Here is a 57671-nt window from a genome sequence, read left to right as displayed (position 1 = left end):
CTGGTCCATATGACTTAGACTTAAGAGTAAGATTAACTGACCTTTGTAAGAATAATAATATAGACTACAGAATAGACACATATCCATCTTACGGATCTGATGCCTCTGCTGCATTAAGAGCTGGATATGATATAAAAACTGCTTTAATTGGGGCTGGAATATTTGCATCTCATGGATATGAAAGAACTCATATGGATTCAGTATTAGCTACTATAGATCTAATACTTAAATATGTTCAAGAAGAAGTTAAATAGAATAACAATTCATATATTTTAATAAAAAGGTGTTTTAAAATTACATGTAATTTTAAAACACCTTTTTATTAAAATACTAAACAGTAAAATTATTTTATTTATATTTTCTTTATGTTATGTTAATATTGATAATGCATTTAAAATAATTACATATACGATATTTTGTAATATTTTCTAAAGTACCGAACTAAAAATTAGAATTTATATAAATACATATGAAATAGCTTCTTTTCTTAAATATTTTAACAAACTAAATTGTTTGTACTTTTGAATTCTAATTAGATTGGAGGATTTTATGACTTTAAACAATGAATTTTTACCTATAAGTAAAGATGACATGAAAAAACGTAATATAGATCAACTAGATTTTATAATAATTACTGGGGATGCATATATAGATCACCCTTCCTTTGGTACAGCTATAATCGGAAGACTTTTAGAATCAGAAGGTTATACTGTAGGAGTTATAGCTCAACCTAACTGGAATTCCGTAGATGATTTTAAAAAATTAGGTGAACCCCGACTTGGATTTTTGATAAATTCTGGGAATATTGACTCTATGGTTAATCACTATACCGCTGCAAAGAAAAAAAGAAATGATGATTTTTACTCTCCCGGTGGGAAGTCTGGTCATAGACCTAATAGAGCTGTAATTGTTTATTCCAACAGGGTTAGAGAAGCCTATAAACATGTTCCTGTAATAATTGGTGGTATAGAAGCAAGTCTTAGAAGATTTTCTCATTATGATTATTGGGATGACAAGGTTAGAAAAAGTATTTTACTAGATTCCAAAGCGGATTTATTAATATATGGAATGGGTGAAAATCCAATAATAGAAGTTGCCAAATTTTTAAGTTATGGAAGCTCAATTGAAAGATTAACTCATGTTCGAGGAACTTGTTATGTTGCTAAAAGCATTGATAATCTTAATGATTATATAATGTTACCTTCTTTTGAAGATGTTTCAACAAACAAAAAATCTTATGCCAAAAGCTATAGACTTTATTCTAAAGAACAAGATTATATATGGGGAAAGACCATAGTTGAACCTTGCCAAGATAAATATGTAGTTCAAAACCCACCACAAAAACCATTAAGTGAAGATGAAATGGATAAGGTTTATAATCTTCCTTACACAAGAACATATCATCCTATATACGAACCTATGGGAGGTATTCCAGCTTTAAATGAAGTTAAATTTTCTATAACAAGCCATAGAGGCTGTTTTGGAAGTTGTTCTTTTTGTGCGCTAACATATCATCAAGGAAGAGTAATACAAAACAGAAGTCAAGAATCTATAATTAAAGAAGCTAAAACACTAACTGACGATAGAGATTTTAAAGGGTATATACATGATGTTGGTGGTCCTACAGCTAACTTTAGACATAGAGCTTGTAAAAAACAAATTAAACATGGCGTTTGCAAAGATAGGCAATGTATGTTCCCTACACCTTGTAAAAATTTAATTGTAGATCATACTGAATATCTTAGCTTATTGAAAAAAGTAAGAAATCTACCTAAAGTTAAAAAAGTATTTATACGTTCTGGAATACGTTACGATTATTTAATTGAAGATAAAAATACAAAATTTTTCCATGAACTTTGTGAACATCATATAAGTGGTCAATTAAAAGTTGCTCCTGAGCATATAAGTGATAAAGTATTATCTCAAATGGGAAAACCTAAACAAGAAGTTTATGATAAATTTAGAAAAAAATATACTGATATAAATACTAAATTAGGCAAAAAACAATTTGTTGTTCCTTATTTAATGTCTAGCCATCCAGGTAGTACACTAAATGAAGCTATAGAACTTGCACAATACATCAAAACTATGGGACACATGCCAGAACAAGTACAGGACTTTTATCCTACTCCAGGTAGTCTTTCAACTACAATATATTACACTGGCATAAATCCTATAACAGAGGAAAATGTATATGTTCCAAAGGCTCAAAAAGAGAAAAATATGCAAAGAGCACTATTGCAATTTGAAAATCCTGATAATCATAGCATTGTTAAATCTGCACTTATTAAAGCTAACAGGGAAGATTTAATTGGATTTACTCAGGATTGTATCATAGGTCCTAGACCTATCAAACGTAAGGGATATCAAGGTAAAAATAAAAATGTAGTAAAAGTTGAAAAGAGTTCTAAAACTGATAAAAACTCTAAAACTGAAAAAAGTAATAGTAAGAGATCTCATTCAAAAAAAACAACTAAAAGAGTGTATAAAAAATAAAAACTGGTTCTTACCAGTTTTTGTTTTAATTTATTTTAAATTTTTTCTTAAACTTAGATAAAGAATATACTAAAGTTATTACCCAAAAGAGTTCCCCTATTAATTTCACACCAAAGAAAAAACTTCCTAATAAACTTATTAATATTGTTATTATCATGGTCAATGCTGATATAATACTAAAAGTTATTCCTATTTTATTAGAATACTTAAAACTATATGCTTTTATTGATACAATTAAATATATTGTATTTATAATAGATAAAACTATATATAATCCATAATCCTTCTTCAATGTTATTATATACCCATAAACATCAGATATATTTGTATTTATTGGTGATTTTATTGTTACCAAAAGATAAACCCCTGTAAAAACAACTAGTAACATATAAAAATAACTTAATTTAATTTTTTCATTTCTTGATAACATATATATTGTTATAAACCCTATTATTGGTATATATATAATTTCTAAAAACATTATAGGTTTTAACATATATAAATATAACGGTCTTTCATTTATAAAAAGTACTATTAATGATATATACCTTAATAAAACTAATATAAGTGCACATAACGTTATATATTTTATCTTTTTAGGTGCATAACATAAAGATGTTGTTATTCCTTCATAAACCAATAAAATCATAACAAATAATAATCCTAAATAAATATAATCCATTTTATCCCCCCTAACCATAAATCACATTCATCTTTATAGAAAATATATCTAACTTCTTATTATATTTTTCTTAATCAATAACCTGATTAACTTAAAACTTTTTTAACTTTCTTTCCAATTAAAATTCTTTAATAGATTATATTGAAATTGATGTTTACTTATGACAATTTATAGGGTTCTAATAGGTTTTTTTATTTTAAAATAAAAACATCTCAAAATTAATTAGTAATTTTGAGATGTTTTTCTATATTTCATAAATATAACCTAGTACTTTAATTGCTTTTTTTTCACAAGTTATTCTTAGTGGAAATTGTGGACCTGGCTCACCATCTATATCTGTAGCTATATCTTCTTCACAATGTACTGTTAATTCATCTGTTTTAAAACACATTACTCCATCCATTTCGTATATACCCCTTTTTTTAAGCATAATAAGCAAATTATTTAATGCATTTTTCATTATATCGCTTTTTATTATAATTACATCTAAAAGGCCATCATCAGCTTCTGAAGATTGTGCTAATCGTAAATTTCCTGCGGTCTTACCATTAAATATAAGCATTAAATACATTGTTCCATCAAAAGTAACATTTGATGACTCAACTTTTACACCTAATTTTCTTATATTAGGTATTTCCTCTAATCCCTTTATATAATAAGCCATCTTTCCCATAGTATTTTTCAAATGTAAATCAGTCTTTTGTGACACATCCGTAAAAATCCCTGTACTTGCTACATTAACAAAATACTTTTCATTTACTTTTCCTAAATCTAAATACTTTTCTTTACTATTTAATATTTGATGTAATGATTTTTCAACATCTTCTGGCATTCCTACAATATTTTTTGCAAAATCATTAGCTGTTCCAACTGGTAACACACCTATTGGTAAATCGATATCTCTTTTTTTTATTTGATTTACTACAGAATCTATAGTTCCATCCCCACCAGCTATTAATATATACTCAAAACTTTCATCTATATTAGCAAAAGCTTGAGAGATAGGTTCTTCCCTTTCTATTCTATATGGCTCAACGACAAATCCATATTGTTGATGTATCCTAATAACTGTATCCAATTCTTCCAATATAGAATTTTCACCAGAATAAGGATTATAAATAAACTTCACTTTTTTCATAATATCCTCCTCTAAGCCATTTTCAGTTTTCTATTTTTATGTACACTACATTTATTTTAATTTATAAGCATTAGTTTTTTCTAAATTCAAATAATTTATCACGGTATAATTTTAACCTTTACTAATACTTTTCTCAAGGGTATTACAAAATTTTAAATTTTTTATTTTTAATTTAAAATCTTATTATATATAAATTTAAATTTATTTATAGTATAATAGTCCTTGCTATAATATTTTTAATAGACTTTTTTCTACATTAAAAATCAATTCAATTTGAGAGGTGATTTTATGCAAAAATCGTTCATACCAAACAGTCTTACATTTGGCAACTTGATTTGTGGTGTCCTATCAATTCAATTTACTATGCAGGGTAATTTTAAAGTTGCAGCAGCACTTATATTGTTAGCTGGTGTATTTGATAGATATGATGGAACAGTGGCGAGATTTCTTGGAGTAGACAGCCCTTTAGGAAAAGAACTTGATTCTTTAGCTGACTTAGTTTCTTTTGGTGTTGCTCCTTCTTTATTAATATTTACACTATGTGGATTATCTTCATTGGGTATGATAGGTTATATTACACTAATAATATTTCCTGTTGCTGGAGCTTATAGGCTTGCTCGTTATAATACAACAGCTGCTTTTAATAATGTATTTACTGGCATACCCATTACAATAGCAGGAAGTTTTATTGCAGTATATGCTTTATTTATTGAAAACAATATACCACCAATGTCTTTTTCAGTAATATTAATGATTATTTTTTCTGGACTTATGGTTAGCAAATTACAAATAAAAAAGAGATAACATTTAAATTTAATATTAAACATATAAATTTGATGTAGATTAAAAAAGTTTACATATTTCAATCTAATAATCAAATATACCTTAAAAAGCATGATTTTAATAAAATCATGCCTTTTTTATAATTTTATGTATTTCTATTCAGTTCTTTTTAGTTGATTTTCAAGTTCTATTCCAACAAAAGTACTATTAGATATTTGTCCTATAGCATCTGATTTTGTATTCATATATCTGTTATAGCACTTAACTGTATAATCTAATGAATCTATAATATTATCTATAACTTTTCCTAATTCATTTGATCTTTTTAATGCATCTTTAACTTCAGCCTTTTTAGCAAGAGCCATATTGTTATAATCATTTGCTGAAGCTACTAATAACCTATACGCATTACTAGTAGAATTTAATAGTGTAGTTAAATTAGTTATATCTTTATAATACTCATCTATTACTCTTCTATGACTCATATCATCACCTTACTTTAGTAGTTATACTCTTAATATATTAGTAATTATAATTATTTATGATATATATTTATATATTTATATACTTAGGCATTTTTAAATCATATTAAACCACTAGCTAATGAATAGTCACAAGTATAAAGTGAATAGTTGTTAGTGAAAACTACCCACTTTATAAAAGTGTAAATTAAAATTTCATATTAAAACGCTATAATTATCCTATATAATAGTAAGCTATAGTTATAATCACATAAGTTGATGTCAGTATTACCCCTTCTATCCAATAAGTTTTACCATCTTGAAATACAAAATAAGATATAGCTAATGCTATTATAAGCATTATTATTTGGAAATTCGAAAAAACTAAAGTCATATTAAGACCCATAAAAAGCGATATAATTATTAAAAGTGGTATAACAAATAATGCTATTTGTATACTTGAACCTATTGCGGTTTCAAGACTACAGTCTATTTTATTATTTAAAGCACAAACTATACTTGTAGCATTCTCTCCAAAACTTCCAAGCAATGGTATTAAAACTATTCCTATAAATTCCTGTGATATTTTATAATTATTTACAATAATATTTACATTTAATATTAGTTTTTCACTTATAAAATAAAGTAAAACTGATATTATTAGTATTTTAATAAAAATCACAACACATTCCTTAGATATTTTTTTCTCTGATTCTTTGTTTTCTCCATCTGATGCTAAAAATAAATTTTTATGGGTATATAGAGAAAATATCAGTCCAAGTATATATATGATTATTAATACCACGGACACAATAGAACTTACAATTGCTATTTGATTATCTTCTAACAAAGTATTTCCTTGAAGTGAACTTATTATTATTATTGAAGCTATAGCCACAAATAATAAATTAAAGTTAGTTCTTGCCATTGTTTTATTGAATGTTTGTTCTTTATATTTCATTCCACCACAAATTATAGAAATTCCTAATCCTAACAATAAATTTGTTATTACAGCTCCCATAAGTCCTGCTTGCGCCATAGCTACCATTCCATATCTTATGGACCACAGCCCCATCATAAGTTCTGGAAGATTTCCTACTGTAGCAGCTAACAATCCACCTTTTTTTTCACCGATATAGTAAGTTATTTTTGATGTCTCATTTCCTAACAATATAGCTAGTGGTACCATAGCACATGAATATAAAAACAAGTTTAAAATAAAAGATGATGTATTTATAAATATTAATATTATCGCTATCACAATTGACAGAATAAATTTTAGTAAACTTAAATTCTTATACATATTTCTATCCTTAGCTTCCATTGTGCCCCCCTTATTAAACTTTTTAAAAGGAACCCTATATTTTCCGTAGCTTGTACTTATTTTTTTACAGATTTCATTTTTTATAATTACTAATTTAAGCTAAAAATTTTATTTCATATTTTAAAATAGGATTCTTATTTTACAGTTTAATTTAATATAGTTTTTTATTTGCATGAAAAATTCGTACCTTTTAAAGATATAGGGAAACAAGCTTGTATTTAAATTTATTCAATAACTTTAAAATATTTTTATACAAAATACAGTGTTGAACTTTAAGTGTTTCTTCGCATGTCTCACTATTTTGGGTATCCCAGTTCTTAAATAAACAATTTTTAAAGCCAACTTGGCACTCCGTACAGGGATATAAGTTCAAACTTAAATTTATTCATCAAACTTTTGTTATTAGTTAAGAAAAAATACGCTGTCACCTATTAGTATGATGTTAATCTTAAATTTTCTCATTTGATAAATGCATAAATTTAAAATTCATCTTAGAACCCTATATAAATTAAAAGTTTAACTTAAAATATTATATTATTTCCTTGATACTGTTAATTTTATAACATAGACTTCAATATTATAGATATTATTCTATTAATAAACTATTCAATATTTGACAAAATGACACAAAAAAAACTCTATTAGCAATTGCTAATAGAGTTTTTTACTTTAAATTATGTACTACTAATCTTCTTTTAAAGCTTTCTTTCTTAATTTTAATCCACATGGAGTTACTGCAAGTCCGCCTAATGCGGTTTCTCTTAATGCAGCTGGCATTTCTCTTCCAATTTTGTACATTGCAGCTATACAATCATCAAATGGAATTTTACTTTCTACCCCAGCCATTGCAAGTTCTGCAGTTGTTAAAGCACTTACTGCTCCCGCAATGTTTCTTTTTGCGCATGGAATTTCAACTAACCCTGCTATTGGGTCACAAACTAAACCTTCTACATTTTTAATAACTATTGCAGCAGCATCAAATGCCATTTTTGGAGTTCCACCCATCATTTCAACAACTGCTGCTGCAGCCATTGACGCTGCACTTCCACATTCAGCTTGACATCCACCTTCTGCTCCAGCTAATGTAGCATTTTTAGCTATTAATACACCTACGCCTGATGCAGAGTATAAAGCCATTATTATATCTTCATCTGATTTATTCAATTTTTCTGCAGCTGTTAACACAACTCCAGGAACTATACCACAACTGCCTGCTGTTGGTGCAGCAACTATTTTTCCCATAGCCGCATTTATTTCTGATGTAGATAATGCTCTAGCCATAGCCTTAATCATAACATCTCCACATAAAGTTTCATTGTTTTCTAAATATTTTTTAATTTTAACAGCATCTCCACCGATTAATCCACTAACAGATATAACTTCTCTATCCATAGCCTCTTGAGCTGCTTTTTTCATTACTTCTAGATTATTAGTCATTTTTTTCATTGCCTCTTCACGACTAATACCTGTAAATTCTATTTCTTGTCTTATAGTGTACTCAGCAATGCTAATATTTTCTTTTTCACAAATTTCTATTACTTCTAATGCAGTATTTACAAACATGGTTTATTCTCCTTCCTTAGGCGGTACTATTTGATCAACACTAGTTATACCTTCAATAGCTTTTATACTGTCTATTATTTTACTATCTATTATATGATCTACTTCAACAACCATAGCAGCTGCTAATCCTTTAATCTTTCTATAAACATTCATTGATGCAATGCTTATATCTTCTTTATAAAGTATAGTTGTCACTTTATAAATCATACCTGGTGTATCTGTATGATTTATTATAAGTGTTGGATATTCCCCAGTAAATCTTAAACTTTGTCCTTCAACTTCAAATATCTCTATATTTCCACCACCGATAGATGATCCTACAACAGTAACATCATTCCCTTTATCTGTAGTTAATATAAATTTAACAGTATTTGGATGAACATCTTCACCTAAATCTACTTCCTCGAAAGTATACTCTAAACCTTTTTCTTTAGCTATTTCCATAGATGTTCTTAATCTTTCATCTTTTGGATCCATACCTAATATTCCAGCTACTAAAGCCTTATCTGTTCCGTGACCCTTGTAAGTTTTAGCAAAAGAACCATGTAGTAAAAATCTAACCTTCTTTATATTTTCTCCACCTATTTTTGCTGCAATCTTTGCAAGTCTAGCCGCACCTGCAGTGTGCGAACTAGATGGTCCTATCATTATAGGTCCTAAAATGTCAAAAGCACTATAATTCTTCATATATTTCCTCCTACATTGCTTTGTGGTAATAAATTTATAATAAATTCCTTGTTTTTAGTTAAAACATAGAAATTTGTATCGTTTTTTATTTTTGAACTATTCAATAGTTTAAAACTTAACAAATCATCTTTCAAGAATATTTTAATACTTTTTAATTTAATTTACAAAGGAAATGCAAGGAAAAATACCGTGCATCTCCTTAAATCACATTTTAATATTGATAAAAACAACTGCTTCCTATAAACTCTCTTATAATGGAATTATTAGGAACTAGCTTCTCATCGATATCTTTAAAAAAATTTAAAAAGCTTATTAATCTTTTAGCCTCATAGTATACACTACTATTACTATCTATTTGTAAAAGTTGTTCTAATGCATATTTCTTTAATACAGCCAACTCATACATAAGTGAGGAATTAAACATAATATCTGCATCTTCTTGAAATACAAATATATTTTTTTCTTCTCCTCTTCTTATTGACGGCCACATTTTCAATGTTCGTTCTGCATCACAACCTCGTGATAAATAATCTCTAACTATTCGTCTTATTATTCTCATATCAGTCGTTGCTATTCTATTATGGTCATCTAAATTAAGTTGTGTCAATGGGCTAATGTAAATTTTAAATTTTCTTTCTTTTTCAATTGAAGTGGTTAAGAGTTCGTTTAAACCATGTATGCCTTCGACAATTAAAACTCCGTCTTCGGGAAGTTTCATTTTATTACCTATCCATTCTCTTTTTCCTGTTTTAAAATTAAAATTTGGTATCTCAATTTCACATCCATTTAATAACATTTTTATATGATCATTAAACAAACTTAAATCTAATGCATAAATTGATTCAAAGTCGTATTCTCCATATTCATCTAAAGGTGTCTGTTCTCTATTTACAAAATAATCATCTAGTGATATAGGAACAGGTTTCACACCATTCACTTCCAATTGAATTCCTAATCTTTTAGCAAAAGTTGTTTTACCAGAAGAAGACGGCCCTGCAATTAACACAATATTCGTTCTCTTATTCTTGCAAATTTCATCTGCAATTTTTCCAATTTTTTTTTCTTGATACGCTTCGCAAATTCTTATTAAATTTACTATATCTCCTTTTTGGATAACTTCATTTAATGTACCACAATTTCCAACTTCTACTAATTTTGCCCATTTTTCTGTTTCATAAAACATATTAGACAACTGTCTATAGTTTTTAAAATATGGAATTTCAAACGTTTTCTCATCTATTGGAAAGCGTAATATAAACCCAGGGTCATAATACATTAAATCAAATTTTTTTAATGCACCTGTGGAAAAGGCCATAGGTCCATAAAAATAATCATATCGTCCATCTAACTCATATAATTTCACAGTCTCTTGATTTATGCTCTTTAAGAGTTTTATTTTATCATCCATATTATAGGTTTTAAAAATATTTAGTGCTTTTTCCTTGCCTACAGAAATTTTTTTTATAGGAATATCCCTTTCTATTAGCTCCTTCATTCTGTTTTTTATCAAATATATATCATCAATATTAAGTTCTGTTTTTTTATGAATCTCTCCAAAAATACCTTTACTTAATGAATGTTCTATTGTTATTTTACTATCTTTAAAAATATCTAGAGTAGCTTTTATTAACACAAATTGAAGTGTTCTTATATAAGTCATCATCCCCATTTTATCTTCTATTCCTATAACATTAAAATCTCCACTTGCCATAATTTTACTTGAAAGTTCCAACCTTTCACTATTTATACTACATAATACTATAGGAGTTTCTAAATCTAAATTATATTTCCTTACTATTTCTTGACCTGTAATCCCCTCATTAAACTCTTCTATATAACTATCTAAAATTTTCAATTTAATTTTTTTCATGTACACCACCCCAAACTTCCTCTATAAAATCTAAAATGTAAACTTAAATTAACTCAAATTTTATAAATAGATATTACTATTATATTGAAGCTAATATTTTTTGCATCTACTTTTTTATTAATTAATATTATTTTAACCTATATTTTTTTCTTCATAACTCTTTTAAATTAATACAATGTTTTTTTAATTTTAAAGTAATATTTTTGTTTTTTAAACACACAATATTATTAGCTATGTCCTTAATATAAATATTATCACTAAATGTATTGTTTTTTAACTATGTAGTTATATAGGAATCTAATGTTATATTTAAGTTTATTCATCAAATCTTTGTTATCGGTTGATAAAAATAAATGCAACTGTAGTTATTTAAAATTTTTCAAACCCAATATTAAAAAATCCAAATAATAATAATTAATATAAGAAGGGAGGCAGTTATTAAAATTGATTATCTCGTTAATAAGAACAATAATACTTTACTTCTTTTTACTTTTCATGATGAGAATTATGGGAAAAAGACAGTTAGGTCAACTAGAGCCTTTTGATTTAGTTACAGCTCTTATGATTTCTGAATTAGGGGTTTTGCCTATGGAAGACAATCGAATTCCTTTAACAAATTCTGTAGTTCCTATAATAACAATTGTTATGTTGCAAGTTATAACTTCTTTTTTACAACTTAAAAGTGAAAAAATTAGAAGTATTTTCAATGGTGAACCAAGTATCCTTATCAAAGATGGGAAAGTTGATATTGATGAACTAAAAAATCAAAGATTTAATTTAGATGATTTATTAGAAGAATTAAGATTAAATGGCTACTTTAATATTGCTGATATCCACTATGCGATATTAGAAACTAATGGAACTATTTCTGTTATGCCAAAGGAATGTATTGCTCCAATTACGCCTAAGCATTTAAACGTAGATATAAAAGATAAGCCTCTACCCCTAATAGTTGTAAGTGACGGAGTGATTAATACATATAATTTATCTGAACTTCATCAAAATGAAACTTGGTTAAAAAAACAACTTAGAAAACATGACATTGATGATTATAAAAATGTTTTTATAGCTATTGTATATGATAATGATAAATTTTTCATTCAAGAAAAAACTCAAAAAGTAGATCACGATGCAACCTCTGTAGGAAAATGTAAAGACAAAAATGATACTGTTAATAATAATACTAGTATTAATGAAAGCAACCAAATTAAAAATGGACTATCACATTTTATGAAAAATAATAATAAAAAAGACAAAAAATAAATGAAAATTTTTAAAAGGGAGTAAAAAAATGAAAAAACTTATTTTACCTTTAACTATTTTTGTTATAATGCTTATAGGGATATATTATTCTACAAACTATACTATTAGTAGCTGCGAATATCTAATTGACTTAGCTACTGAAACTGAAGAATATATTGCTTTTAATCAATGGGATAATGCTTATATTAATTCTTTAAAGCTTCTAGATGATTTTGAAAAATCAATTCAATTTATATCCTTATTTTCTGATCATGAGCATTTAGATAATTTATATATTGAGACACTTAAAGCTACTCAATTTATAAATGAAAAGGATAAATCACATTCATTATCAACAATTCATGCCATTAAGGGTTTAATTGAAGCTATGAAAGATGAAGAAAAAATAACATTAAAAAATATATTTTAGATTCTATTGTTGTACTCTATTTCGTATTTATGATATATTTTTATAAATTTGTGTTATAATTTTATATTTTTTTTAATAATTAGTATAGCAAAATAACAAAATTATGTTATAATTATTTTAAGAAAATTTTGTTATTAAAATTACCATCTTAAAAGACAAAATACATATTCATAAATATAGAGTATAATAATATATTTCAAAACATATGTATATTTAGTCATATTAAAATTATATAGTGAAAGGTGGAGTTATTATGGCTTTAGTTACTACTAAAGAAATGTTTAATAAAGCATTCCAAGGAAAATATGCCATTGGTGCTTTTAATATTAATGATATGGAGATCGTACAAGGAATAGTTGACGGTTGTAAAACTAAAAATTCTGCAGTTATACTTCAAGTTTCTGGAAGTGCTTTAAAATATATGAGACCTGATTATTTAAAATCTCTAGTAGATGCAGCAGTTAAAGAAAGTAATTTAGATATTGCTTTACATTTAGACCACGGCGATTCTTTAGAGCTAGTAAAAAAATGTATAGAAGTTGGATTTACTTCAGTAATGTTTGATGGTTCTCATTATGAATATGAAGAAAACGTTAGACTTACTAGAGAAGTTGTAGACTATGCACATGCAAGAGGTGTTGTTGTTGAAGCAGAGCTTGGAAAATTAGCTGGTGTTGAAGATGAGGTTAAAGTTGCTTCTCATGAAGCTACCTATACAGACCCAGATCAAGCTGTTGATTTTGTAAAAAGAACAGGTGTAGATTCATTAGCTATTGCTATTGGAACAAGCCACGGTGCTTATAAGTTCAAAGGTGAAGCTAAGTTAGATTTTGATAGATTAGAAACTATAACAAAAAAATTAGAAAAAGATGGAATCAAAAATTTCCCTATAGTTTTACACGGTGCATCATCTGTTGATGAAAATTATGTTAAGATGTGTAATGACAATGGTGGAGAAATAAATGGAGCAAAAGGTGTTCCTGTAGAAATGCTTAGAAAGGCTTCATCTATGTCAGTATGCAAAATAAACATGGATACAGATATAAGACTTGCAATGACTGGAACTGTGAGAAAATACCTAGCAGAAAACCCTAGTCAATTCGACCCTAGAAAATATCTTGGGGAAGCAAGAAAAAATATTCAAAGTTTAGTTGAAAATAAAATAGATACTGTTTTAGGTTCTGCAAATTCTATGAATTAATTTTAATATAACTTTAATCAAAGTTATTAATAATGTTTCTTCTTAAAGTATTAGGTTCTAAATTTCCCTTACTATGAAAATACATTTAGAACCTGTACTAACTTTATTATAATTTATACTAACAAAAATATCATGGAATTCCATGATATTTTTGTTATTTTTAAATCATATTTTAACCCTATGAATCTGATGTGAAATCATCATTTTCTTTTCCACTACCTAATTTGCTAACATCATCTATTCCTATCATTGATTTAGTGTCTGATATAGCTTTTCTAGCTGTAGATTGTCCAAAATAGAAAGATATTATTACCGCAAATATAGTTACAAATTGCTCCCCACTTATACTTCCTTTTATGGATAAAATACAAAATGTAATTGTTAATAGTATAGATATAAATCTTTTTATTCCAAAAAAATAATTTATAATGTCTTTCATATACATCACCTAAATTTATCATTATATAATTATTGTTATGATTAATAATATGAATAAGTTACATTATCTTACTTAAATTAACTATATAATTTTCAATATAATTTGAACATTAAAACCTTTTTTATATTCCTTATTTATTTGTTTTCTTTCTATAAAAATTGTTATAATAAATCTTAGACATAAAATATGGTTTTAATATATTTTTTAGGAGTGATTTTTTTGCAATATATAAAAGAAATTAATATAATCGAAGCTGTTATTCATGTTTTAGATAATAATAGTGATGAACCTGTTCTAAATGAATTTGCTTTAGAATTAAATGATGAAATTTATGCTTTTTTAATGAAACATATACAACGTTGCTTAAAGGATGAAGAGTTAAAATATGCTTTTTTTTCTGAAGATAGAAATATAGTAAAAGAACTTTCTCAAGAATTTTTAAATGGTGAAAACAACATTATAAATGTATCTAAAGAATTTGCAAAACAGATGTTTATGCTTATGCGCTCAAAAGGAAACATTCCATCCTGTGACTTAGTTACAGTAAGCTTTACTACAGAATACGGATTATTCATATGTATTTTTAAAATGGATTATATAAAAAATTACATGCATACAATTGAATATGTAGACAACAAAATAGGCATTGATATAATTCCTCAATTTACAGGCTTACCTTCTTCTAGTTCTAGAATACAGAAATGTGCCTTTATCAAAACTATCAATGCTGATAATGAATTTGATCTTATGATTATTGATAAACAAAGTAAAAACAAAAATGCTGAAGACTATGGCTCTAATTACTTTATTGACAATTTTTTAGGTTGTAAAGTAATTGATAATGAGCGTGACATGACTAAAAATTTCGTTAAAATCGCGGAGAAATGGACTAAAAATAATTTTAATGAAAATGCTTCAGATCAAGAAAAAGTACGAAGTCATATAAAACAATCTTTAAAAGAAGAAAATATAGACTTAAATCAATTTTCTGAGGAAGCTTTTAAAGATAATGATGAATTAAAAGAAAGTTTTAAAACTTTTGCTAAAGAACAAGGTGTTAGCGAAAAAATAACTGTAGATAAAGAATGGGTAGAAAAGAAATTAAAAAGAATCAGATTAAAAATTGATAAAGATCTTGATTTATATATTTCAGAAGAAGCTTATAGGGATTTAAATAGATTTGAAATAAAACGTAATGGTGATGGTAGCATTAATATGATCTTGAAGCATATTATGAACTATGAAGAAAAATAATTTTAAAGGTCTCCTTATGTTTTGTTATATTTTATAAAAATTAGTTAAAAATATTATTATAATATTACTCTATAGATTGTATTATAATTTTCTATAAATGAATTCGTTACAATTAAAGGATTTAATACCAAACAAATCTAATTATAGATTAAACCTTTCAAATATTTTTGATCTTAATTACAAAAGGGGGCGCTATTATGTCTAATTATAATAATGACCAAATTAAAAATATTGTATCAGGAGTTTTAAAAAGTGATAGATTTGCTGTTACTCCTGTAAACAATCAAGATTGTGATGCGTATGAAATTAATATTAAAGGTGAAAAATATGCCACATTCAAAGTTTCTAATAGTCCAATTGCTACTAACAATACTATTATTGAACAAGGCACCCTTGAAAATGGTGAAAATTGGATTTTGGAACTTAAATAATTGCCTTATAAAACTATTATTTAAGTTAAAAAGGTGTATTCAAAATTACTATAGACATTTTGAATACACCTTTTTTATTATATATTTAAAATACGGTATTTTTTTCTTTTTTTAAATCAATTGCTATATTTTTTATATCTTCCAGTTTTCCTATTATTTCAAAAGATAAATTTTCAGCTTTCTTAGCGTTATCTACAGCATTACTTCTATTCCCTCTTTCTATATTTTCTTCAACTACATGACCCATACTATGAAGTTGTCTATGTGTTTCATCTATCTTAGTCCAAATACCTAAAATTTTTTCATTTACTGGCTGCACAGAATTATAAAAATGTCCAAAGCCACATTTACTGCCATCCATTTGCAATGGGATGACTTTCATATTTTTTGCCATATCCTTAACATTATTTACCCAATTTTTATGAGCAATTATAGCTAAATCTATATTATTTATAAAATCATCATTAGAAATTTTAAATATTTCCTCACTACCTATTTCTCCACTAACCTTTGCTAATACAGAGACCTCATCTTCTATTTTTCCTAATTCCAATCCTACAGTCATTATATTTGAAGCTTTATCATCTATAATACTTGAAATGTCATTAACCCTATTCCCATCTGTAGTTATTACATCTACAGTTGCATTAATCTCCTCAACTGCTGCACTTACCTCGCTCATATTATATGTAACACTTTCTATACTAGTAACTATACTCTTTATTGCATTTTTACTCTCATCAAAAGAATTAGCTATTTTAGTTGTATAACCTTCTAGTTTCTCTATAGAATCTACAGTATTAGTAACACTTTCACTACTTTTTATTGAAGAATTCTCTATCTTATTAACAAAATCTTGAATTACTTCTAATTGATTAGTTGTGTTTTCTGATAAACTTCTTATTTCTTCTGCTACAACCGCAAATCCTCTTCCATTTTCACCTGCTCTAGCTGCCTCTATACTAGCATTTAAAGCTAACAGCTTAGTGTTATCAGCTATATTGTATATTCCATCTAATATATTTCTCATCTCATTTATTACTACAGATAAATTATCCATATTGTTTTTCATAATAGAGGAATTTTCCGTAACTTCTCCATTTACTTCTAATATCTCTTTTAAAGTGCTACTACTTTTTTCTAATGTTTCATCTAAAAAGCCTGTTTTATTCATTATATTTTCTAAAGCTCCAGTATTACTAGAAACAGCAGCAGATACTTCCTCTATACTAGCTCCAGTTTCTTCTATAACAGCTGCTAAATTCTCCGAGGACTCCTTTAATCCATTTGATATATCTTTAAGCTCTTTTGCATAATGTACCAGTTCTACATTAAAATTGCTTATTTTTGTAGATAATCCAAGTACTCCTTTAGTTAAATTTTCAACTTTTGATGCCACTTTTAATATAACTCTAAAAATTTTGCAAAGAAATTTAATTTCACTATCTTTGCTTGAATCATTCAAATTTTCAATTCCTTTTATATTTTTTTCTTTATAAAATTCTTTTAATAAGTTTAATTGTGTTTTTAATTTTGATATACCTAACATAAAACTCTATCCCCCTAAATACACTCACATAAAATTCAAAATTTGGTTTATTAATCCATATTATTAATTAATAAATATTGTTAACTAATAATTATTATAACACATTTTTACATCATAGTTAACTATTATGAAATTTTATTTTATTACTATTAACATCTTAATTCTACTTTTAAAATTATTTATTTTAAATATTAGTATAAAATGTTATATTATTCAAAAATAAGTTTTAATTGTCACTTAAATACCTTAATTTAAATATATAATATAATTATATATTCGTATATAATTATATTTTCATAAACATTGCTTTATACCCATATTTTGTTAAGAATAATTTTATATATAAAACTCTAAGTGTGTTATAATAATTCATATAAAAAATCTTAAAATATTTTAATATCATACTTTACCATAACTTTAATTAATAGGAGTGAACTTTATGCAAGAAATGGAATTAAGAATTATACATATAAATACTGATGATATTAGACGTAAATTAAATAACATTAATGCTATAAAAGTAAAAGAAGAAAACCAAATAAATAATATATATGATTTTAATGACAGAAGAATGTTAAATGCTAAAGGATATGCTAGAATAAGAGAAGTTAATGATATTTTAAATAGCAGAACTCTAGCTTATATGACTACTAAAAAATTATTAAGTCAAGAAAAATATAAAATTATGGAGGAATGTGAAGTTCTTATAGATAATGGAGAAGAAGGAAAGAGAATTTTCGAATCTCTTGGTCTAGAACTTATTGAATCTATAAAAAAATATAGAGAAAGCTATAAATATAAGAATACTTTAATCGAAATAGATATAAATGATAAATCTTACTGTCCTTTTCCTTACATAGAAATAGAGTCTTCTTATGAAGATGAAATAATAGAAGTTGTTAGCTTACTTGGATATTCAATGAAGGACACTACATCTAAAACAATTTATGAAATTCTTGAAGATGATAAAGGATTAAAAGGTATATAATGTTTGGATATGTAACCCCCTGTAAAATGGAACTTAAAGTAAAAGACTACGAAAAATTTAAGGCATATTACTGTGGCTTATGTTTATCTATAAAAAATAATTTTGGTAATTTACCTCGATTTACTTTAAATTATGATATGACTTTTTTAGCAATTTTACTTGATAGTTTAAATGATGAAAAAATTCAATTCAATCCTACTGTTTGCATTGCTCATCCTGTGAAAAAAAGATTAAAAGTTATAAATAATGATGCTCTGGATTACGCTGCCTTTTGCAACGTAGCCTTATCTTATTTTAAACTTTTAGATAATTTCCAAGATGATAATTCTAACTCTAGTAAAATATTAGCTTTGGGGTTAAAAGGATATATAAAGACAAAGGATGATAAAAAAGTTTACCTTTTAAACTATATGGAAAATAATCTTAAAAATTTATCTAAAATAGAAAATAGCTCTGATATCTTAAATATAGATGAAGTTTCTCATATTTTTGCAGATTTGACTGCAACTATAATTTGCGAATATTCTACTGATACAAATCTAAAGGACAATTTATATAATCTAGGATACAATTTAGGACGTTTTATATATTTAATAGACGGATACGATGACCTAGAAAAAGATATGTCTGAAAATAAATTCAATCCAATAAATAGAGCCTTTAATAAAGATAATCTACCTTACGATGAGTTTTCTAATTTAATAAAAGATAGAATAGAGTTTAATCTTATAATGAGCGCAGAAAGTTGTGTACGTAATTTATCAGACTTACCTATATTAAAGAATAAAGACCTTTTAGATAATATTTTAAATTTAGGATTGATGGAAAAAATAGAAAATATCAAAGCACATAAAAAAAAATAATATAAAAAATTTCAAATTTATATTTTGTATAATCTATCTAATTGTAATGTATAGAGATAATTTATTTATTATTTAATTAAATGTGACTAAATTCAAGGAGTGTAATAAAATGAGAAATCCATATGAAGTTTTAGGCATTAAAGAAAATGCTACAGAAGATGAAATAAAATCTGCTTATAGAAAGTTAGCTAAACAGTATCATCCTGATCAATATGGTAATAATCCATTAAGAGAACTTGCAGAAGAAAAAATGCGTGAAATTAATGAAGCCTATGACTCTTTAACTAAAAACAATGGCCATAATAGCTACAGTCAAGGTTCTTATAATAGTTCTAATTCACAAAACTACTCTAATAATGGAAATGATTTTTCACTTTACCAATCTATTAGAACAGACTTAAATTCAGGGAATATTTCTGGTGCTGAAAAAAAATTAAATTCTATAAATAATAGAACTGCAGAATGGCATTTCCTTATGGGAATGGTTAACTTAAGAAAAAATTGGTTTGATAGTGCATATAATCTAATATCCCAAGCTTGTAGAATGGACCCTAATAATTTCGAATATCAACGTGCATTAAATGAATTATCAATGAGACAAAATTCATATAAGGGTAATTACAGAAAAACTACACATGATAGCGACGGTTGCTGCGATTTATTATGTAAATTATGGGTACTAGATACTTGTTGCGAGTGCTGTGGCGGTGACATAATAAGTTGTTGTTAATAGAGGATTAATTTTAATCTTCTTAGGCATAATCAAAGAAATAAGAAACCAAATATGCTTCAAATCTTTGGCTTCTTATTTCTTTTCATATGCCTTATCTTTATTTTTTAGGGGGTATGAATAATGACAAGTAGTAAAACTGATATCATAACTAAAGGTGGAATTTATGTTGCATTAAGTATTATTATTTTATACTTAACGGCTTTTATACCATTTAATACATTATTTATATTAGGCATAGCCTCTGCTATAATTCCTATATCTATTTTAACTATAGGCTTCAAACCTTCTATTATGGTATATATATCCGTATCTCTTCTTTCCTATTTTTTGATTCCCCAAAAATCTATATGGCTTATATATACTATATTTTTTGGAATTTATGGATTACTAAAATTTTTAATAGAAGGCATAAACAAGCTGTACTTAGAACTTGTACTTAAATTTATATGTTTTAATATTTCTTGTTTATTATTTTATTACATTTCAACAATATTGTTTATTTCTAAAAATCAAGTACTGGAAATTTTTAATATTAATCCATCAACAATTTTAATTTTTGTTGTTGTTTATGAAATAGGTTTTTATATATATGACTACGCCATGACCTTTTTTATAAGTTATATAAAAAATAAAATACTTAAACATCTTTAATTTTATATGAAATGAATCATTGATTAAAGACACAATAAAAAAAGGTGGATAATCCACCTTTTTTTAATTTGCAACTATATTCACAAGTCTACCTTTTATTACTATAACTTTTCTTACAGTCTTGCCTTCAATATTTTCTTTTATTATTTCATTATTTAATGATGCTTCTTTTATTCCTTCTTCATCAAGATTTGTTGGAATATTTATCTTAGCTTTTATTTTTCCGTTTATTTGAATAGCTATTTCAACTTCATCTTTAATTAATGCATTTGCATCAAATTCTGGCCACTTTTCATTAAACACAGAGAAACTCATACCTAAAGCTTCCCATTGTTCTTCGGCAAAGTGAGGTGCAAATGGTGCTAAAAGTTTTATATAATCTACTAATGCTTCTTTTAAGAAGTTTACATTCTTAACTTTTACATTTAAGTATTTAGATAATGCATTTGTAAATTCCATCATTCTAGCTATTGCAGTGTTAAACTGCATTTTATCCCCATCTTCAGTTACATTTTTTATAGCAAAATGTCTCCAATAGTTAAGTTCTTTTTCATCTGACTCTATAACATCTTTATTATTATCTTTATTTCTAAGCTCAGCTATTGAGTGTTCTATAATTCTTTCAACTCTTTCAATGAATTTACCAATAGATTTTATCCCATCATCACTCCATGCTCCGCCTTCAGTGTATCCAAAACCAAACATTAGATACATTCTAAATACATCAGCACCAAATTCTTTTATATAATCATCTGGAGATATTGTATTCCCTTTTGACTTACTCATTTTCAATCCATCTGGTCCTAATATAAGTCCTTGGTGAGTTAAAGATTTAAACGGTTCATCAAAGTTTACATATCCCATATCTCTTAAAGCTTTAGTTATAAATCTTGCATATAATAAGTGCATGCACGCATGTTCTGGTCCACCAACATACTTGTCAACTGGCAACATTTTATTTGCTCTTTCACTATCAAAACATATTTCACTATTTTTATTATCAGTATATCTTAAATAATAGAATGAAGAACATACAAATGTATCTAGCGTATCTACTTCTCTTTTTGCAGAAGCACCACAACAAGGACAAGTAGTGTTTACAAAACTTTCTGATTTAGCTAATGGTGATTTTCCGTCTGGTGCAAATTCAACATCATATGGAAGTTCAACTGGTAAATCTTTTTCTGGAACTGGAACTACTCCACATTTTTCGCAATGTATCATCGGAATAGGAGCTCCCCAATATCTTTGTCTAGAAACTAACCAATCTCTAAGTCTAAAGTTTACCTTCTTAGCTCCAAGATCTATTTTTTCAAGTTTTTTAACAATAGCTTCTTTAGCTTCATCACTACATAATCCATTAAATTCTTCACTATTAACTAATGTTCCTTTTTCTGTAAATGGAAGTTCTCCACCTTCAATAACTCTTTCTATTGATAAATTGTATTTTGTTGCAAATGCAAAATCTCTTTCATCATGAGCAGGGACTGCCATTACCGCACCAGTTCCATAAGTATTTAAAACATAATCGCCAATCCAAATTGGAACTTTACGTCCATTTATTGGATTTACAGCATAAGAACCAGTAAATACTCCTGTTTTTTCTCTAGTTATAGATTGTCTTTCAATATCAGATTGTTTTTTTGCAGTCTCTTTATATTCTTCAACGGAAGCTTTAAATTCTTCTGTAGTTAATTTATCTACTAACTCATTCTCTGGTGCTAACACAACATATGTAACTCCAAATAAAGTATCAACTCTTGTAGTAAATACATCAAATTCAATGTCTTTTCCATCAACTTTAAAGGTAGCTTCCGCTCCTGTTGATTTTCCAATCCAATGTTTTTGCATAGCTTTAGTTTTTTCTGGCCAATCTAGTGTATCTATTTTTTCTAATAGCTCATCAGCATAATCAGTTATTTTTAAAAACCATTGAGTTAAGTTCTTTTTAGTAACTTCACTCTCACATCTTTCACAGAATCCATCAACAACTTGCTCATTAGCTAAAACTGTATTACAGCTAGGGCACCAGTTAACTGGAGCATTTTTTCTATAAGCAAGGCCTTTTTCATAAAGTTTTAAGAACAACCATTGCGTCCATTTATAATAATCTGGTCTACAAGTAATAACCTCATTTTCCCAGTTAAACATAGCTCCCATAGCTCTTAACTGTTTTTCCATTGTGACGATGTTTTTTTCAGTAGAATCCATTGGATGAATTCCAGTTTTTATTGCAAAGTTTTCTGCTGGAAGACCAAATGCATCAAAGCCCATTGGTTGGAACACATTATATCCTTGCATTCTTTTTAATCTAGCCCAAGAATCAACCGGTCCATAGTTAAACCAATGTCCTGCATGTAGCTGACTTCCTGAAGGATAAGAAAACATTTCTAAAACATATAGTTTCTTATCAAGATTATTGTTATCAAACTTGTAAAGTCCTGTTTCTTCCCATTTTTCTTGCCATTTTTTATCAATGTTAGTATTATAATTTCCCATTTTGAAATCCTCCTTGTTAATTAATTTGTGTAGAATAATCTATAAAAAAATAAAAAGCCTTCATCTCTAAATAAAGAGACGAAAGCTATAGTTCCGCGGTACCACTCTAATTAGGCAAAAGCCCCACTTTAATATTATAACGGTATAACCGTACTTGTTTCTCACAAGTAAGCTCATAAGCAAGTTCATATTCTTTAGTTACTACATCTCACCATATTGTAGCTCTCTTAAAACTAAAATTAATATTACTACTCCTAATCAACGCAATAGTATATATTCAATTAATAATGTATTATATCCTTAATCCTAAAAAAAGTCAACATTTTTATGTTAAAATTTATCTTTTATTATATTTATCTAAAACTTTTTTTGTTTCTTCTAATAATGCATTAAGTTCATGTATTTCTCCTACTTCCAAAAGTCTATTTAAAGACTCTGAAAATCTAGAGGCCTCTGCAATTTTACCCAGAGAAGACAACGTAAGTATATTTTCAACTATACTAGTTACTAAACTTGATTTTACTTCAAATAACTTTTGTGCATCTTTTATCTCATCTTTTATTTCAAGCATTTGTTCATCTAATTTAAAAGCTGCATCTGCAGCGTTTTTTAATTTTCCTCTAATATCTGTTGGTATGTCATGCTTATATTTATAATTAAGTGAATGCTCTACTGTAGCCCAAAAGTTCATAGCTAATGTTCTTATTTGAAATTCTGCTAATATTTCAGTCTGTCCATCTGCCATATTAACTGGATACTTTATTATCATATGATAACTTCTATATCCACTAGTCTTAACATTAGCAACATAATCTTTTTCATATATTATTTGCATATCTCTTCTTTGTCTTATAAGTTCTACAACTTTATCTATATCATCAACAAACTGGCACATTATTCTTATACCTGCTATATCTTCCATTTCATATGCTATTCTATCTAGTGGTATATCAAATTTATTTGCCTTTTCCAATATACTTGAAACTTCTTTAACCCTTGCCGTTACAAACTCTATAGGAGAATATTCATTTTTTTTTCTTAATTCTCTTCTAATGCTTCTTAACTTTACTTTTAATTCCTCTACCGCTTGATCATAAGGTATTAAAAATTTTTTCCACTCTATTACTGCCATAAAATTCACCCTTTACATAAAAAAAACTATCAAATATGGTATTTGTACATTACTTTTTATTATATATATTTATACTAACCTTTGAGTTAACGTACATATATATAATATAATGTTATTATAGGAAAATATCAATTTATTTAAAATTCTTTTTTCTTTTTAGAAAATCATAACATATTTACAAATATTATTTGAACAAATTTTATTATATTTACATAAAAGTAACATCTATATTTTAATAGATAAATTAATTTATTTATAATTATGATTATGATTTTTACCAATGCATATAAAAAATAATAGACCAGAGTTGCAAAGTATATTTTATGAAACATAATAATACTAGTTTTTTCTATTAAGCTTTCACAAAATAGACAGAAAATCTGATATATTATTTAATTAAATATGACTAAACCATTCAAGGTGGTGATATTATGAATAGTATATTTTCCGGACTAGAAAATGTTGGATTTAAAGATACAGATAACTTAACGCTCTACAAAAAAGAGGAACTTCAAGAACTTGAAACACAACATAAAAATTTTTCATTATTATACAAAAAAACTGTAACTTGTCCTGTTTGTGAGAATACTTTTAAACAATTAGCACTTAAAAGTAACTCCTATAGAATGATTTCTAAGGACTCTGATTTTTTTATAAGATATGATTTAATAAATCCTTATTTTTATGATGTTTATGTTTGTGAGCACTGTGGATATTCAGCTCTTAAAGTAGACTTTAATAAAATTACAGAGCGACAAAAGGAACTAGTTAAAACTAACGTTTCACAAAAATTCAAATCTAGAACTTATCCTGAAGCCTATACAAGAGAAATTGCTATAGAGCGTTATAAGCTTGCATTACTTAATGCAACTTATATAAATAGCAAAGCTGGCACCAAAGCTATGATATGCTTAAAATTAGCTTGGATGTATAGATTAGGTGATTCTGATAAAGATAAAGAGCTTGAGAGAACTTTTCTTACTTCCGCTTTAGAAGGATTTGAATTTGCCTTTTCTAAAGAATCATTGCCTATTTATAAAATGAACACATTTCTTTTAATGTATTTAATAGGTGAGATCAATAGAAGAATTGGAAATTATAATTCAAGTTTAAATTGGTTTTCAAGGGTTTTAACTACCCCTGGAGTGTCTTCTACACTAAAAGATCTTACAAGAACTCAAAGAGATTTAATAAAAGAATCTCAAATGTTAGAAGAAAAACTTAAAAATAAGGATATTATAGAAAGCAATATAAATTTAGATAATGATATCGAATCCAATAAATCTCAAGTTACTATAAACAAAATCAAAAACCCTAATAAAGGAATATTAGCTAAAATTCTAAAAAAGTAAACTTTCTATAAAAATAAAAATGTCACAAAATGATGTAAATCACTTTGTGACATTTTTTATAAATTTATAGAACTTTAATCTCTTTTAGTACTTGCTGCAACTTCATCTAAAGTTTGTAAATAATCACGTTCCATATTTTTCTTTGATATTGATAATAAAAGTTTTATTCTATTTAATTGATTAGCTTCACTTGCTCCTGGATCATAATCTATAGGAACTATATTAGCGTCTTCAAAATGTCTTTTTAACTCTTTTATCATACCTTTTCCTGTAACATGGTTTGGCAAACAAGCAAATGGTTGCATACATACTATATTTTTAGTTCCACTTTTTATAAGCTCTATCATTTCTGCTGTTAAGAACCAACCTTCTCCTGTTTGATTGCAAAGAGAAAGTATATTCCTTGCTTCTTTTGCTAATTCTTCAATTCTACAAGGCGATGTAAATCTTTTACTTTTATCTAAAGCTGCTCTAACATATTTTCTGTAATTTTCCACATATTTAATAATTATATCACCAACTATGTCGCTAGTTTTCCCACCTAAATTATTTTCAAAATTCACCTTACCATTATAAGAACAATATAAGAAGAAATTTGTTAAATCTGGAACAACAACTTCTGCCCCTTCTTCTTCTAGAATATCTACAATATTATTGTTAGCTGTAGGATGAAATTTTACTAATATTTCTCCAACAACTCCAACTTTTGGTTTATTTAAATCTTTTATTTCTAAATTATCAAAATCACGAACCACATTTTTTATATTTTCTTTTAACTTTTTATAATCACCATTGAATATTTGTTGCTTTATAATATTATTCCACTTTTCATATAATTGATTTGTGCTTCCTTTTATCTTTTCATAAGGTCTTACCCTTAGCATACATTGCATAAATAAATCACCATATATTACTGCAATAATTGCCTTTCTAGCCATTTCTATACTATATTTAAACCCTGGGTTTTTTTCTAAGCCACAAGCATTTACTGAAATTACAGGAACATTTTCTAATCCAGCATCTTTTAATGCCTTTCTTAAAAAGCCTATATAATTGGTTGCTCTACATCCACCACCAGTTTGGCTTATTATAACTGATGTATTATCAGCATCATATTTTCCTGATTTTAAAGCACTTATTATTTGACCTATTACTATTATAGATGGATAGCATGCATCATTATTAACATATCTTAGCCCTTCATCAACAGCCTTAGTATCTACTGAAGGTAATACTTCTAAATTATATCCACAAGAAGCTATTGCACCTTGTAAAAGTTTAAAATGAATAGGTGACATTTGTGGTGCTAAAATAGTATGATTTTTCCTCATTTCTTTAGTGAAAATAACTCTTTTATTGCTTTTTTCAACTTGTTTATATTCTATGTTTTGTTTTTCTCTATCTTTCATTGCTGCTTTTAAAGATCTAACTCTTATTCTAACAGCCCCTAAATTATTAACTTCATCTATTTTAATAGTTGTATATATCTTTCCATATCCTTTCAATATTTCTTGGACCTGATCAGTGGTTACTGCATCCAATCCACACCCAAAGGAATTAAGCTGAATTAATTCTAAATTAGGTTCTTTACATACAAAACTAGCTGCTGCATACAATCTTGAATGGTATGTCCATTGGTCTACAACTCTTAAAGGCCTATCTACTTTTTCCAAATGATCAACAGAGTCTTCTGTAAGTACAGCTATCCCCAATCCTGTTATGAGCTTATCTATTCCATGATTAATTTCTGGATCAATATGATACGGTCTTCCTGCTAAAACTATTCCTTTTTTATTATTATCCCTTAAATATTTAAGTGTTTCCTCACCTTTTTTCCTTATATCTTTTTTAAACTCCAAAACTTCATGCCAAGCTCTATCAACAGCTTCATTAATTTCATTTTTGCCTATGCTAAATTCTTTTAATGCTATATATAATCCTTTCTTTAGTTTAGAAATATTTCCCAAGGTTAAAAATGGATTAATAAATTTAGTATTTGTTTCTTTTAACAAATCTACATTATTTTTAATTACTTCTGGATAAGATATAACCATTGGACAATTAAACTGGTTTGTTGCTTCTTCTTGTTCTTTGTTTTCATACATAATACAAGGATAGAATATAGCATCTACATCTTTATTTATTAAATCTATAATATGTCCATGAGCCAACTTAGCTGGATAGCAAGCTGATTCTGACGGTATTGTTTCTATTCCTAATTCATATATCTTTCTTGAAGATCTTGAAGATAGTTGTACACTAAATCCTAATTTAGTAAAGAATGTATGCCAGAATGGATAATTTTCATATATATTAAGAACTCTAGGAATTCCAATAACACCTCTTTTGGCATTTTCTCTCTCTAAAGGTCTATAGTTAAATACTCTATTATATTTATATTCAAATAAATTAGGTATATTGTTATTTTGAGCTTTACTATTATCGCCTTTTTCACATCTATTTCCAGATATAAATCTTTTTCCATCATTAAATTTATTTATAGTTAATAAGCAATTATTACCGCATCCACCACATCTTCTCATACTAGTTTCTATTGTAAATTCTTTTAAATCTTTTAATTTTATTATTGCACTTTCTTCTTTATTCTCACTACGATCTTTTGCTATTAAAGCAGCTCCAAATGCTCCCATTAATCCTGCTATATCTGGTCTTACTACTTCTCTTTTTGATATTGACTCAAAGGACCTAAGCACTGCATCGTTATAAAATGTACCACCTTGAACTATAATTTTTTCACCTAAATCTTTTTCATCTTTGACTCTTATAACTTTATTTAAAGCATTTTTTATAACTGAATAACATAAACCTGCTGCTATATCACCTACTGAACTTCCTTCCTTTTGAGCTTGTTTTACTCTTGAATTCATGAAAACAGTACATCTTGATCCTAAGTCTACAGGATTTCTGCTATACATTGCTCCTTTTATAAAGTCTTCTATAGTTAAAGATAAAGATTTACTGAAAGATTCTATAAATGAACCACATCCAGATGAACAAGCTTCATTTAACTTTATACTTTCTATGACTCCATTTTTTATGCTAAGGCATTTCATATCTTGTCCACCTATATCTAAAATGAAATCTACTCCAGGTAGGAAAAATTCAGCTGCCTTCTGATGAGCTATAGTTTCAACTTCACCATGATCAACTTTAAAAGCTGTCTTTATTAACGCTTCTCCATAACCAGTTACTGTAGAACCTTTTATTAAAATATCGTTATTAGTTTTACTATATAAATCTTCTAAAATTTTTCTTATTTGTTTGATAGGATTTCCATTATTACTACCATAATATGAATATAAAACTTCTCCATCCTCTGTTATTAAAACTGCCTTTGTAGTTGTTGAACCTGCATCTAATCCTAAGTATGCATTACCTTTATATTCATTTAATGATTTTCTTATAACTTTTGCTTTACTATGTCTTTTTTTAAATTTTTCTATTTCTTTTTCACTTTCAAAAAGAGGCTCTAATCTATTTATTTCTTTATCTTGATACTTACTAATTAAATCTACTTTTTCTAATAATTGCTCATATTTAAACACTGTCTCAAATTTTGAACAAATTGCTGCACCTATAGCTACAAATATCTGAGAATTATTAGGGAATATTACATCTTCTCTTTTAATACTTAATGTATCTATAAATCTTTCCCTTAACTCTGATAAGTAATATAACGGTCCACCTAAGAACGCTATTTTACCTCTAATTGGCCTTCCACAAGCTAAGCCACTAATTGTTTGGTTAACCACTGATTGAAATATAGACACTGCAATATCTTCTTTTCTTGCCCCTTCATTTAAAAGTGGTTGAATATCTGTTTTTGCAAAAACACCACATCTTGCTGCTATTGGATATATAACTTTATAATTTTTAGCCAGTTCATTTAAACCTGCTCCATCAGTTTCTAAAAGTGCAGCCATTTGATCTATAAATGCTCCAGTTCCCCCTGCACATGTTCCATTCATTCTTTGCTCAATACCGCCTGAAAAATATGTTATCTTAGCATCTTCTCCACCTAATTCTATTGCAACATCTGTTTCACTTATATATTTTTCTATTGCCTCTTTACATGCAACAACTTCTTGAGTAAATCCTATATTCAACCACTTAGAAATAGATAATCCACCGGAACCAGTTATCATTATTGTAAAATTACTCTCTTTAGAAAAATTTGCAATACACTCACTTATAAGGGTAAGTATACTTTCCTTTATATTAGAATAATGCCTATTATATTTGCTATAAAGTATTTTTTCTTCTTTGTCAAGTGCCACAATTTTCACGGTAGTAGAACCTATGTCAACTCCTAAATGTATTAAATTACTCATTTTATTATCACTCCCTAGTTTACTTATACTATCACCACGGATATATATTAAATTATCTATTCATCTATAAAAATTATTAATTGCTAAACCTATAGGGTTACAAATTTTAATTTTTACTTATGCTTTAGTTTAAGCAAAACACATATTATTTGTAAGTGGATAGTTATGGTATTTACTACTCACTTTACTCATATTTCAACTTTTCATTTTTATGACTTTTAGTTTCTCTAATTTGAAATCAAAACTTTGATGCATAAGTTAAACTTTCAACTTTTATCCCTATAAGTTTTCAGAATCATCTTCCAATTTTATATACTGTAAATTGGGAATGTCCTCAAAAGTGAGGATATTGCCAAAAATAGCTTAAATTCTAGAACATCTTTAAAACAAACATCTTTAAATTATATTCTAAAATTATATTTAAATTCACGATATTATTATAATAAGATAATAAACAATTAATTTTTCACTTCTTTAATTCTATAACCCTTTGTCTAATGTACACAAATAATAATTTTCTCAATAATCCTTCATTATCTTAGTTTATTTTTATATTTATTAAAATTGCTAATGAATATTACATTTGTTTATGAATAAAGTAAAAATTAAAAACCTAAAAAGAATATATCGAACTTTTTTTATTTCGATATATTCTTTATAAAAATTTTTTATAATTTTATAAAAAATATTATAGTATCTTTAAAGGTTCAAAGTCTATATGATCACAAGAAGTTAAAATATACTCGATTCCATTTTTTTCACCCTCAAATGCATAATTTAAACCACTTCCATGAATATGACCGTATATAACTTTTTCTACATTATATTCATTTAAAATCTCTGTAAATCCATTTTCTTCTTCAATATTATTTGCCGGTGGATAATGTAACATTACAATAATCTTTTCAAATCCATCTTTTTTTGCAGAATCTAATGATAACTTTAATCTTATAATTTCTCTATCATATATTTTTTTATCATGTGTAGTAAATTTAGAATTTATTGGTGTTATCCATCCTCTGCTTCCACAAATAGCATGATCCTTATATTGAAAATAATTATTTTGAATAAAATTCATATTATCATACATAGAATTTAGTTTCTTTATACCACTCCACCAATAATCATGATTTCCTCTAACTAATAACTTTTTTCCTGGCAAGTTGTTTATAAAATCTAAATCTAGTTTTCCTTCTTCAACTTTCATAGACCAAGATATATCTCCTGCTATAAGCACTACATCTTCATTTGATATTGTTTTTAACCAATTTTCTTTTATTTTTTCATCATGATTTAACCATTTTTCACCAAAAATGTCCATAGGTTTTTCACTATTAAAACCCAAATGCAAATCTGATATTGCATACAATGCCAACACCGTCACCTACTTTTTCATCCTATTATCAACATCCATTACATATGCAATTACCTTTGCAACTACATCATATAATTCTGCTGGAATTTCATCACCAACGTTTACATTAGTTAAAAGGTTTGTAAGCTCCTTATTTTCAACTATTGGAACCTCGGCTTCTTTTGCATGTTCTATTATCTTATCTGCTATGTGCCCCATTCCAACTGCTGTAACTTTAGGTGCAGAACTTCCCAAATCATATTTTAATGCAGCAGCCTTTTTTTTATTTTTCACACTTACCACACCCTACTAATTAGTATTATCCTTACAACATACATAGATGTAATTATACTATATTTTTTATATTTTACAAAGCGAATTTATACCATTAAATCTAAAGTGGATATACTTTCATCATTAAAAAAGTCTCTACAGCTACTCAATGTAAACTTTTCTACTTTTTCATTCACCAAAACTTCAAAAGAATATGGTAAATTTTTTAAATCATTTAACAGCTCATCCTTACATCTTTCTATTACAGCCATAAATTTTTTTTGAGCCTGTATATCAATATTTATATAACAATTGTTCACAGATATATATGCATCTATCACTTCCATATTTAAGGTTTTTATGCTTGTTGCAATCTTCATATTCTTCGAGTCAAGCTTTTTACCCTTTCCTCTTTCATCTTTGATTACAAGCTTACAATCATAATCTTCGTTTTTTACATTCATAGGAACATTTAAATAATAATAGTCATTACTTAATGTGTTAAACATTTTAAAATCCTGCATTTTACCTTCTAAAAATTTCATTACTTTAGTAAATTGCTCTGGATTATCTTCTTTTTCCTTAATAATTAATGATATAGAATCCTGCATTTGTGTGATTTTTTCTTTAATTTCTTTTTTAATTGATTCATGCATAGGCAACTTAATTTTTTCAGCAATTTCTTTATTAATAAATTCCTCTTTTTCTAAGGTTAAAACATTAGAATTTCTACTATTTTCTTTTGTTACTTCATTCTTAACATTTTTTTCTATACCATTACATTCAGATGTATATTCGCTAGTTTTTACATTGCTTTTTTCTTCTACCTTATTTTTAGATATTAAATCCACTTTATTAAAATTTTCTTCCTTAATACCAACCTGTCCTTTTTCTTTGTATAAAGCTTGTTCAAACTCTTTTACATCCTTAATAATAACATTGTTTTCTTCATTCAAAATATTAAAGCTATTTATATTTTCTTTATTCATAGGAATGTTTTCTTCTTTCATCATAAGCATTGATTTTAAATCTAAAGTTTTAAGAGATACAAAAAAATCTTTTAATATAGTTTTAATTTTAACCTCTAATTCACTATTTACTGATATATTTTTTGCTCCTAAATACTTATCAATGAATCTATCTTCTTCTTGAGGATTTTCAACAATTTTATTCTTGAAATCTAATAAATTTTTGACTTCATCTAAATTCTCTTGTGTCAAAGGTATATTAAATTTAAGCATTTCTTTAATTAAATTTTCATCACCTTTTGAAATATTTAATCCTAAATTGTTTATTATTTTAAATAATACTTCTTTTTCAGACCTATCTATGTTCTTATCATGTATATTTTCAATGACACTGTTTAAACTTAGTATTAATTTGTTTTCCTTAAAATCATCTACTATAAATTTTAATAAATAATTGTCTATTAAACTATTTTCTATCTTACTATCTATCCTAGCGGGAAACTGTCTTCCATCTAATAATCTTACAATTACTTCTCCACTTTCTTTATTTATATTAAGGATTCTAGCTGTAAAAGTTTCTCCTTTTCTAAAAGTACTCTTATTTCTATTAACTTGAGTTGATGCATTTTGCAATGCTTCTATTCTCCAAACTCCTGTTCCAGACATACTTTCTCCCCCAATCTATTTAAAATTTATTAGATATAATTTTATAAAATACTTAAACTAAAAAACTTCTTTTTTAAATACTTACTTATATAATATTATCGTTTACTATGCAATTAAATTATATTTTTAATAAAAAAAATTCCTTTGTAATACTTTTTCATTGTAAAAATCCAATAAAAAAAAGCCTATTAGGCTTTTTTACTATAAGTTAAACAAAATTCATTCATAACATCATATAATTCTTCAATTGAAACATTTTTTGCACTTTGCATATTTATATTAATATGTCCTGTACCTAATTTTAAATTAGCTTGTACTGCTTTTTTTCTTAAACCAGAAATAGACTTTAAATATACATCTGAATCTATCAAGTAAATAGAAACAAACTGTTGTCCTGTCACTGAAACAATTTTAATTGACTCTACCGCTTCCCATTTTATAAGTTCACTTTTCTTAGATAACGCTGATGAACGATCGTAAAAACCCTCTTTATTAACCACTACAATTTCTTTACCAACAAATAACTCCTTTAAAATAAAAAATAAACAATAACCAAAAAAAACCACACTTACAATTCCAATAATTAAACATAACCAATTAACCGATTCTTCTGCTGTTATTCCAAAAAACAACAAAAAGGCTCCTATGACCAACATAACAATGGCTAAGAACATTATACTTAATTGTTTGCCCTTACTTTGATATACAATAAAATTATCCACTTTTAACACACTCCTTTAATTATTTTTTATGTTTATAAATAAAAATGACCATTCCTTTTTAACATAGAAGTTTATTAAAAAGAATAGTCATCTTCGTTTCAAATAAAGAAATTGTATTAATGGATAATTAAAGAAAAGAAGAATTTGTCTTTTTCTTAAAACTTCCACTATACACCTTTATAAAATGTTTCCTATATCATCTCAATTAACAACAATATTTTAAAATTAAGCCTTTATATTAAGCTATTTCTAATTTATAGAATTTTTTCTTTCCTCTTTTTATTAATGCATATCCATCTTCTTTAATAAAGTTTTTAGAAAACTTAGCATTTACATCATCTATTTTAGTTTCATTTATTGTTAATCCACCTTGTTGTATAAGTCTTCTTCCTTCAGCTTTTGACGGAACAATTTTTGTATATACTAATATATCTAATATTCCGTTTTCTGCCATATCTGATGTTATTGTAACTGTTGGAACATTGGACATGTCAACACCGCCACTAAATAAAGCTTCTGCAGCTACCTTAGCTTTTTCAGCTTCTTCTTCACCATGTATAAGTTTTGTAACTTCATATGCAAGTATTGTCTTAGCTTTATTTATTTCTGCACCTTCTAATGAACTTAATCTTTTAACCTCATCCATTGGTAAGAATGTTAATAATGATAAACATTTTTCAACATCAGCATCTGCAATATTTCTCCAATATTGGTAAAAATCAAATGGTGAAACTCTTTCTGGATCTAACCAAAGTGCTCCATTAGCTGTTTTACCCATTTTATTACCTTCGCTATTTGTTAATAATGAACAAGTCATTCCATATGCTGGTTTTCCTTCTTTTCTTCTTATAAGATCCATACCAGCTAATATGTTTGACCATTGGTCATCTCCACCAAGCTCCATTGTACAATTATGCTTTTTATTTAAAACTAAGAAATCATAACCTTGCATTAACATGTAGTTAAATTCAAAGAATGATAATCCTTTTTCCATTCTTTGTTTAAAACATTCAGCAGTTAACATTCTATTTACTGAAAAATGAACTCCTATGTCTCTTATAAATTCTACATAATTAAGGTCTAATAGCCAATCAGCATTATTCTCTAATATAGCCTTTCCATCACTAAAATCTATTAATCTAGATAATTGTTTCTTTATTCCAGCAACATTTCTATCTATATCTTCTCTCGTAAGCATTTTTCTCATATCTGTTCTACCAGATGGATCACCTATCATTGCAGTTCCACCACCAACAAGAGCTATTGGTCTATGTCCAGCTCTTTGCATATGAGCCATAAACATCATTGCTATAAAGTGACCTACATGTAAGCTATCTGCTGTTGGGTCAAATCCTATATAAAAAGTTACTTTTTCTTTTCCTAATATTTCTCTCATTTCATCTTCATGAGTTAATTGCTTTAAAAATCCACGTTCTTTAAGAACATCAAATACATTGTTTGTCATAAAAATTCCTCCATGTTTTATCATATAATTTGTTTAAAATACATTAATTCTTTGCATAACATATGTTTTTCTACAAAATATAAAAAGTCCCTAGTTTTTAAAAAACTAGGGACGAAATTTTCCGTGGTACCACCCAAATTGATTTTCTTTTAAAATTTAAAAGAAAATCCTCTCTTTCCTTATAACGTAAGGATAACCGTAACAGCCTACTATTATTTCAGCCTAAAGCTCCAGAATGTATTTCACTATTTCCATCAACTGATTTGCACTAACCATCAGCTCTCTGTATGATTTTCATAATTACTTTTTTCTTTCATTGCCTTTAAAATTTTATTGATTTAAATGTTATGATATCACTTTGTTTTATTAATTGCAAGACTTTTTTTAATTTTATTGTTTTTCAACAACATATTTTTGTATTTCTTTTGGCAATTCTTCGCTATTACCACTTATATTTATATAAAATTTTATATTATGATTGTCAACTAAATATTTTATTTTATCAAATAATTTTGGCATATCTTCTATATCAACCTTTTTCATTATACCATCCACCATAACATATTCAACGTCATAGTCCTGTGAAACTATACCACATAAGAAACCTTCAATTTCTTTTGCAGTTTTCAATTTAAAATCTTCTGCACATACAAATCTTATATTTCTATCCAGTTGAAAAAGCATTTTATTATCATCATCTATATACACAATGTTACCTTTTGCTTTACAAGCTTTCTCATTTGCTAAGTTAACTAGAGCCTTTGTTTTACCTGAACCTTTTTCGTTACAGAATACATTAATCATCATAAACGCCTCCAGACTTATTATTTGATTTTATTGTGCCTATAAATTATGCCTATTTAATATAGTTCATCTACCAAACCTTTGAATTGATTAAATCCTATTTGTTCATCTATATATTTTATAATAATTTAATTTTTGTTACTCTTATTATATATTATTCAGAATTTTTAAACAATAAATTATTTGTAAAATTTCTTACTCCTGGCAATACTACCTTAAACAGATTTTTTTCTTCATCATTTATAAAATGGACTTTTCCTTTTTTTCTAAAAGATTTTTTTATTATAGCAAACCCAGATGTTCTTTTTAAAAATCTACCTCTATCATCTAACGTTATTATTTTTTCATAAAGCCACATATTTCTTTTGCCATATAAAACTTTTCCACTATCAAAAGTTTTAAGTAAACATCCTGGACTTGAAATGACTACACTTTTCCCACTTAATATTACCTCTATAAACTTATTATATATACTATAATCTCTATAAATTATTGCGTTATTAACTGCTTCAATAACCGTTTTTTTAGGATATTCTTTCGGTAGTATTTTCAAAAGGATCTCTTCTGATTTGTTTATCATATTCAATAAATTTCCTTCTATAATAATTACTTCATTTTTTTTATTTCCTAATTTATTTATTATTTTTATCATATTCTGAGGTACATAGATACTTGGTATATTAGAAAAAATTAAAGCGCCCCCTAGTGTTAAAAGTTTTCTTCCACTATCTTTATTTGTATAAATTATACCTGCATCCTCCATAAGTTCTTCTAGATTTGATGTATTGAATTCAAAACCTTTCAATTTAAAATACCGATATATTCTTGGTGTCATCAATGATTTAGTGGAACTATTAATTAATGGTGTTATTTCAATATTAAAACTTAAAGAACTACTAAACATAGATATTATTTCATCTCTTCTCATTGTGTCTGTAGTAGAGCCCCGTCTTACATAAAAAGCTCCGTTTTCCCTTATTTGATATGGTCGTTGTTCACTAGTATATATAATTATTACACCTAATCTCTTACCTTTATAATTTACAAATTCTAATGATACCGGAATAGGCGGTTCACATCTAGAACTTATAATTTGCTGAATTTTTTCTTCAACCAATCTTTCGTCATAGACCCCTACTATATCTTTACTTTTATCTTCTACTCCTATAATGATATATCCTCTTCCACCTCTTGAATTTGCAATAGCACATACATCTTTTGCTAACTCTTTCTTGCCACTTTCACTATATATGTCTATTTCTCTTTTAAAATCTAGCTTAGTTCCTTCAGGGTTCCAAGTTGACTTTTAAAATTATCCATTCCAAAACTTGGATACCCCAAATAGTGAGACATGCTCTGAATCGCTTAGAATTCAACACTACATTTTGTATGAAAATATTTTAAAGTTATTGAATAAATTTAAATTCGAGCTTGTTTCCCTATAAATATCTGATAGTTAAAATTTATTAAGAGTTTTCTTTAATTTTATTTTATTCTAAACTAAAATTTTAAATCAATAAAGGTATATTTTAAATGTTTACCTTAACCTCTTTTTAATAAAAGATATAAATAAATTGATTTAATATATACATTTATAACATAAATTTTTACAATTAATCTATGTTAGTTATATTTTATGCAATAGCTTTATTAAATTGACTTAAACAACAAACTTTTTTATTTTTTAACTATTTTTAACATTTTTGCTCTTAAATAATCTATTAAAAATAGTCGTTTTTATGGCTAAAAATTTAATAATTTTTTTCTAATTTCTATTGTATAATCTATTAATTATGTTATAATATTCTTAGAGTTTAAAACTCGATATATAAAAAAAAGATTAATTAACAAGGCTTTTATCCAGTAACTCCTTTAATCAAGGAAATAAGATAATCCCATGTTTAATTAGTCCTTAGATTTAAAGGAGGTAAGTACAATGGCTGATAAGACTATTACTTGCAAAGATTGTGGAAACGAATTTATATTTACTGAAGGAGAGCAAGCTTTCTACAAAGAAAAAGGATTCGAAAATGATCCTGTAAGATGCCCAGAATGCAGAAAAGCTAGAAAAAACAACAGAAACAACTTCAATAGATAATAAAGTTGAAATTAAAGAGAGCTTATGCTCTCTTTTTATTTTATATAAAAATATAAAATAAAAAAAGGTAGCTTTAGGTCTACCTTTTTTCGGGATGTGTGATGTTTAAAATTTTAACATATATTTTATGTGTTAAGTTCAGCACTAATTAAACTATAAGGGGGACTTATCTTTTAAATATGCTTGAACAAATTTTAAATTACAGTTATATTTTAATACCTTTATGTGTCAATCTTTTGACATATCCATTACATTTTCATGTCATTTAAATTTTTTCATATAATAAAAAATTTTCAAAGTTTTTAAGATAAAAATATGGATTAATAAGATTTATATTTAACTAAAATCTTAAACGTTTTTTTATCATTGTGCTTAAAGGCAACGCTATAACCATTCCTGCTGAAACTTGAAGTACATTATTTGCAATAGATGCTATTGCATTTGGTAAATCATATAGTATCCATCCTGCAAAAAAATATCCAATTATCATTACTATTCCAGCTACAATAAACGCAAATAAATTATTTATGAAATTTTTCCCCTCGTAACCTTTTCTATAAGCCAGTGTAGCCGCTATATAAGCCATTGCTCCTTTTATAACAAAAGTAAACGGTGCCCAAACTACATATGGAGAAAGCAAGTCAAACAAACACATACCTATTCCACCTGCTAGAGCTCCTTTTCTTTTTCCTAATAATATTGCAGCTAAATACACAGCACTATCGCCTAAATGCAGTACCCCTTCCCCAAATGCAGAAGGCACGTGTATTAAACTAGTTGCTACATAAACTATGGCCGCCATCATTCCAACTTGTACAATTGAATTAACATTAGTTTTAGATGTAACCTTAGTTTCTAATTTATTCCCCATCTCTTATCACTCCTATTTATTGTATCGTTACAATTTACTTTTTATTTATATTTCCATAAATTATAGTACTACAATATAAAGTGTTTTGCAATACAATTTCTAAACAAAAAACCTAGAAACAGATTATATATCCATTTCTAGGCTTTGTTTATTCATTTTTAGCTATTCCTGATAATACTAAACCTTTATTATGATCTAAAGCCCAACTAATTCCCCAATCATTTTGGAATATTAAAAGATCCCTATCTTTAAAATCTTTTACTACCTTAGTGTCACTTGTTACACTTAAATCTTCAGCTGGAACTTCTGATTTTTCTATCCATCTAATATTTCTATATGGAAGCATTTCCATTTTTATATCTACATTATATTCATTTTTTAACCTAAATTCTAAAACTTCAAATTGTAATACTCCTACAACACCAACTATGATTTGTTCTGTACCAATATGTAATTCTTTAAATACTTGAATAGCTCCCTCTTGTGAAATCTGAGTTATTCCTTTTATAAACTGTTTTCTTTTCATAGTATCTACAGTTCTAACTCTTGCAAAGTGTTCCGGTGCAAAAGTCGGGATTCCTTCAAATTTAATTTTGTTTTTAGGGGTACATAATGTATCTCCTATGCTAAATATGCCTGGATCAAATACACCTATTATATCTCCAGCATATGCACTATCGACAATTTCTCTATCTTGAGCTAAAAACTGTTGAGGTTGTGCAAGTTTTATTTTAGATTTTCCTTGAACGTGGAATATTTCCATGCCTTTTTCAAATTTTCCTGAACAAATCCTCATAAACGCAATTCTATCTCTATGTGCCTTGTTCATATTTGCTTGTATCTTAAATACAAAAGCTGAAAAATCCTCTGATAGTGGGTCAATAACTCCTTTATCAGAATTTCTACCAAGTGGTGTACTTGTTAACTCTAAGAAATGTTCTAAGAATGGTTCAACACCAAAATTAGTCAAAGCACTACCAAAGAATACTGGTGTTAATTCTCCTATTTTAACTTTTTCATAGTCAAAATTTTCTCCAGCTACATCTAATAGTTCTATATCCTCCAATAGTTTTTCATGTAGGTCTTCTCCTATAATTTCTATAACTTTTTCTGTTTCATCTAAAGATATTCTTGTACCTGTAATTTCTTTTTGACCATGATCACCTTCATTAAATATTTCTATTTCATTCTTTTCTCTATCGTAAACCCCTTTAAAATGCATTCCAACCCCTATTGGCCAGTTAACTGGATAAGACTTTATTCCAAGCTCTGTTTCCAGCTCTTCCATTAGTTCAAAAGGATCTCTTGTTTCTCTATCCATTTTGTTTACAAATGTAAATATAGGAATTTCCCTTATACTACAAACATGAAATAATTTTCTTGTTTGTGCCTCTACACCTTTAGCTCCGTCCAATACCATAACTGCACTATCCGCTGCCATAAGAGTTCTATATGTATCTTCACTAAAATCTTGGTGACCTGGCGTATCTAATATATTTATACAGAATCCATTATATCCAAATTGCATTACTGATGATGTAACAGAAATTCCTCTTTTCTTTTCTATTTCCATCCAATCTGAAACCGCATGTTTAGAAGCTTTTCTAGCTTTAACAGAACCAGCCATTCTTATAGCTCCACCATATAAAAGTAATTTTTCTGTAAGTGTTGTTTTACCAGCATCAGGGTGAGAGATTATAGCAAAAGTTCTTCTTTTCTTTATTTCATTAATATACTCACTCAAAATTATCCGCTCCTTTATTAATTTATAAATAAGATCTATAAAAAACTATCCACTCAATTTAACATACCTAAACTACTCATTGAAATGAAGAAAATTAATTTTACTTCTTTATAAAGTAACATTTATATACTATATTTATATCTTTAATATAAATCTTAAAACCATATAAGTGTATTTTTCCCTAAATATATAGTTTTTAGGCATATAAAATATATATACCTTTTTAATATTTTTAATATGTAATCAACAACCAAAATACCAAAGGCAAAATAGTTTCTATTTTTATAACAACTTAAATTTAGACTACTTTTTATAATATCATATGAAAATGCATAATACAAATAAAAGCTACCACTTATTCTAAATGTAAATATATGATTTTCCTACAAAAAAAGTGTTGTCAAAACACAACACTTAATCTTAATTCACTATAAAGTTCCAAACTAAACAACAGGTTAAAATTATAATCACCATTTTCTTAACTGATACAAAAAAGTTGACGAAAAGATTTGATTTTCAAATCTTTCCATTAAATATATAAGTACTATTTTATTTTTCTGCTGTTATAAGCCACTGCAAAAAACAATACTATTCCGGATACTGATCCAAAGAAAATTAATGATTGTATAAAAGGTACAAAATTATAAACACCGCCATTCCAAAAATCAATGAATTCATTTCCTATATAAGTAGTTGGAAGAGTATATGCCACTCTTCTAAGAACCGGCGGAAATTCCTTTGCTTGAATTCCAAATAATCCACTTAAAATCATAATTCCAAAATATATTGTCATGGTTATTGCATAAGTTATTCCAAACTTCTTAAATATTAAAGCTATTCCATGTGCAAGTATAAACAATATTATAGATAGCAGATACAATGCTATTATCAATATAATAGCACTCTTAACTGTTGGCACTAAAATATCTAATACTAGAAAATTTACTAATGTATAAAAAATCAAACCACCAGTTATAAAAAATAGATTTGCAAATATTTTTGAAATAATTAATGAGTTTTCACTATATCCAAACAACTTAAATCTTAACGGAATGTTTTTTTCAAGTTCATTTGAAAAAATAGCTGAATATCCTACAAGTACGGTAGCTAATGGAATTATCATACTAGATGTAATAAATATATTAGTAACAACCTGCTGCCTCATATTTCCTGGAACCTTTCCACCAATTAAATTACTCATTAATATAGACATTACTATAGGAAACACTAATCCAAAAATAATTGTAAATATATTTCCAATAAGATTTCTTATCTCATATTTAATTAAATTTATATTAAACAACTTCACATTCATTCTTATTACCTCCATCATAGTTTGCCTTTGCATTAATAGACATTATTTCTATATCATTATTACTTCTTTTGAAGTTTACATTTTTGTTTATTAGTCTATTTGCTATCTCAAGTTCCATTTCCTTTGTGTAACATGGAATTGCAATTAGATGTTCTGGCGATAATATTTTTTTAAATTTTTCTGCTAACTTCTCATTTTGTATATTATTTTCTATAGTTATTATGGCCTTACCACAATATTTTTCAAATAATGTTTCCTTATATCCAAAATCTACAACTTTTCCTTTATCTAGAATTAAAATTTTGTTTGCTAGCTGATCTAATTCTTCATAATAATGTGAGACTATACATATGGTTGATTTTTTATCATCGTACCACTGAATAATTTTATTCATTAAATTTTGACGTGTTTCAAAATCTAACCCTGAAGTAACCTCATCAAAAAATACTAATTGATTATTTTGCATTAAAACAAGTATTATTGTAAGTCTTTGTTTTTGTCCTCCAGACAATTCACTAAACTTTTTATTTAAACAATTTTCAAAGTCAAAAAAAGAAATTAAATCATTAAGTTGATGGTTATTTTTAATCTTTATCCCTAAAATACCTTCAATAACGTATTTAACCGCCATAGTTGATGGATAATTATTTTCTTGTAAATGTGCTGATATTTCTGTTAGTTTTAACTTTGTTCGAATATTTCCTTTATAATTTATTAATCCTAAAATAGCTTTTACCAATGTGCTTTTTCCAGCTCCATTAGAACCTATTATACCTATTCTGTCACCTTCTTCAAAAGTTATTGGTGTTTTAACTTGAAGAGCAACTTGTTCTCCATATTTAACCTCTAAATTATTTATAGTAATCATTTTATTCCTCCCAATTACTTGCTTTCTATATCTTAATTATAAAAGCTTCATATGAAATTCATATGAAGCTTTTATGCATATCCTTTGATAATTAAATGAAGTAACTTTACCAAAGTAATGTTGCTTCAACACCATTCTTAATGTTAATAATAGTAATATTATAACCTAGTATCTTTGAATAATAAGAAACAATATATAGACCTAACCCATGTCCACCAATTCCACTTTCACCAGAAACAAATGGTTCAAATATATTAGGTAAAATTTCTTTATTAATATTAACGCCATAATTTGTAACCACTAATTTATCTTCAGTAATTTCTATTCTTATATTTCCCATAGATTCAGTATAATTTATTCCATTATTAATTAAATTATCTATTATTTTATACAAAAGCTCTCTATTAGTGTTTAACATCTTAGATTTCAACCTTTTTTCCACTTGAATCTTTTTTGCTTTTATTTGTATTTCATAGGCAAATAATATCTCACTTACTATGTCTAAAGCATCTAAATTTTCCTTTTCCATACCTTCATAATTATAATTAAGATATAAAATTTCATCTATTATTTTTCTCATAGATAAAAGTTTGTGTTTTACATTTGGTAAATATGTTTTTGTATCTTTATATTTCCCTATTTCATTTATCATCCCATCTACCAAAAGTAATGATGCTGCTACAGGAGTTTTTAATTGATGTGAAGAAGCCCTTAAAAATACTTCTTGTCTTTTATTTTGTTCATATAAAGATTTATTCTTATTTTCAAGCTCTTTAAATGTTTCATTTAGCTTTTTATATAGTTCATTAAGACTTGAAGCTAAAACTGCAATTTCATCACTACCTTTAACTTCAATTGGTTCTACATAAAGCTTTTCATTTCCTCTCATATAATCTGCATGATATGCTAATTTTTCAATTGGTATAACTATTTTTCTTGAAAAAAACACTGTTGAAATTAAAATTAACAAAATAGCTGTTGAAATAATCATAGGTAAACTTTGATAAATTATTGATTTGATTTCTCCTATTTCTGGTGTCATAACCGGTAATATTGAAAGTATAATTTCTTCGTCATTTAAAGTTGTAGCTATATATGTAGTATAAAAATTCAATCCATCTGTAGAATTAGATTCAAATATAATTGTATTATCATCTACAACAGTTAATTTAGATGATATTTCTTTAAAAACATTTAAATTATCATTCTGCAAAAACTCTAAATTTATAGGAGGATTATTTTTTAAAAATTTAAAATTTGAAATCATTTCTTTTATTTCTTGTTTTTTTTCTTTTATAACTTCGCTATCCTTTTCTAAAAATACATCTCTTATCTTATTAAAAACTAATACTAATTCCTCATCTTTAATATCAATTTTTATTGTACCTAATTTGTTTGCCAAATATATTAAATTTCCTTCCTTAGGAATCTTAAATGTAACTGTTCCTGTAGGATTTTTAGTCTGGATTTCTCTATAATTTCCCGTTTTTACATATTCACTTTGTATTTTCTTTATTGATTGAAAATTTTCTTTTTCCATATAATCTACATATAATGAAGGTATCATAAATATAAAATATATTAACATTAAACCAACTACTGTAGTTGATATAATACTTCCATATACCAATGTTTTTTTATATAAATTCACTAAGCTTCCTCCATATTAAACTGATATCCAACTCCAGTAACAGTTTTTATATAATTTTTAGGCAATTTTTTTCGAAGGTTTTTTACATGTGCATCAATAGTTCTATCATTGGTATAGTAATCCTCATTGAAAATCCTTGAAATTAATATGTCTCGAGTGAAAACTCTATTGGGTTCCTTTATCAAAATTTGAAGTAATAGAAATTCTGTTAACGTTAAATTTAAAGACTTTTGATTATAAAAAGCCTGATATGATTCATCATGTATTGAAATACCTTTTTCTGCTATTTTAAAATTATCATTTTTAATAACTCTTCTTAGGATTGCTTCAATTCTTTTTAATAATAATAATGGTGAAAATGGTTTTACTACAAAATCATCAGCAAGTAAATTAAATGCTTTCAGCTGAGTTTGTTCATCGCCTAAAGCAGTTAACATTATTGTAGCCATTTGTGGTCTATTCAATTTAATATATTCAAGTACTTCAATACCAGTAACTTTAGGCACCATAATATCTAATATAGCTAAATCAAAATTTACTTTTTTTATTAATTCTATAGCTTCTTCTCCATTCTCTACTTGAAATACTTCATAGTTCTGCATTTTCATATATTCTGTAGTAACATCTGAAATAGTCGGCTCATCCTCTAAAAATAATATTTTTATCATAAATTTCTTCTCCTAAATTTATTTTTTACATTTATTTTACATCTAAAATTTGAATATTAAATCTATTGTTACAATTAAATTATATATAATTAATTTTTCCATGTAAATTTATTTTAAATAATGTATAGGGTTCTAAGTTAACTTTTAAAATTATCCGTTCGAAAACTTGGATACCTAAAATAGTGAGACATGCTCAGAATCACCTAGAATTCAACACTGTATCTTGTATAAAAATATTTTAAGGTTCTTGAATAAATTTAAATTGGAGCTTGTTTCCCTATACATATGAATGATTAATATTAAAAAATTTTAAAATTGTTTTCTTATACACAAAAAAATAGGACATGAATGCCCTATCAAATTTATTCAAATTAAATTAATTTTCATTTGCTTCTTGTGACTTTATGTCCATTATACTTAATATGGTTTTAGCCCTATCTTTTGTACAACCTGTTAATTCTATATAAGGAACAGATTCTACGTCTAAGAAGGTTTTTATAGCTTCATCAACCTTTTGAGCTGTTTCTTCATCTTGCCATCTTACACCATCTTTTTCATATCCAAATTCTCTTCCAACATAAAATATGTAATCATATTTAGAAATGTCTCTTATAGCTAACCCATAAAGGTCCTTTAATATTTCTATTTCTTTAACAGTACGTTTTCTTTCTCCTAGCATAAATCTAGCATATACATATGGTACAAAAGTAGCATAATCTGTTATTGCATAATCAAATATTTCTAATTCTTCTTCTAATTTAGCTTGTCCAAGATATATTCCATATTGCTCGGAAATAGTCTCTATCATTCCCTTTTCTCTTAGATAATCAGTACTATATTCTGCTGCACATCCTACATTCATACCTAAAATTTTCATTTCAACATATAAATGTTGCATGAGTGTAGTTTTTCCACATCTTGGCCCACCTAAAATTGCTATTCTAGTAGTCATTTTATGACCTCCATTTAATCAAATTGCAACTTCAATTATAGCAATTTAGTTGTCAAAATTCAACATACAGTTGCTAAAATCTACTTTTATAAACATTGATATACCATAAATTTTAATTGGGCTAAATTAAAATTATACTTTTAAAATTTAACCCAATTATTATAAGAATACAAGCTTAATGGAAAATTCACACTAACAGATTTTAAATTATATAGTTTTATTTTTAGTTTCTCTTTTTATACCAATCTTTAATTACTTTTTTTGTTTCCCTAGATGGATAATATACTTTTGTATTATCATCTTTACCTATAGCAAATATAGAAAATCCTAACTGCCATGGTTCATCCTCAAAAACTTCTTTATAAGCTAAAAAACCCACTACCTGTTCTTGAGTATTTAATTTTTTAGAAACTTGTACGTTCCATGGTTCTTTAGATGCTCCTTCTAGTTTAGGGAATCCTAATTCACCAAAAAATATTGGTTTTTCCCACATTTTATAAAAATTATATATTTCTTTTTTTATATTTTGATTTCTATTATGTGCCTTTGTTTCCTCTATATATTTTACTAGTTCATCCTTTGAATTTATATTTTTATTACTAAGCTCAAAATATGCTGCTATACTTATAAAATCCACATTATTAAATACTCTATTTTCAAGCTTATCTCTATATTTTTCCTCACTAACTTTATCCCAACTTGCTGTATACCACCAACTAGTTCTATATGTCGTAAGCCCTTTATATTTGCTTTTAATATTTTGTATAAGGTAACACCACTTCTCTTCATACTTTTCCATTTGAGAAAAATTTGAAGCAGTATTTAACGCAAAAACTTTATATGGGTTTGCTATTTCTTCAATTAAAGGCAAAAGTACTTTATGTTCCCAATTATAAAAAAACAAATCTATGTTATTGGGATTCCACTCTGTTTCATAATCTTTTCCATCATTAATCCATGGGTAAGCTTCTAATATTACGTTTATATTTTTTTTCTTTAATTTTTTAATAATTTTTTTAGCCTTCTCCATACTATTTTTGTCTATGCTCATATCACTATCTGTTAATGTTTTTATATTTATAATCACAGGTACATTCACAGTATTTAATTTTAAAATTTCAACATCCTCTAAAACTTTATCTATTTCATAATCAACAGATAAATTTCCACTTTTTATTTTCTCCTTTGTAATATTTAATGGCTCTTTTGGCATTACTGAATTATTAAAAATAAATATTTTAATAATTATGAACATGAAACTTATGATAATTACAACTAAAATGCTACTTATAAAATTCTTTTTAATACATATTTCACCTCTTTTTAATTCTTATATTTCTTATATGTAAATACAGCAGTTCCTAATACCATAAGTAATATAAAAGTAAAAAATATAGCTAATATCTTTGTATTTTTATCAATTTTAAATTTTTCAAAACAATTATCTTCTATATTTTTATCTACATCTTGATAATACTCATTCTGAATTTTTCCATCTTTATCTATTGTTGCCCCGTCTCCTTTAAGCTTTTTCAATAAATTATTATTAGTCAAATACTTTTCACTATAGCTTAGACTTTCATTATTTGGAGATGTTACAACCATTATTGCTTTATCTTTGTTATATGGTGACTTTATAAGTTGTATAGCACTTATATTCTTCCCATAATTTTCAGTAAATTGAATTTTATCATTAGATTCAAAAGCAGTAAAACTTTCATTAAATTTAATGTTTAATTTCTCATTTATTTCTTTTATAGCTATATTATCATTGGGAGTTCCTAAATATATTAAATTTTTATTTTTATAATCTCCTTTAAAATTAGAGGATTTAATTACATTAATATTGCCATTATTACTTTCTAAATCTTGCCCTATGTATGCAACAATAGATGATAAACTTTTCATATTTTCATCATTTATATTATCTGGTATTACTACTATAACATCATCAAAATTTCCCTCTCTTACAAATGGGTATGGATAATTTTCAAATATTAACTTTTTACTATCTTTATAAGGTAAATGCACACAGGATTCATTAGATATATATGCCCATGGTGTATCCTTTCCAGTAGTATCACAGATTAAATCTTTAACTTCTAAATTAAATTTCACTTTAATATCATATGAATTTGTATTTCTAAGACTTTCTGGTATAGTAACTTTAAGTTCGTCATCATCTGCTTTATCCATATACATTTTATGACTTCCTATAGGTATTTCATTAACATATATAGTTACCAAAGACCTATCAAAATCTAAATTTTTAGCATATTTAAACTTTAAAATTACATTTGAATCCTTTTCTATAGTTCTATTTTTAGGTATTGATAGTGAGAATTTAGTTTCTTTAGCAAATGGTCCTTCTAATAATATATGATCATATCCTAAATCTTTTAATGAAATATCAGTATTTTTTTTCTTATTTAAATCTAAAACTTTAGTACTCTCATTTATAACTACAACTTGTTCTTTAGTATTCTCTACTAACATTCCATTTAAAATAAATTTAGTAGCTTTTTTAAGCATTTCATCATTTTCACTTACAATTAAAAGAAGCTTTTTAGTATGCTCATAAGGTGAATTAACCTCTTTTAAAATTGCCTCTTTAGATAAATTATTTTTTTCTTTTTCTGTCAAAAGTTCTGATATTTCTTTAGGCGCACTATTTAAAGAACCTATATATATTAAATTATTATTTTTCACCTCATTAATGTTTGATGTTTTTAATAAATTACAGGTAAACTCTTTAAATTGTGACAACCTTCCAATATACCCTGAAATAATCATTGATGAAGTTATTTCACCTTCTGTAAAATCATCTGGAATAATAATATTAACACTTGATTTTATATCACTTTCTTTTATGTATGGATATGGAAAATCTTGCAAGGAATTATAATCTTTTAGTTCTTTAAAATCTAAATGTATAAAAGAATCTTCATAAAATACTATCCAATTTGCTGAGTTAATATCATCCTCACAAGGTTTTTCACTTATTCTTTTATATGTTTTTATTTGTATTTCATTAAAACCTTGTATTATGTTTTCTTTAGGTATTGGTATTCTTATAGTTTCTTTATAATCTTTTGTTTCATTTAATTTTGTTGAATATATAGGAGTTTTGTTTACCACTATAGTTAATGTTGATTCATCTTCATTTATAAGTTCACTTTTACTTAAAATCAAGTTTAAGTATCCATCTTGAATTTCCCACTTTTTATCAACAGTAAAAAAAACACTTTCCGTTGAATTCACTCCTATATTTTTTATTTCCTGAGTAAAATGAAAATTTTTACCTATAATTTCCTCATTGAAATCTTGAGCAAAAGCTATATGGGAAAATATAATAGAAATCGTAATAAACAATGTAACAATTTTTTTCACATTATCCCTCCTTTGTAGATTTAATTTTTCAAATTAATTTCATGATTAACGTAAATATATTAAAACCTTTCTGTTTTGTACCATTTAACTTCTCTTTTTAAAACTATATCTTTTATGTATTGAATAAAGCTATTGACTGCTACTATTAACCACATCTGACAATATGTAAAGTACATTATCGGTATTAAAATTATATTTTTAAACGTTCCCTGCCCTTTTTCCATTGTTAATGTTATAGCAACTTCTAAAATAAACAGTATATAAGCTAATATCCATAATATATTAAGATTTCCATTTATACTTGTTTTTAAGTTTGTAAATATACTTAATATAAATATTCCATCAGATATAAGTACTGATGATAAAAATAAGAAATACACTAAAAAGAAATATATTACATCAAATAAAATCTTTGATGGTTTTTCCTTAAATATTTTTATAAGATATTTGTTAAGTACATATATATTTCCTTTTGCCCACCGTGTTCTTTGTTTAAACCATACCCTAATTGTTTCAGGTTCTTGTTCCCAAGTTACTGCAAGTGGCATAAATGCTATTTTATAACCTATTTTATAAATTCTAAAACTTATTTCTGTATCTTCGGATATAGCTTTTTCATCCCACCCACCTAACCTTTTTAGTATAGATTTTTTTATAACAAAATTAGTACCAGGTATAGTACATAATTTTAAAAGATTCCATCTTCCAGCCTGAGCCATCCATTGAAAACTCAAAGTTTCAATATTTATAAATTTCGTCAATACATTTCTATCTCTATTTCTTGTTCTAAATTTTCCTATTACTGCCCCTAAAGTTTTATCATTATGTATTCTAGTTATTAAATATTTAAGAGCGTTTTTTTCTGTAGTATTATCTGCATCATATACTGCTATATATTCACCTTTAGTTTTTTTATAACCTAAATTTAATGCATTAGATTTTCCCTTTCCACCAGTTATACTATCTGTAGTTATGATAGTAAAATTGTAATTTGGAAATTCTTTTTTTGCTTTTTTTAATTCTTCAGCAGTATTATCATTAGAATTATCATTTATAACTATAAGTTCCATTTTATCTTTAGGGTAATTCAAAAGTAATAATGCTCTAACTGTTTTATATATTACTTTTTCTTCATTATGGGCTGGAACCAATATAGAAACAAAAGGACACTTTTTATCTTCTATAAGTTGTATTTTAATCTTATTTATTTTCATGTAATACATATATCCATTTGTAGCTAACAATATATTTATTAAAAGTACTAACCATATAGATATAAGTGAATAAAGAAATAAATAATCTATTAATGTTAAATTTTCCATTAGATCACCTTAAAAATTTTTTCTTATTTATGTTTTTAAAATATAAATATATAATGAAAAATATTATACAAAATATACCTACAATTATTGCTAATATTTTATTTATTTTTTCTACATATTTATTGTTGTGTTCTTCATCAAGACTACCTTCTTTAAGTCTATTTTCTACGGATATATTTCCATCTTTTGATTTAATAGTTATATCATTAAACTCAATCCAATTGTCATACTTTTTTAAATCTAAAAAACTTACATTTTTACTTTTTAGAAATTCAACAGATTCCTTTAAATATTCAATATCTAAATAAGGATGAAAAAACATCCCTCCAGTGTGTCCTCTAACCAAATTTAATATGTCATAATTTTCTTCTAATTTATCTTTCCATAAAATATCTTCATTATCTATATATCCTAAATTTTCTGGAATAAGACAATTAAAGTTCTTTGTATTTCTTAAAATATAAGGATAACTTGTTGTTGTAAATTGTTTATCACTACTTTGATATGCACCAACATATGTTGAAAAATGTTTTTTTATAGATGAATATCCTCTTGAATCTATTCCATAATGTGGAGCTTCAAAACCTAATGGATATATACCATTTTTTACACAATCTATAACTGCTTTACTTAAATTCTTATCAACATATTCTTCTACATCCCATGTTACTGGACTATCCTTTACACCATTCCAAAACTCGTAGTCTTCCCCACCTTCTTTATCTTTAAAATTTCCATGATTATATCCATGAAGTATTATAGTGCCACCTTTATCTTGCAAATACTTTATAGTATTTATAAACTCTGGTTTATCTGTTATATAATTTTCATATCCTGTTTTAGTATCTATATAAGCTGGAATAAGTGCCACTATGAAAGGTACATTTTCATCATATAAGTAATCTGCGATTTTTCTTAACTCATAAATATCCCTAAAAGGATGAACATCTTCTATTCTTATAAATATCTTTTGTTCATTAATATTTTCTACATTAAAAATTTCATTTAACATGTCTGAAAATATAAAAAATAAAATATTTTCACTAGGTATTAAAGAAATATACCAAAGATTTTTTTCATTTACTACATACGGATACTGCTGCTTTCCATCACTAAAATAAGAATGTATTATTATTTCTTCATTGATATTATCTATAATATTTATTTCTCCATATTTATCTATTGTAAATTTCTTTAATGTTTTATCCTTTTCTCCATTTGCAAAATAATATATTTCTTTTAAGTCTACAGTCTTAGGTGTAAATCTAATACTATAATTTTCATTATTCTCTACCAGTTTCTCTATTCCATTTCCAATCCAGCAAATTGTTTTATCAAATTTCTTTATATCGTATATAAATTCTTCATTATTAACGTCTTTATCTATTATTACTGAAAATACATAATCATAATTTTCTAGATAATTTTTTTTATATTCTTTTATGTCCACTGTTTCAACTTTTGTATTAAAAGCACCCATCAATTCTGAAATGGAATTTAAAATATTTCTATTATAACTAAATTCTACTTTTGTATCATAAACGATTAGTACATTTAAATAATCTTCTTTTGCTTTTGTATCTATTCCTAAAGAACATGTAGTTATAAAAAATGCTAATAAAATTAATATATATTTCTTAAACATCATATTCTAATTCCTTATCAGCCATTTCTTTAAATTCAAAGGCATTTTTTATATCATTTTTATATTCTACTGTTGAAATTTTCATTTCCAAATTTATATTTTTATCTTTATTTTTAGATTTTAAATCTAGATTTTCTATATTTTTTCTTATTTTTTCACTAATTACATTAGATTCTTTAAGATTAGTTTCAATTAATAATACAGCAAAAGTGTTTTCATTTAACATGTACTTCGTATCTTCTATCCTTGCTGATTTAACTATAGATTTACTTATCATATTAAATAATTTTTTAATTTTTTCTTTTCCAAAATAGCTTAAAAGTTCATCATAATAAGTTATTTTAATAATCATTAATACAAAAGGTCTATTATATTTTTTCGACCTAATTATTTCTCTTTCTAAATCATTATAAAAACCTCTGCTATTACCTAATCCTGTTTCTTTATCTATAGTTATCAACTCATCAACTTCTTCTTTTAATTCCTTTTCCAACCCCTGTAACTCATTTATGTTGTAAGATATTTTTCCTATAGTAAACGAAATTATAGGTATAAAAAATAACCACAAATAAACATTTAATTCTATAGTTTTTGATAAAGTTATATTAGTGTATATAAAATATGTAGCATAAATAAATATAACAAAAGCACTACTCAACATTCCCCAAATAGTACCTTTTAAATATGAAATAATAATAATTAAAGACATGGCTCCAAGCATAATAAAATCTATTACACTATTTCTATCCATATAAAAATATAAAAAACTAAAAATAATAAAAATTTCTACTATAAAAATAGTAAAATATATATCTAAATTTACCGATTTATCATTCACTATATAGTCGTTGTCAAAGGCCTATAAATACTTATAATTTTTCTTTTTTACTCCTTTAATTTATCCATTTTTTATAAAATATCAATAGTTTTGACTAACTTCCTCCTTTCTTTGTTTTCTTTGTCTATTATTTGCTTGTTAGTAATCATTAATTCATAATATTGAATGTTATTTTTATAATTGCTCATTAAAAAATTTTAAACACTATAATCTAAAGATTTTAAATATGATAATTAAAAATAAAAAAACAGCTTTAAAGCTGTTTTTTTACATTTGAATAAATCCTATTTTTCTTTTCATTTTTGAAAGGGTTTTATTAGCTACATATCTTGCTTTTTCCGCACCTTTTGTATAAATTTCTTCAAGTTCTTTTTTATTTTCTAATAACTCTTTTACTTTAGTTTGAACTGGCTCTAATTCTTCTACTATAGCTTCCCCTACATCCTTTTTAAATTGTGCATATCCTTGACCTTTATATTTTTCTTCTATTTCTTCCATAGTCATATTTTTTATAGCACCTAATATTGTCATTAAATTTTTAACACCTGGTTGCTCATCACTATATCTTACCTCACCGATACTATCTGTAACTGCTCTTGAAATTTTCTTTCTAATTACATCTGGTGGGTCCATTATTAATATATAGCAATTTGGATTTTCTTCTGATTTTGACATTTTCTTTTCTGGATTTTGTAAATCCATTATTTTAGCACCTGCTTTTGGAACATATGCCTCTGGAATTTTAAATGTTGGACTATAGGTTTTATTAAATCTCTCTCCAATATCCCTTGCAAGTTCTAAGTGCTGTACTTGGTCTATTCCAACAGGTACTACATCGCTTTGATATAAAAGTATGTCTGCTGCCATTAACACTGGATAGTTAAATAAACCTGCACTTATACTATCTCCACTTTTCTTTGCTTTATCTTTATACTGAGTCATTCTTGAAAGCTCACCCATATAGCTATTACAAGTTAAAAGCCATGAACATTCACTGTGTGCTGGTACATGTGATTGTATGAACATAGTATTTTTCTCTGGAATAATTCCTGATGCTATATAAATAGCTAAAATTTCTAAAGTTCTTTTTCTAAGATCTGCTGGCTTTTGTTGAACTGTAATAGCATGTAAATCTACTACACAAAAATAGCACTCATATTCTTCTTGAAGTTTAACCCAATTTTTTATAGCTCCTAAATAGTTTCCTAATGTTAAATCACCTGATGGTTTAATTCCACTAAATATAACTTTTCTTTTTTCTTCCATAATCAATACCTCCAATATATATTTTAAAATTAATTCTTATTACATATAATTTTTTATTTTAAATAAAAAAACAAAAGCCCTATAGAATTAATCTATAGGGCGTCAATAACGCGGTACCACCTAATTTTAGCTTTAAAAGCTACTCTACTCTTAGATACATAATAATATCCTACCTCTATAACGTGAGGACACGTCAAAGACTACTATGTATTTCGCCTTTGCTCTCAGAGACCCATTCAACTTAATCATAATTGTGATAATTCCACCGTCTATCACTCTCTTTAAATTTGTTTTTAAGTTTACTTACTTCTCTTCATAGATTTATGATTTTATAACAGTATACTCCTGATATTTGTTTTGGTCAATGTTTTTTATTAATTTAGTATTTTTTTTTTATTTATAGCCAAAATAATTATGAACCACTAATAAATTATTTCATTTTTATACAAATAAGGAGTTGATTATATGACTAAAGATAAGAAAACAAATTATGCACCTAACTTAAGAAACTATTTGGATGCACCACTTAATAAAACTAAATGTTTTTCAAAAAAAGATTATATAGAACTTCCAGACAATGTTACTAATCCTATTGTAGCAAATAATATATCTAATGCAGAATTTGATTATACTTATAATCGTGGAGAAGATATACCTACTACTGAAAATAAAGAAGATTAGTATATACTTTTTTTATATCTTAAAATAAGTTCTACACTTATTTTAAGATATTTTTATTTACTTTAAAGATTAATTTCATGTTAATAATGTAAATTTTTATATTTTATTGAAGATAATTACTCCACAGTTGATATAATGATTATTAAAAGGCTAAGGAGTGGTAACTTGAAAAATTTCAAATTTTTTATAGTTATATTGTATATTTTTTCCACTATTTTTCTTTTTGGATCTACTCCTACTCCTACTAAACAGCAACTAGTCATTGAGGACTTTCTAAACAGTATATATTCTTTTAAAAATGATGAAATTCCCATTGTATTACAACATAATTCCATATATCCTAAAGACTCATTTTTATCAAGAGTCAAACCTTATATGACCAAAAATTCATATGATAAACTCACTTCTAAAAAACTTCAAAATAAATACGTAAAATTAGCTGTTGACATGGGCTTTGATAGTGAATGCGATATAATTAAAATAACTAAAGTAGGAAAAAGTAATAATTATGATTACTTTATAAAAGTGCACGTAATTTTTAGTGATACTTGTACTAAAGAATCCTATACAATCAAAGGCTCTATTTCTTTAAATAACGATAGACAGAAACCTAAAATTAATATTTGCCCTAATATTTCTATACCTAGTATTGGTTCTAGTACTCTAACATCTAAATTAGTATAGTTCTTATTTCTGTTTTTCATTATATATAAACTAATTTTTATTAACACTACAAAAATGAAGGTGTCTTATCAAAATAAAATTCTACTTTGAAATACACCTTCATTTGATTAATTTTTTACATACCATTTTTATTGATTTTTAATTCTATAAATTAAGCTATGTTCACCATTCTCATATCTTATAAAATTACTTTTTATTAAATTCCCGTCTAAGTAAATTCCATTTTCTTCACCGTACTCCACATTTATTATATATGTGCTCTTATCTGTTTTATGCGTTATAGTATATTTTTTAAAAGGTATGTTTTTTAAAGGTTCTATTGTAAATCCTTTCCCATCTTTAAGTCTAAATCCTAATATTGCCTCTATGGCTACTTTATACATCCATGAAGCACTTCCTGTATAATAGGTCCATCCTCCTCTTCCATTATGAGGAAATGAAGAGTACACATCTGCACACATCACATATGGTTCGACTTTATATTTATTAGCAGTACTAAAATCTTTGCTGTGATTTATTGGATTTATCATATTGAAAAGTTCTACAGCCTTTTCTCCTTCATTTAAAACAGCATATGCTAGTATAGTCCAAATAGCACCATGAGTATACTGCCCACCATTTTCTCTAACGCCTGGAATATAACCTTTTATATAGCCTGGTTCTAAGTTTGATTTATCAAAAGATGGAGTTAAAAGCATTATTATGCCTTCTTGTTTGTTTATTAAGTACCTGTATAAGTTACTCATAGCTTCCTTTGCTCTTGATGTATCTGCACATTTAGATATTACACTCCAAGATTGACTTATTGAATCAATTCTACATTCATCATTTTCACTAGAACCTAATGGAGTCCCGTCATCAAAATATGCTCTCTTATACCAATTTCCATCCCATCCATTTTTTTCTACAGCCACTTTAAGTTTTTCCATAACACCAGCATATTTTTCATATAGATTTAAATCACCTTTTTCTTTGCATAAATATTTAAAGTTATCTAGTACCGAATATATGAACCATGCAAGCCAAACACTTTCTCCATTACCTTTATTGCCAATGGTGCTCATTCCATCATTCCAATCACCACTTCCCATTAAAGGCAAATCATGTATTCCAAATTTCAATGATTTTTCTATGGCTTTTATACAATGCTCGTATATAGTTCCTTTTCTATGAGATTTTTTTACTTTCCCATAAAATTCATCTATATCATCTTTTAAAGGTTCGCCTTTTATATATCTTACTTCATCATCTAAAATAGAAATATCTCCAGTTCTTTCTATATAATCACAAACTACATATGGTAGCC

47 protein-coding genes, 2 pseudogenes and 3 other annotated features (2 of these 52 cut by a window edge) are annotated in these 57671 nt (G+C 26.4%); of the genes and pseudogenes, 16 read left to right on the top strand and 33 right to left on the bottom strand.

Annotated elements, in window-relative coordinates:
* Together ACYUE0_RS10500 and ACYUE0_RS10495 are read left to right on the top strand one after the other, a co-directional pair.
* A protein-coding gene (locus ACYUE0_RS10500; RefSeq protein ID WP_460270489.1) for a M42 family metallopeptidase crosses the window boundary here: on the top strand, positions 1-254 show its final stretch. The gene continues 790 nt to the left of window position 1, outside the view; 254 of the gene's 1044 nt are visible here — the last part of the coding sequence; its start codon lies off the left edge, out of view; its stop codon occupies positions 252-254.
* 295 nt (positions 255-549) lie between these two features.
* Positions 550-2496 carry a YgiQ family radical SAM protein gene (locus ACYUE0_RS10495; RefSeq protein ID WP_460270488.1) on the top strand — a complete coding sequence of 649 codons (1947 nt, stop codon included), beginning with the start codon at positions 550-552 and terminating at the stop codon, positions 2494-2496.
* Positions 2497-2521: 25 nt separating this feature from the next.
* Here the strand turns inward: ACYUE0_RS10495 and ACYUE0_RS10490 are convergent, their stop codons facing one another.
* Complete coding sequence (locus ACYUE0_RS10490; RefSeq protein WP_199869105.1) at positions 2522-3178, bottom strand: hypothetical protein; 657 nt, start codon at positions 3176-3178, stop codon at positions 2522-2524.
* A gap of 244 nt (positions 3179-3422) precedes the next feature.
* The gene (locus ACYUE0_RS10485; protein ID WP_199869104.1) at positions 3423-4316 is read right to left on the bottom strand and encodes a YegS/Rv2252/BmrU family lipid kinase; all 894 of its coding nucleotides are present in this window, start codon (positions 4314-4316) and stop codon (positions 3423-3425) included.
* Positions 4317-4604: 288 nt separating this feature from the next.
* On the opposite strand from ACYUE0_RS10485, the gene pssA reads away from it, so the two are divergent.
* Positions 4605-5120, top strand: a complete 516-nt coding sequence (gene pssA, locus ACYUE0_RS10480) for a CDP-diacylglycerol--serine O-phosphatidyltransferase (protein WP_061994103.1) — start codon at positions 4605-4607, stop codon at positions 5118-5120.
* Between the two features lie 134 nt (positions 5121-5254).
* Here pssA and ACYUE0_RS10475 read toward each other — a convergent pair whose 3' ends face one another.
* The 5 genes from ACYUE0_RS10475 to ACYUE0_RS10455 form a co-directional block, all read right to left on the bottom strand.
* Positions 5255-5584 (bottom strand): hypothetical protein, encoded by a 330-nt coding sequence (locus tag ACYUE0_RS10475; protein ID WP_061994104.1) that lies wholly within the window; start codon positions 5582-5584, stop codon positions 5255-5257.
* 211 nt (positions 5585-5795) lie between these two features.
* Positions 5796-6884 carry a calcium/proton exchanger gene (gene cax, locus ACYUE0_RS10470; protein WP_199869098.1) on the bottom strand — a complete coding sequence of 363 codons (1089 nt, stop codon included), beginning with the start codon at positions 6882-6884 and terminating at the stop codon, positions 5796-5798.
* A 684-nt stretch (positions 6885-7568) separates the two neighbouring features.
* Positions 7569-8447, bottom strand: a complete 879-nt coding sequence (sdaAA, locus tag ACYUE0_RS10465; protein ID WP_199869097.1) for an L-serine ammonia-lyase, iron-sulfur-dependent, subunit alpha — start codon at positions 8445-8447, stop codon at positions 7569-7571.
* A gap of 3 nt (positions 8448-8450) precedes the next feature.
* Positions 8451-9134 (bottom strand): L-serine ammonia-lyase, iron-sulfur-dependent subunit beta, encoded by a 684-nt coding sequence (sdaAB, locus tag ACYUE0_RS10460; protein ID WP_199869096.1) that lies wholly within the window; start codon positions 9132-9134, stop codon positions 8451-8453.
* Positions 9135-9345: 211 nt separating this feature from the next.
* Positions 9346-11004, bottom strand: coding sequence for a nucleoside kinase (locus ACYUE0_RS10455; protein ID WP_460270486.1), 1659 nt, complete (start codon positions 11002-11004; stop codon positions 9346-9348).
* 495 nt (positions 11005-11499) lie between these two features.
* Between ACYUE0_RS10455 and ACYUE0_RS10450 the strand changes: the two are divergent.
* The 3 genes and pseudogenes from ACYUE0_RS10450 to fba form a co-directional block, all read left to right on the top strand.
* Positions 11500-12114: pseudogene (locus ACYUE0_RS10450) on the top strand (DUF421 domain-containing protein); the annotation flags it as partial.
* Between the two features lie 181 nt (positions 12115-12295).
* Positions 12296-12676: a DUF4363 family protein gene (locus ACYUE0_RS10445; protein WP_061994108.1), complete on the top strand. Its 381-nt coding sequence runs from the start codon at positions 12296-12298 to the stop codon at positions 12674-12676.
* A 253-nt stretch (positions 12677-12929) separates the two neighbouring features.
* Complete coding sequence (gene fba / locus ACYUE0_RS10440; RefSeq protein WP_061994109.1) at positions 12930-13877, top strand: class II fructose-1,6-bisphosphate aldolase; 948 nt, start codon at positions 12930-12932, stop codon at positions 13875-13877.
* 178 nt (positions 13878-14055) lie between these two features.
* On the opposite strand, the gene ACYUE0_RS10435 is transcribed toward fba, so the two are convergent.
* Positions 14056-14316, bottom strand: coding sequence for a hypothetical protein (locus ACYUE0_RS10435; protein WP_061994110.1), 261 nt, complete (start codon positions 14314-14316; stop codon positions 14056-14058).
* Between the two features lie 219 nt (positions 14317-14535).
* Here ACYUE0_RS10435 and ACYUE0_RS10430 point away from each other — a divergent pair, with 219 nt between their 5' ends.
* Positions 14536-15570 carry a nucleoid-associated protein gene (locus ACYUE0_RS10430; RefSeq protein WP_061994111.1) on the top strand — a complete coding sequence of 345 codons (1035 nt, stop codon included), beginning with the start codon at positions 14536-14538 and terminating at the stop codon, positions 15568-15570.
* A gap of 197 nt (positions 15571-15767) precedes the next feature.
* A complete protein-coding gene (locus tag ACYUE0_RS10425; RefSeq protein ID WP_061994112.1) occupies positions 15768-16001 on the top strand; it encodes a hypothetical protein in 234 nt (77 codons plus the stop codon).
* An 85-nt stretch (positions 16002-16086) separates the two neighbouring features.
* On the opposite strand, the gene ACYUE0_RS10420 is transcribed toward ACYUE0_RS10425, so the two are convergent.
* Positions 16087-17550 (bottom strand): methyl-accepting chemotaxis protein, encoded by a 1464-nt coding sequence (locus tag ACYUE0_RS10420; protein ID WP_460270484.1) that lies wholly within the window; start codon positions 17548-17550, stop codon positions 16087-16089.
* A gap of 439 nt (positions 17551-17989) precedes the next feature.
* Between ACYUE0_RS10420 and ACYUE0_RS10415 the strand changes: the two genes are divergently transcribed.
* From ACYUE0_RS10415 to ACYUE0_RS10400, 4 genes are all read left to right on the top strand, one after another.
* Complete coding sequence (locus ACYUE0_RS10415; protein ID WP_460270483.1) at positions 17990-18538, top strand: class IV adenylate cyclase; 549 nt, start codon at positions 17990-17992, stop codon at positions 18536-18538.
* Positions 18538-19401, top strand: a complete 864-nt coding sequence (locus ACYUE0_RS10410; protein ID WP_460270482.1) for a DUF5685 family protein — start codon at positions 18538-18540, stop codon at positions 19399-19401. The genes ACYUE0_RS10415 and ACYUE0_RS10410 overlap by 1 nt, the downstream gene beginning before the upstream one ends.
* A 109-nt stretch (positions 19402-19510) precedes the next feature.
* Positions 19511-20131, top strand: a complete 621-nt coding sequence (locus ACYUE0_RS10405) for a J domain-containing protein (RefSeq protein WP_061994116.1) — start codon at positions 19511-19513, stop codon at positions 20129-20131.
* A 123-nt stretch (positions 20132-20254) separates the two neighbouring features.
* Complete coding sequence (locus tag ACYUE0_RS10400) at positions 20255-20785, top strand: hypothetical protein (protein ID WP_199869084.1); 531 nt, start codon at positions 20255-20257, stop codon at positions 20783-20785.
* A gap of 63 nt (positions 20786-20848) precedes the next feature.
* On the opposite strand, the gene leuS is transcribed toward ACYUE0_RS10400, so the two are convergent.
* Complete coding sequence (gene leuS, locus ACYUE0_RS10395; RefSeq protein ID WP_460270480.1) at positions 20849-23284, bottom strand: leucine--tRNA ligase; 2436 nt, start codon at positions 23282-23284, stop codon at positions 20849-20851.
* A 71-nt stretch (positions 23285-23355) separates the two neighbouring features.
* Positions 23356-23555 (bottom strand) — a binding site (T-box leader).
* Between the two features lie 66 nt (positions 23556-23621).
* Positions 23622-24416, bottom strand: a complete 795-nt coding sequence (locus ACYUE0_RS10390; RefSeq protein ID WP_010294325.1) for a GTP pyrophosphokinase — start codon at positions 24414-24416, stop codon at positions 23622-23624.
* A 431-nt stretch (positions 24417-24847) separates the two neighbouring features.
* On the opposite strand from ACYUE0_RS10390, the gene ACYUE0_RS10385 reads away from it, so the two are divergent.
* Entirely contained in the window at positions 24848-25768 is a 921-nt protein-coding gene (locus tag ACYUE0_RS10385; protein ID WP_460270478.1) for a DUF2225 domain-containing protein, read from the top strand.
* Between the two features lie 74 nt (positions 25769-25842).
* On the opposite strand, the gene ACYUE0_RS10380 is transcribed toward ACYUE0_RS10385, so the two are convergent.
* From ACYUE0_RS10380 to ACYUE0_RS10345, 8 genes and pseudogenes are all read right to left on the bottom strand, one after another.
* Positions 25843-30120 carry an acyl-CoA dehydratase activase-related protein gene (locus ACYUE0_RS10380; protein WP_460270476.1) on the bottom strand — a complete coding sequence of 1426 codons (4278 nt, stop codon included), beginning with the start codon at positions 30118-30120 and terminating at the stop codon, positions 25843-25845.
* 688 nt (positions 30121-30808) lie between these two features.
* Positions 30809-31495 carry a metallophosphoesterase gene (locus ACYUE0_RS10375; protein ID WP_460270475.1) on the bottom strand — a complete coding sequence of 229 codons (687 nt, stop codon included), beginning with the start codon at positions 31493-31495 and terminating at the stop codon, positions 30809-30811.
* Positions 31496-31504: 9 nt separating this feature from the next.
* A complete protein-coding gene (locus ACYUE0_RS10370) occupies positions 31505-31768 on the bottom strand; it encodes an EscU/YscU/HrcU family type III secretion system export apparatus switch protein (protein WP_061994123.1) in 264 nt (87 codons plus the stop codon).
* Positions 31769-31854: 86 nt separating this feature from the next.
* On the bottom strand, positions 31855-33381 hold the full coding sequence (locus ACYUE0_RS10365) for a hypothetical protein (protein ID WP_460270473.1): 1527 nt from the start codon (positions 33379-33381) through the stop codon (positions 31855-31857).
* A 188-nt stretch (positions 33382-33569) separates the two neighbouring features.
* Positions 33570-34103 (bottom strand): STM3941 family protein, encoded by a 534-nt coding sequence (locus ACYUE0_RS10360; protein WP_460270471.1) that lies wholly within the window; start codon positions 34101-34103, stop codon positions 33570-33572.
* Between the two features lie 238 nt (positions 34104-34341).
* Complete coding sequence (gene tyrS / locus ACYUE0_RS10355) at positions 34342-35568, bottom strand: tyrosine--tRNA ligase (protein WP_460270469.1); 1227 nt, start codon at positions 35566-35568, stop codon at positions 34342-34344.
* A 104-nt stretch (positions 35569-35672) separates the two neighbouring features.
* Positions 35673-35894 (bottom strand) — a binding site (T-box leader).
* A 64-nt stretch (positions 35895-35958) separates the two neighbouring features.
* A complete protein-coding gene (locus ACYUE0_RS10350) occupies positions 35959-36375 on the bottom strand; it encodes an ATP-binding protein (RefSeq protein ID WP_242865246.1) in 417 nt (138 codons plus the stop codon).
* A 151-nt stretch (positions 36376-36526) separates the two neighbouring features.
* Positions 36527-37660: pseudogene (locus tag ACYUE0_RS10345) on the bottom strand (AlbA family DNA-binding domain-containing protein); the annotation flags it as partial.
* A 648-nt stretch (positions 37661-38308) separates the two neighbouring features.
* Here ACYUE0_RS10345 and ACYUE0_RS10340 point away from each other — a divergent pair.
* Positions 38309-38470, top strand: coding sequence for a zinc-ribbon domain-containing protein (locus tag ACYUE0_RS10340; protein WP_010294339.1), 162 nt, complete (start codon positions 38309-38311; stop codon positions 38468-38470).
* A 340-nt stretch (positions 38471-38810) separates the two neighbouring features.
* Here ACYUE0_RS10340 and ACYUE0_RS10335 read toward each other — a convergent pair whose 3' ends face one another.
* The 13 genes from ACYUE0_RS10335 to trpS all read right to left on the bottom strand — a co-directional run bounded on the left by ACYUE0_RS10335 (position 38811) and on the right by trpS (position 55000).
* Positions 38811-39341 (bottom strand): ECF transporter S component, encoded by a 531-nt coding sequence (locus tag ACYUE0_RS10335; protein WP_061994130.1) that lies wholly within the window; start codon positions 39339-39341, stop codon positions 38811-38813.
* Between the two features lie 148 nt (positions 39342-39489).
* On the bottom strand, positions 39490-41085 hold the full coding sequence (locus ACYUE0_RS10330; protein WP_460270466.1) for a peptide chain release factor 3: 1596 nt from the start codon (positions 41083-41085) through the stop codon (positions 39490-39492).
* Positions 41086-41629: 544 nt separating this feature from the next.
* Positions 41630-42400 (bottom strand): hypothetical protein, encoded by a 771-nt coding sequence (locus tag ACYUE0_RS10325; RefSeq protein ID WP_061994133.1) that lies wholly within the window; start codon positions 42398-42400, stop codon positions 41630-41632.
* Entirely contained in the window at positions 42381-43268 is an 888-nt protein-coding gene (locus ACYUE0_RS10320) for an ATP-binding cassette domain-containing protein (protein ID WP_061994134.1), read from the bottom strand. The genes ACYUE0_RS10325 and ACYUE0_RS10320 overlap by 20 nt, the downstream gene beginning before the upstream one ends.
* 106 nt (positions 43269-43374) lie before the next feature.
* Complete coding sequence (locus ACYUE0_RS10315) at positions 43375-44919, bottom strand: HAMP domain-containing sensor histidine kinase (RefSeq protein WP_460270465.1); 1545 nt, start codon at positions 44917-44919, stop codon at positions 43375-43377.
* The gene (locus ACYUE0_RS10310) at positions 44919-45587 is read right to left on the bottom strand and encodes a response regulator transcription factor (RefSeq protein WP_460270464.1); all 669 of its coding nucleotides are present in this window, start codon (positions 45585-45587) and stop codon (positions 44919-44921) included. Before ACYUE0_RS10310 ends, ACYUE0_RS10315 begins: the two co-directional genes overlap by 1 nt.
* Positions 45588-45963: 376 nt before the next feature.
* Entirely contained in the window at positions 45964-46539 is a 576-nt protein-coding gene (locus ACYUE0_RS10305) for an ATP/GTP-binding protein (RefSeq protein ID WP_061994137.1), read from the bottom strand.
* A 223-nt stretch (positions 46540-46762) separates the two neighbouring features.
* The gene (locus ACYUE0_RS10300) at positions 46763-47845 is read right to left on the bottom strand and encodes a glycoside hydrolase family 113 (protein ID WP_460270507.1); all 1083 of its coding nucleotides are present in this window, start codon (positions 47843-47845) and stop codon (positions 46763-46765) included.
* 17 nt (positions 47846-47862) lie between these two features.
* Positions 47863-49929 carry a cellulose biosynthesis cyclic di-GMP-binding regulatory protein BcsB gene (locus tag ACYUE0_RS10295; RefSeq protein ID WP_460270463.1) on the bottom strand — a complete coding sequence of 689 codons (2067 nt, stop codon included), beginning with the start codon at positions 49927-49929 and terminating at the stop codon, positions 47863-47865.
* A gap of 59 nt (positions 49930-49988) precedes the next feature.
* Complete coding sequence (locus ACYUE0_RS10290; protein ID WP_460270462.1) at positions 49989-51251, bottom strand: glycosyltransferase family 2 protein; 1263 nt, start codon at positions 51249-51251, stop codon at positions 49989-49991.
* A gap of 4 nt (positions 51252-51255) precedes the next feature.
* On the bottom strand, positions 51256-52899 hold the full coding sequence (locus tag ACYUE0_RS10285; protein ID WP_460270461.1) for a DUF2334 domain-containing protein: 1644 nt from the start codon (positions 52897-52899) through the stop codon (positions 51256-51258).
* On the bottom strand, positions 52889-53734 hold the full coding sequence (locus tag ACYUE0_RS10280) for a GGDEF domain-containing protein (protein ID WP_460270460.1): 846 nt from the start codon (positions 53732-53734) through the stop codon (positions 52889-52891). Before ACYUE0_RS10280 ends, ACYUE0_RS10285 begins: the two co-directional genes overlap by 11 nt.
* A 267-nt stretch (positions 53735-54001) precedes the next feature.
* The gene (trpS, locus tag ACYUE0_RS10275; protein ID WP_061994143.1) at positions 54002-55000 is read right to left on the bottom strand and encodes a tryptophan--tRNA ligase; all 999 of its coding nucleotides are present in this window, start codon (positions 54998-55000) and stop codon (positions 54002-54004) included.
* Between the two features lie 92 nt (positions 55001-55092).
* Positions 55093-55326 (bottom strand) — a binding site (T-box leader).
* A 139-nt stretch (positions 55327-55465) separates the two neighbouring features.
* Here trpS and ACYUE0_RS10270 point away from each other — a divergent pair.
* Positions 55466-55681 carry a hypothetical protein gene (locus tag ACYUE0_RS10270; protein WP_010294359.1) on the top strand — a complete coding sequence of 72 codons (216 nt, stop codon included), beginning with the start codon at positions 55466-55468 and terminating at the stop codon, positions 55679-55681.
* Between the two features lie 165 nt (positions 55682-55846).
* The gene (locus ACYUE0_RS10265; RefSeq protein WP_460270459.1) at positions 55847-56365 is read left to right on the top strand and encodes a hypothetical protein; all 519 of its coding nucleotides are present in this window, start codon (positions 55847-55849) and stop codon (positions 56363-56365) included.
* 128 nt (positions 56366-56493) lie between these two features.
* Here the strand turns inward: ACYUE0_RS10265 and ACYUE0_RS10260 are convergent, their stop codons facing one another.
* Positions 56494-57671, bottom strand: the 3' end of a protein-coding gene (locus tag ACYUE0_RS10260) for a GH36-type glycosyl hydrolase domain-containing protein (protein WP_460270458.1). Its footprint extends 7393 nt past the window's final position; 1178 of the gene's 8571 nt are visible here — the last part of the coding sequence; the start codon falls outside the window, past its right edge — the gene reads right to left on this strand; its stop codon occupies positions 56494-56496.

The sequence above is a fragment of the Clostridium sp. CTA-19 genome, from assembly GCF_054767855.1.
This window is presented reverse-complemented; position numbering and strand designations above follow the sequence as displayed.

Bases quoted from the DNA above. Each gene is read 5' to 3' on its own strand.
- ACYUE0_RS10380 (WP_460270476.1), bottom strand. From the start codon at position 30,120: ATGAGTAATTTAATACATTTAGGAGTTGACATAGGTTCTACTACCGTG.
- ACYUE0_RS10350 (WP_242865246.1), bottom strand. From the start codon at position 36,375: ATGATGATTAATGTATTCTGTAACGAAAAAGGTTCAGGTAAAACAAAG.
- ACYUE0_RS10340 (WP_010294339.1), top strand. From the start codon at position 38,309: ATGGCTGATAAGACTATTACTTGCAAAGATTGTGGAAACGAATTTATA.
- ACYUE0_RS10365 (WP_460270473.1), bottom strand. From the start codon at position 33,381: ATGTCTGGAACAGGAGTTTGGAGAATAGAAGCATTGCAAAATGCATCA.
- fba (WP_061994109.1), top strand. From the start codon at position 12,930: ATGGCTTTAGTTACTACTAAAGAAATGTTTAATAAAGCATTCCAAGGA.
- sdaAB (WP_199869096.1), bottom strand. From the start codon at position 9,134: ATGAAGAATTATAGTGCTTTTGACATTTTAGGACCTATAATGATAGGA.
- ACYUE0_RS10305 (WP_061994137.1), bottom strand. From the start codon at position 46,539: ATGACTACTAGAATAGCAATTTTAGGTGGGCCAAGATGTGGAAAAACT.
- ACYUE0_RS10400 (WP_199869084.1), top strand. From the start codon at position 20,255: ATGACAAGTAGTAAAACTGATATCATAACTAAAGGTGGAATTTATGTT.
- ACYUE0_RS10270 (WP_010294359.1), top strand. From the start codon at position 55,466: ATGACTAAAGATAAGAAAACAAATTATGCACCTAACTTAAGAAACTAT.
- ACYUE0_RS10435 (WP_061994110.1), bottom strand. From the start codon at position 14,316: ATGAAAGACATTATAAATTATTTTTTTGGAATAAAAAGATTTATATCT.
- pssA (WP_061994103.1), top strand. From the start codon at position 4,605: ATGCAAAAATCGTTCATACCAAACAGTCTTACATTTGGCAACTTGATT.
- ACYUE0_RS10335 (WP_061994130.1), bottom strand. From the start codon at position 39,341: ATGGGGAATAAATTAGAAACTAAGGTTACATCTAAAACTAATGTTAAT.
- ACYUE0_RS10420 (WP_460270484.1), bottom strand. From the start codon at position 17,550: ATGTTAGGTATATCAAAATTAAAAACACAATTAAACTTATTAAAAGAA.
- ACYUE0_RS10310 (WP_460270464.1), bottom strand. From the start codon at position 45,587: ATGATAAAAATATTATTTTTAGAGGATGAGCCGACTATTTCAGATGTT.
- ACYUE0_RS10415 (WP_460270483.1), top strand. From the start codon at position 17,990: ATGCAAGAAATGGAATTAAGAATTATACATATAAATACTGATGATATT.
- ACYUE0_RS10455 (WP_460270486.1), bottom strand. From the start codon at position 11,004: ATGAAAAAAATTAAATTGAAAATTTTAGATAGTTATATAGAAGAGTTT.
- ACYUE0_RS10290 (WP_460270462.1), bottom strand. From the start codon at position 51,251: ATGGAAAATTTAACATTAATAGATTATTTATTTCTTTATTCACTTATA.
- ACYUE0_RS10325 (WP_061994133.1), bottom strand. From the start codon at position 42,400: ATGAATGTGAAGTTGTTTAATATAAATTTAATTAAATATGAGATAAGA.
- ACYUE0_RS10425 (WP_061994112.1), top strand. From the start codon at position 15,768: ATGTCTAATTATAATAATGACCAAATTAAAAATATTGTATCAGGAGTT.
- ACYUE0_RS10495 (WP_460270488.1), top strand. From the start codon at position 550: ATGACTTTAAACAATGAATTTTTACCTATAAGTAAAGATGACATGAAA.
- trpS (WP_061994143.1), bottom strand. From the start codon at position 55,000: ATGGAAGAAAAAAGAAAAGTTATATTTAGTGGAATTAAACCATCAGGT.
- ACYUE0_RS10385 (WP_460270478.1), top strand. From the start codon at position 24,848: ATGAATAGTATATTTTCCGGACTAGAAAATGTTGGATTTAAAGATACA.
- ACYUE0_RS10285 (WP_460270461.1), bottom strand. From the start codon at position 52,899: ATGATGTTTAAGAAATATATATTAATTTTATTAGCATTTTTTATAACT.
- ACYUE0_RS10490 (WP_199869105.1), bottom strand. From the start codon at position 3,178: ATGGATTATATTTATTTAGGATTATTATTTGTTATGATTTTATTGGTT.
- leuS (WP_460270480.1), bottom strand. From the start codon at position 23,284: ATGGGAAATTATAATACTAACATTGATAAAAAATGGCAAGAAAAATGG.
- ACYUE0_RS10410 (WP_460270482.1), top strand. From the start codon at position 18,538: ATGTTTGGATATGTAACCCCCTGTAAAATGGAACTTAAAGTAAAAGAC.
- ACYUE0_RS10485 (WP_199869104.1), bottom strand. From the start codon at position 4,316: ATGAAAAAAGTGAAGTTTATTTATAATCCTTATTCTGGTGAAAATTCT.
- sdaAA (WP_199869097.1), bottom strand. From the start codon at position 8,447: ATGTTTGTAAATACTGCATTAGAAGTAATAGAAATTTGTGAAAAAGAA.
- tyrS (WP_460270469.1), bottom strand. From the start codon at position 35,568: ATGACAAACAATGTATTTGATGTTCTTAAAGAACGTGGATTTTTAAAG.
- ACYUE0_RS10390 (WP_010294325.1), bottom strand. From the start codon at position 24,416: ATGGCAGTAATAGAGTGGAAAAAATTTTTAATACCTTATGATCAAGCG.
- ACYUE0_RS10405 (WP_061994116.1), top strand. From the start codon at position 19,511: ATGAGAAATCCATATGAAGTTTTAGGCATTAAAGAAAATGCTACAGAA.
- ACYUE0_RS10320 (WP_061994134.1), bottom strand. From the start codon at position 43,268: ATGATTACTATAAATAATTTAGAGGTTAAATATGGAGAACAAGTTGCT.
- ACYUE0_RS10475 (WP_061994104.1), bottom strand. From the start codon at position 5,584: ATGAGTCATAGAAGAGTAATAGATGAGTATTATAAAGATATAACTAAT.
- ACYUE0_RS10445 (WP_061994108.1), top strand. From the start codon at position 12,296: ATGAAAAAACTTATTTTACCTTTAACTATTTTTGTTATAATGCTTATA.
- cax (WP_199869098.1), bottom strand. From the start codon at position 6,884: ATGGAAGCTAAGGATAGAAATATGTATAAGAATTTAAGTTTACTAAAA.